Origin of the sequence: Paraburkholderia dipogonis, assembly GCF_042680985.1 — a bacterium.
GTDB classification, from domain to species: domain Bacteria; phylum Pseudomonadota; class Gammaproteobacteria; order Burkholderiales; family Burkholderiaceae; genus Paraburkholderia; species Paraburkholderia phytofirmans.
The window spans coordinates 148,171-191,563 of sequence record NZ_JBHUFR010000004.1 but is presented as its reverse complement, the minus strand read 5'-3'; the positions used below and the strand labels follow the sequence as shown (position 1 = coordinate 191,563).

31 protein-coding genes and 5 pseudogenes (1 of these 36 cut by a window edge) are annotated in these 43,393 nt (G+C 56.5%); 13 read left to right on the top strand and 23 right to left on the bottom strand.

All coding sequences use genetic code 11. The annotated features are described in order from the left end of the window. Positions 1 to 176 precede the first annotated feature (176 nt). The 3 genes from ACFSNN_RS04325 to avs3a form a co-directional block, all read right to left on the bottom strand. The gene (locus tag ACFSNN_RS04325; protein ID WP_134465995.1) at positions 177 to 509 is read right to left on the bottom strand and encodes a hypothetical protein; all 333 of its coding nucleotides are present in this window, start codon (positions 507 to 509) and stop codon (positions 177 to 179) included. A gap of 67 nt (positions 510 to 576) precedes the next feature. After that, positions 577 to 1,239 (bottom strand): AVAST type 3 anti-phage proein Avs3b, encoded by a 663-nt coding sequence (gene avs3b, locus ACFSNN_RS04320; RefSeq protein WP_244323219.1) that lies wholly within the window; start codon positions 1,237 to 1,239, stop codon positions 577 to 579. After that, the gene (gene avs3a / locus ACFSNN_RS04315; RefSeq protein WP_134465996.1) at positions 1,205 to 7,459 is read right to left on the bottom strand and encodes an AVAST type 3 anti-phage nuclease/ATPase Avs3a; all 6,255 of its coding nucleotides are present in this window, start codon (positions 7,457 to 7,459) and stop codon (positions 1,205 to 1,207) included. Before avs3a ends, avs3b begins: the two co-directional genes overlap by 35 nt. A gap of 806 nt (positions 7,460 to 8,265) precedes the next feature. On the opposite strand from avs3a, the pseudogene ACFSNN_RS04310 reads away from it, so the two are divergent. The 4 genes and pseudogenes from ACFSNN_RS04310 (at position 8,266) to ACFSNN_RS04295 (ending at position 11,346) form a co-directional block, all read left to right on the top strand. Further along, a pseudogene (locus ACFSNN_RS04310) lies at positions 8,266 to 9,010 on the top strand (IS6 family transposase). Between the two features lie 383 nt (positions 9,011 to 9,393). Then, a pseudogene (locus tag ACFSNN_RS04305) lies at positions 9,394 to 9,561 on the top strand (ISNCY family transposase); the annotation flags it as partial. 72 nt (positions 9,562 to 9,633) lie between these two features. Next, positions 9,634 to 9,981: a DUF4148 domain-containing protein gene (locus ACFSNN_RS04300; protein ID WP_377688932.1), complete on the top strand. Its 348-nt coding sequence runs from the start codon at positions 9,634 to 9,636 to the stop codon at positions 9,979 to 9,981. Positions 9,982 to 10,467: 486 nt separating this feature from the next. Then, positions 10,468 to 11,346: a TetR/AcrR family transcriptional regulator gene (locus tag ACFSNN_RS04295; RefSeq protein ID WP_244323221.1), complete on the top strand. Its 879-nt coding sequence runs from the start codon at positions 10,468 to 10,470 to the stop codon at positions 11,344 to 11,346. A gap of 179 nt (positions 11,347 to 11,525) precedes the next feature. Here the strand turns inward: ACFSNN_RS04295 and ACFSNN_RS04290 are convergent, their stop codons facing one another. The 6 genes from ACFSNN_RS04290 to ACFSNN_RS04265 form a co-directional block, all read right to left on the bottom strand. After that, positions 11,526 to 12,134, bottom strand: coding sequence for a TetR/AcrR family transcriptional regulator (locus tag ACFSNN_RS04290; protein ID WP_134465997.1), 609 nt, complete (start codon positions 12,132 to 12,134; stop codon positions 11,526 to 11,528). A 165-nt stretch (positions 12,135 to 12,299) separates the two neighbouring features. Next, a complete protein-coding gene (locus ACFSNN_RS04285) occupies positions 12,300 to 13,148 on the bottom strand; it encodes a 3-hydroxybutyryl-CoA dehydrogenase (RefSeq protein WP_134465998.1) in 849 nt (282 codons plus the stop codon). 23 nt (positions 13,149 to 13,171) lie between these two features. After that, positions 13,172 to 14,356, bottom strand: a complete 1,185-nt coding sequence (locus tag ACFSNN_RS04280) for an acetyl-CoA C-acyltransferase family protein (RefSeq protein ID WP_134465999.1) — start codon at positions 14,354 to 14,356, stop codon at positions 13,172 to 13,174. A 42-nt stretch (positions 14,357 to 14,398) separates the two neighbouring features. Then, on the bottom strand, positions 14,399 to 15,550 hold the full coding sequence (locus ACFSNN_RS04275) for a thiolase family protein (RefSeq protein WP_134466000.1): 1,152 nt from the start codon (positions 15,548 to 15,550) through the stop codon (positions 14,399 to 14,401). After that, a complete protein-coding gene (locus tag ACFSNN_RS04270) occupies positions 15,543 to 16,007 on the bottom strand; it encodes a Zn-ribbon domain-containing OB-fold protein (RefSeq protein WP_134466001.1) in 465 nt (154 codons plus the stop codon). Before ACFSNN_RS04270 ends, ACFSNN_RS04275 begins: the two co-directional genes overlap by 8 nt. 53 nt (positions 16,008 to 16,060) lie before the next feature. Beyond that, complete coding sequence (locus ACFSNN_RS04265) at positions 16,061 to 17,392, bottom strand: FAD-binding protein (RefSeq protein WP_134466002.1); 1,332 nt, start codon at positions 17,390 to 17,392, stop codon at positions 16,061 to 16,063. Positions 17,393 to 17,808: 416 nt separating this feature from the next. Between ACFSNN_RS04265 and ACFSNN_RS04260 the strand changes: the two genes are divergently transcribed. The 5 genes from ACFSNN_RS04260 to ACFSNN_RS04240 are packed head-to-tail and all read left to right on the top strand — an operon-like array spanning position 17,809 to position 22,668. Beyond that, positions 17,809 to 18,990, top strand: a complete 1,182-nt coding sequence (locus ACFSNN_RS04260; RefSeq protein ID WP_134466003.1) for a porin — start codon at positions 17,809 to 17,811, stop codon at positions 18,988 to 18,990. Between the two features lie 52 nt (positions 18,991 to 19,042). Further along, positions 19,043 to 19,978, top strand: a complete 936-nt coding sequence (locus ACFSNN_RS04255) for an enoyl-CoA hydratase/isomerase family protein (protein ID WP_244323222.1) — start codon at positions 19,043 to 19,045, stop codon at positions 19,976 to 19,978. A gap of 17 nt (positions 19,979 to 19,995) precedes the next feature. Continuing rightward, on the top strand, positions 19,996 to 20,343 hold the full coding sequence (locus tag ACFSNN_RS04250; protein WP_134466004.1) for an EthD family reductase: 348 nt from the start codon (positions 19,996 to 19,998) through the stop codon (positions 20,341 to 20,343). Then, on the top strand, positions 20,343 to 21,140 hold the full coding sequence (locus ACFSNN_RS04245; protein ID WP_134466005.1) for an SDR family oxidoreductase: 798 nt from the start codon (positions 20,343 to 20,345) through the stop codon (positions 21,138 to 21,140). The genes ACFSNN_RS04250 and ACFSNN_RS04245 overlap by 1 nt, the downstream gene beginning before the upstream one ends. Further along, positions 21,133 to 22,668, top strand: a complete 1,536-nt coding sequence (locus ACFSNN_RS04240) for a class I adenylate-forming enzyme family protein (protein WP_134466006.1) — start codon at positions 21,133 to 21,135, stop codon at positions 22,666 to 22,668. Before ACFSNN_RS04245 ends, ACFSNN_RS04240 begins: the two co-directional genes overlap by 8 nt. Positions 22,669 to 22,923: 255 nt before the next feature. Here the strand turns inward: ACFSNN_RS04240 and ACFSNN_RS04235 are convergent, their stop codons facing one another. The 11 genes from ACFSNN_RS04235 to ACFSNN_RS04185 form a co-directional block, all read right to left on the bottom strand. Then, on the bottom strand, positions 22,924 to 23,616 hold the full coding sequence (locus tag ACFSNN_RS04235) for a carboxymuconolactone decarboxylase family protein (RefSeq protein WP_134466007.1): 693 nt from the start codon (positions 23,614 to 23,616) through the stop codon (positions 22,924 to 22,926). Between the two features lie 14 nt (positions 23,617 to 23,630). Continuing rightward, positions 23,631 to 24,389, bottom strand: coding sequence for an SDR family NAD(P)-dependent oxidoreductase (locus tag ACFSNN_RS04230; RefSeq protein WP_134466008.1), 759 nt, complete (start codon positions 24,387 to 24,389; stop codon positions 23,631 to 23,633). Then, a complete protein-coding gene (locus tag ACFSNN_RS04225) occupies positions 24,386 to 25,282 on the bottom strand; it encodes an SDR family NAD(P)-dependent oxidoreductase (protein ID WP_134466009.1) in 897 nt (298 codons plus the stop codon). Before ACFSNN_RS04225 ends, ACFSNN_RS04230 begins: the two co-directional genes overlap by 4 nt. Positions 25,283 to 25,382: 100 nt before the next feature. Next, the gene (locus ACFSNN_RS04220) at positions 25,383 to 27,335 is read right to left on the bottom strand and encodes an oxidoreductase (protein WP_134466010.1); all 1,953 of its coding nucleotides are present in this window, start codon (positions 27,333 to 27,335) and stop codon (positions 25,383 to 25,385) included. Positions 27,336 to 27,362: 27 nt separating this feature from the next. Next, complete coding sequence (locus ACFSNN_RS04215) at positions 27,363 to 28,115, bottom strand: SDR family NAD(P)-dependent oxidoreductase (RefSeq protein WP_134466011.1); 753 nt, start codon at positions 28,113 to 28,115, stop codon at positions 27,363 to 27,365. A 93-nt stretch (positions 28,116 to 28,208) separates the two neighbouring features. Beyond that, a complete protein-coding gene (locus ACFSNN_RS04210) occupies positions 28,209 to 29,504 on the bottom strand; it encodes a spinster family MFS transporter (RefSeq protein ID WP_134466012.1) in 1,296 nt (431 codons plus the stop codon). A gap of 296 nt (positions 29,505 to 29,800) precedes the next feature. Next, positions 29,801 to 30,595, bottom strand: a complete 795-nt coding sequence (locus ACFSNN_RS04205) for an enoyl-CoA hydratase/isomerase family protein (protein WP_134466013.1) — start codon at positions 30,593 to 30,595, stop codon at positions 29,801 to 29,803. A gap of 60 nt (positions 30,596 to 30,655) precedes the next feature. After that, a complete protein-coding gene (locus tag ACFSNN_RS04200) occupies positions 30,656 to 31,759 on the bottom strand; it encodes an acyl-CoA dehydrogenase family protein (protein ID WP_134466014.1) in 1,104 nt (367 codons plus the stop codon). Continuing rightward, positions 31,756 to 32,946: an acyl-CoA dehydrogenase family protein gene (locus tag ACFSNN_RS04195; protein ID WP_134466015.1), complete on the bottom strand. Its 1,191-nt coding sequence runs from the start codon at positions 32,944 to 32,946 to the stop codon at positions 31,756 to 31,758. The genes ACFSNN_RS04200 and ACFSNN_RS04195 overlap by 4 nt, the downstream gene beginning before the upstream one ends. A gap of 57 nt (positions 32,947 to 33,003) precedes the next feature. Continuing rightward, on the bottom strand, positions 33,004 to 34,104 hold the full coding sequence (locus ACFSNN_RS04190) for a phosphotransferase family protein (RefSeq protein WP_134466016.1): 1,101 nt from the start codon (positions 34,102 to 34,104) through the stop codon (positions 33,004 to 33,006). Positions 34,105 to 34,158: 54 nt separating this feature from the next. Then, a complete protein-coding gene (locus ACFSNN_RS04185) occupies positions 34,159 to 35,418 on the bottom strand; it encodes an acyl-CoA dehydrogenase family protein (RefSeq protein WP_134466017.1) in 1,260 nt (419 codons plus the stop codon). Between the two features lie 213 nt (positions 35,419 to 35,631). Here ACFSNN_RS04185 and ACFSNN_RS04180 point away from each other — a divergent pair, with 213 nt between their 5' ends. Genes ACFSNN_RS04180 through ACFSNN_RS04165 form a run of 4 tightly spaced genes read left to right on the top strand, consistent with a single transcriptional unit; the run spans position 35,632 to position 40,770 of the window. Then, positions 35,632 to 36,363, top strand: a complete 732-nt coding sequence (locus ACFSNN_RS04180) for a carboxymuconolactone decarboxylase family protein (RefSeq protein WP_244323225.1) — start codon at positions 35,632 to 35,634, stop codon at positions 36,361 to 36,363. An 18-nt stretch (positions 36,364 to 36,381) separates the two neighbouring features. Further along, the gene (locus ACFSNN_RS04175) at positions 36,382 to 37,413 is read left to right on the top strand and encodes an NADP-dependent oxidoreductase (protein ID WP_134466018.1); all 1,032 of its coding nucleotides are present in this window, start codon (positions 36,382 to 36,384) and stop codon (positions 37,411 to 37,413) included. Between the two features lie 24 nt (positions 37,414 to 37,437). Further along, entirely contained in the window at positions 37,438 to 39,534 is a 2,097-nt protein-coding gene (locus ACFSNN_RS04170) for a 3-hydroxyacyl-CoA dehydrogenase NAD-binding domain-containing protein (protein ID WP_134466019.1), read from the top strand. Between the two features lie 33 nt (positions 39,535 to 39,567). Beyond that, entirely contained in the window at positions 39,568 to 40,770 is a 1,203-nt protein-coding gene (locus ACFSNN_RS04165; protein ID WP_134466020.1) for an acetyl-CoA C-acyltransferase, read from the top strand. Between the two features lie 106 nt (positions 40,771 to 40,876). Here ACFSNN_RS04165 and ACFSNN_RS04160 read toward each other — a convergent pair. The 3 pseudogenes from ACFSNN_RS04160 to ACFSNN_RS04150 form a co-directional block, all read right to left on the bottom strand. Further along, positions 40,877 to 42,002: pseudogene (locus tag ACFSNN_RS04160) on the bottom strand (enoyl-CoA hydratase/isomerase family protein). A gap of 3 nt (positions 42,003 to 42,005) precedes the next feature. Further along, positions 42,006 to 43,025: pseudogene (locus ACFSNN_RS04155) on the bottom strand (acyl-CoA dehydrogenase family protein); the annotation flags it as partial. A gap of 34 nt (positions 43,026 to 43,059) precedes the next feature. Beyond that, positions 43,060 to 43,393, bottom strand: a pseudogene (locus tag ACFSNN_RS04150) (transposase); it runs 536 nt beyond the window's last position.

Below are 43,393 nucleotides of genomic sequence, written 5' to 3'. Positions count from 1 at the left end.
ACATAGCCTGCACGCTCAGATCAAAGAGTTCCAGACGTCCATTTCTGCGCGCTTACGACGTTCCAACGTCGGTTCCGCCTATCGTCAACGGACGTTAGGGCGCTGAACTCCATCGCAGAGGCACCACGTATGTCAAGACTCGTGCGAACGAGAAGCGAAGAAGGTCAAAAACTCGTTCATTTGACCTCGCGAACGGGTTGGGTGAAATGGATATAGGCTCGCTTCAGCAGACCGACCGGCCCGTGTCGTGCAAGCAAACTCGCAGGGCGCAATTCACCAATTAGTTCGCTTTGCTCCCGCTTCAATTTCGAAAACGATTCTTTTGCATAGTCATCCAGCTCACTGGGAAATTCTACTCGCGAGAATTGTTCGCTGAAGTCTGGAGTTACCGCTTTCCACTTAGCCGCAATGTCGCGGCGTGGAAATTCGCGCGGAATATCACGCTGCGAGGATAATCGGGGATTCGAAAAATAAGACGCGATCGTCGCTACTAGCAGCGGATTGCACATCAAGGCTCGTTGAACTGAACGAGACCTTCATCCTGGTTGCCGATAGTTGGCAACTGCACTACCTTGTTCAGGTCGGGATAGATGTTTTGAGTTCTGTCGCCACCGAGCTTGCCAGCTCGGAAAAGTACTCTAGCTTCTCGATTTTTTCTTGCAACGCCTGTCGAGCGAGTTCCTCAGCGCCGGGAGCCTTCTCGTCACTTGACAAAAAATCGGCAAGGCGTATCTCCAAGGTAGCATTTGCTCCGGCGGAGATGGCAGCATCGAGCCATGGGGCGACTTTATCCGAAGCCTCGCGAGACGCGACGCCAAGCAGATACTGGATAAGCACACGCGCTGAATAGTCGAGATTCACCGCCGCTTCCAGGAACCGGTTGCTCTCAAGCTCTGAGCTTTCCGGTACGTTGACGTCTGGACGACTGTCGACGAAGCGGAAACGGTTCCCACCGCCCACGTCGAGAGACGCAAGTGTTCGAAGGACCGGCTCCAGTTCCCGAAATGGCTGCGAATGGCGGGGCAGATTATTCCGGTGATCCCACAATTCATAGACGGCCTGGGCGCACGCATCCTGGGCGGCAGAGCGCGCATCGAGCGTCGCGTGCTCCGTCGCGTCGATGCGTTCCGCGATATAGTGAGCCATCCACTGCGCTAGTGGGTCTTCCGTGAGGCCAAGCTCGGCAACCAGGCGCCTGCCAAGTTCAATCACGGCTTTTGAGCGATCGAGCGATTCCATCTTTATCTACCAGGTAATAGCGCACATAAGGCCACGGGTGCGGTTCGAACACGTCCTGATCCGAACCTTTACGGGGCGCCTTGCGACGTATCGATACGCTGAGCATCAAACGCATCTCCGGATTGTGCTTCAAGAATGCCAGCAAGAATTCACAGTTACAGCTCAGGCGGCTCCCAGCGATGCTTTCCTCTTTGGGTTCATAGCCGACCTTACGAGTCCACGATTCGCTGCGGATAAACGCTCCCGCATCTGAAATCCACGACCGCGCATCCGGCTGTGCTTTCAGTCCAAGCAAATCGACTACAGCCGAAGCCGGCCTCGGCCCGGGATATTCGACCTTGCTTGCCCAAGAATCGTATTCGTCCAGACGCACGGGATCGCTACTGCTATCGACCCACGCCTCGAGACGGAACCTGCCGATGCTGACCTCGCGATCTTCGGTCGCCGGAATATAGATGTTATCGGGTCGGGGCGACGTCTGAAACGCTGCCAGCAGCGCAGTGGCCGTGTCTTGCGGGACTAGAACGCTGCGCACCGAAACTGTTTCTTCGTTGTCACGCTCGCCGCTGCTCCAGTAGCCCCAAAGAACGTGCAAGCCGTCATCGGTCAGCAGTTGACGGTCCAGATGCTCGCCCGTTACGCTCCAGCACCACGTTTTGTCTCCGTAGCCTCGCGAATCGGGCGGTGGTTCTGTGAGGTGAGGGTCGCGTCGGTCTGCGAGCCAGTGCCCATCGCTTCGGGTTAAGAGTTGCCCTTCCAGCCATTCTTCAAAGTCATCAGTCGTATGGTCCGCGTCCTTACCGCCAGAATATGTCTCCAGCAGCCGGGCTGCAACAATCATCATCGCGTGATACGAGTTGTATGCGGTCAAGTCGTCAACTCGAGGCGTAGTGCCGTGAGAGTGGTTGGTATCCTCATAATGGAGGATTTTCCGCTCGTAGCGCGCGTCTTCAAGATCTGCGCCGTAGCTCGAGGCCATCCGATCGCGCAGTACATCCCGGGCGCGTCTTTCCATCGATTCCTGGTTGATGCCGAAAACCTGACCTAACGGCGCGAACCAGTATGGGCCGATGTCGATACCGAAGTAATACTTCTCGTGTCCCGGCAGGTCAGGTGCATTGGCGTCGTCGTAGTCATCGTCGTCAGACACACCACGGGACCTGGTATGCAAGTGCAAGGGCTGTCTCCGGATGTTGGCCTCGTCGGGTGCCGCATCGGTTGTCGTCGGTATGACGCCTGACATGCGCAAGATCTTCAATGTTTCGACAGCAAAATGCCTGATCAGAACGTGTTCCTCATCGGCAGACGCTGTCAGAAACGGAACAAACGGTTCGACGGCCATTGGCCGGTCGATCGCACCTCGAGCAAGCGCAATGAGCAGCCACTGGCGGGCATGCCATTCGTAGAATACGAGTCCGCCGTCGGTAAAGGGAGCCGGGGAGTCGGCGGTTGCGCGCACGGCAAGTGCAGACAATAACCCGGTCCAGTTTAGTTCCACACACGTTCTGACCGCATGAGCCGTCTTCCAGCGCTCGCTTGCTGCTGGCGAGCCGAGGCCGGCCCATAGATAGCCAGCCAAAGCTTGCTCGCACGATTGCGCGGGCGTGAGCTCCTCGCACCAGGGGCCGTCGCCGTCTTCGGAACGTAGCATGCCATCGAGCAGGCTCAGCCCAAAATTCAGTGCACCGTCTGCTTCATCCTGGGTGAGACAAGATGTCAGGGGATCCACGAGCAGGAAAAATCCCCGTGCGTCGAGGGTATCAACTTTTGCCGCAAACCCTTGCAAAACTGCGATGACAACGTCTTTGTCGGTCACGATGCCTTGCGTGTACAGGCGTTCCGACGGGAACACCTTTCCCCAGCCGCTACGCTGCGAAAACTGCGGTGTGTTTCGACACGCCGCCAAGGTTGCCTCGCGTAGCGCCTCGCGAACCGACAGCGACCTGAGACCGAGTGGTGGAATGGCGTCGAGCAGATCTCGAAACTTGAAAATCCCGAAGTCGGGCCATGAAGCAACGGCGCGGATGAACTCGGCCATCCGGCTGTGGCCGCTGCGCACAAGCCCCTGCTTGAAGAATTCTTCGACTGAATACGGCGAGTCGAAGCTCTTCAGATCGCCGTACGCTCGACGCAACGACGCCTGGTTCGTCAGATCGAGTCCAGCGAACAAGCTGTCCCAGTCAGGTTCTTTGCGTTCACTGCTATCGTAGTGTTGCGGTGTCGGCTCAGGCTGCGGAGACGCCAAACTGTTGCGTCGTGCTGCGGCCGCGAGCAGTCGATCGATATCTGGCAACTGGACCCCGAGCGCGCGCCCCTGCTGGGCCATACCAGGCCAGGTTTCTTCGTTCTGCGGGTCGACACGCACGTAGCGATATGCGGCGTGAAGAATCTGTTTCTTCCGTTCCATATCTGTCTGCGCATCGATAGCTCGCTTGATATCGTTCAGGCTATTCAATCCCGCGTCAAGGCCGGCTAGAGCGACTGTGGCAATTGCGGGAAGCTGACTCACTTCCACTAGGCTTCGGATTGCCTTTTCGATCTGGCGTTCGGCAGAACCGAAGTCCCGGTCACGCCATCGGCTCAGGATAGCGAGGGTCGAGGACGGACAAAGACCTAGCAGCGCCTCGACGGTTGTTGGCCAGTCGAAGTGTTTGTCACGATAGACATACCTATACGTCAGCTCCGCGGCTCTTGCCAGACGGTAGGCAGACTGCGGGCGGGGTGTCTGTTTCTTCGAACTGGCCTTTGCCAGATGCAGCATTGCTGCCCAGCGGTCCAGATTTTCATCACCGATGTTGTCGGAGATTTCGACGGCTCGGCCAAAATAAGCCGCGGCCTCGGCTTTGCTGACCGGCAGCACGGCGCGAGCCAGAAGCTGATAGGCATCGGTTCTCGCTTCAGCATGTTCCCTGGAAGTTTCCAGGGACTCGAAGGCTGCGATTGCCAGTTCCATCGCGAAATCAGACATCCCGGACGAGCGCGAAGCGATTCGACACATTGCCGTCAGGGTATCTGGCGAGATGTGGTTATCGTGAGTGCTGATCCAGTCGCGAAGCACCGCCACAGAAGCTTCGGTAGTAATCGATGTGTCCCGCAGCACCCGGATCCATTCGATAGCCACGACATTTTGAACGTGCGAGCGAGACTGGTAATCTTGCGACGCAATGCTCTTTTCGCGCGCATCTTTGACCGCCGCACCAAGATTTGACGGCGAGCGCCCGCATGCTACCTCCGCGCTGAGTACAAACCAGGGCAGAAGGCCGCCCGTAGTTCGTTCGAACGCGATCGTATCGGACCCGCGGCGATAAGAGTCCTTGGTTTCCAGTTCAGAACGGACGTCCGGCGGGGCGATGGCAAGTAGTGTAAGCCGGTCGTTTCGCAATGCAGCCTCAAGCGCGTACGCTCTGAGCAGCGGTGAAATGTCCGCGCCGAATCTGTCGGAGAGAACGGTCGGTGGCGTTTCCGGCAGATGTCGACGAAGAATGCCTGACCAGCTCGCGTCGTCCCGTGGAAGCACGCGTAGCGACATTGAGACCGCAGCGGTAACAGCTTCCAAAGTATCCCAGCGCTCGTTCCACTGGTCTGAGCCTTTGATTTGCACCCGACGGTCTGCCAAGCTGTGCATCACCCGGGCGAGCGGTACGGGCGGAAGACGATGTCCCACGCGTGATGCTTCCGCCACGATTCCGAGCGACAGCCAGAAGTTGTTCGTGCCGACCAGCGCCAGCGAATCGAGTTCGCCGTACTCGCCTAGGTCGAGCAGTCGCCGCGCGAGCAATCGTGCTGCGTCAAAGGCCAGGCGACGAGGTCTCCAACTGCCCAGAAACCTGGCGGCCGCCTGTGGCCCCAGTACCCGCATTCGTGCCAGTGCGAGTTCTGCCCGATCGCTATTTGTGACCGTCTTTCGGTCATCTGCTGGGCTCCGGGCCCACGCGTACAGCCATTCCATGGCCATGCGCAGTCTGCTGCCAGCTTCAGCCAGGAATTCCTTTCGCCCCGAAAGAAGCCCCGCCTCGTACGCATGGTGCGATCCCATCCAGCTGCTGCCAAACATGCGCCGCGATACCAGCTCATCAATCCTGTTCGGAGAAAGCAGCACGCCTGCGATGTCGCTGTTCTGTTGTATCAACGCGGTTTGGCGCGTTGCTGCTGCCACTTGGCCGCCGGCCTTCATCGAAAGCTTTGCAGCATCAGCATATCGCCCTGCCTGAAGGCAAGCCTTGAGTGCAAATGTCAGGCGTTGTATTTCCACGTCCCGCCGTTCGATCGCGTTTGCAGCGGGCAAACCGTCTTCTGATAATGCCAGCGCGACGAGTTCATCCATGAGCCCGGCGGAGAGCATCAGTTGAGGAAGGGTCGAAGCGACGTAGGAGCTGTCACTGGCGAGAGGCCGCAGTCGCGCCAGGAATGATTCCAGGTTCGCGTGTGCTGGCTTGAAACGATCACGGAACCACGTCTCGGTCGGTTCGTCGGTGAAGTGGAGGCTGTTTCCCTTTATAAGTACCGGGCGTCCAAGATCGAGCGCGAAGCTACGCACAGCGCTTTCAGGAATGCCAGAAATCTGTGCCAGAACTGAGACCGGTACGAGCGGCCGAAGTACCGCCAGGCCTTGGCAGATGAGGTCGATCTGCGCTGCTTCGGTCTTGCCTGCCTGATTTTTGAGCTTATCGATCGCGCCTTGCAGCAAATCGGCGATAGCGTTATCCACATTCGACTGGGTTGGCCCCAGTTTTATGAGCATTTCCGAGATGTTCAATTTTTGCTCAATTGCCAGAGCCTGGACTCGAGGGTTCGAGCTGCTCAGAAATGCAAACTCAGCGACGTCTGTTTCGGTCGCATCGGGGTAGTGCCGTAGCAGGAACGCCTTCGTTTCCGCGAAACTGAAAGGGTGTAACTCGATTTCGTGCGCGTCACTGGGTGCGCCGAGCCGCGCTCGACGATGCGTCCTGCAGGTGAAAGCGAGCCGCACGCCATCAGGAACTGCCGTGGAGATGAGATCTCGGACGAACGGATTGTCGCCTTGCTCCTCGGCTGCCATGTCGGCGTTGTCCGCAGCGTCGACTATCAGGCACAGGCTCGCCGCGGGGTCGCGTGCGCGAAGCAGGTTGATAGCCTGTTCGATTCGCCCGATAAACGCGCGCATGAGATTCTTGGCATCCGCGTGCGCGGACGGAATCAGCGGAAGGCACAAACCCCGTGCGGCCAGTTCGTTTGCAATCTGTACCAGCGCATCACGATGTCGGTGCCGAAGATGCAATGAATTTCGATAGAGTCCATCGCCAAAGCAATCGTACAGCACGGCGACGGAGCCTTGCGGCATCGACGTAGCGAGGCGCGACGCGATGACAGATTTGCCCACCCCGCCATCGGCATGAAGAACGATCGGGTGTGTTGTCGAGAGTAACGCCGCGCGAATCTCGGCTTCCTGCTCCCGGGGAAGTACCACGGCCGGTGCGTTTATCAGGCAAGGCGCGGGCTGAAGTTGTGGCTCTGAAACCCTAAGGGCGCGCAAAACATCGTGCCGTCGGATCGCCGGATCATTGGCGAACTCCGAAGACGCCTTGCGTGCGACCAGTTCCTTGAGTTGCACGGGAGCATCGTAGTCGGCCTCGGACAGGTACACGCCGACGTCCTGGGCAAGCAGATTCCGCTGGGCCCACAGATTAGGCTCTTCGCCTTCGACCGAAAAGATGCTGAAGAAGTCGGCCGCCTGGTCACCACTCAACCCGGCGTATCCCAACAAGGTGGCCTGGACCGTGGGATGCCGCGGTACACGGCCGGCCGCAAGGTCTTCGAGTGCCTCAAGCACTTTCTGGTCGATTGGGCGATTGGTTGTGAAACGGAAGCGAAATCTCGATTTGACATCTGGCGCCGCGAACTGCAGCAAGAGCGCGGTGAAGCGTTTGGCGAACCCTTGTAATGTCTTCTTGAGACCGCTTGCGGTCCACACGGTCTGCGCGTGTCGCGTCGAATGTTTGAGCTGCGTGTATTCAACCCGACGCGCCTGAGCTAACGCTTCACTGCCCCAGTAGAGCCCAACATCGATCAGTTCGTCGCCATCGTCCACGGAGGACGAGCCTTCTGACGTCGATGCACCTTCGATGGATACGGCGAAAAGACCGTTTAAACCCGGTAGCAGCGCCAGACAATGACGGGGCGCCCAGTGATAGTGGAACTGGTCTCCGTCGCGGCTCGGCCGCACCAACTCATGTTCCGCCATGTCGTTCGTTGCTCCTCGTGTCGTCCGTCAAGTTTACCGAAAACGAGGCGACCGGGAGGCTTGCCGGATCAGCGCGGCGAACTCTCAGTGTGCAGACGATGCTTCGCGACACGAAGCGGCGCCGTAGTTACAGCAGACAGCGGGGCAGACGGTGTCGTGAGCCTAAGGATCTGACCTTGCCCGCACCGACAGTGCTTCTACGCAGATTGTTGGCGAGTCATTAAGTGAGCACTAAAGATTTGTATCAGCTTGCCGTTACCTCCTGAATGACGCCGGTTCCACGTGCGTTGAACTGCTACATCAGCTGGGAAGGTAGAGAAAGCGAACCTTGATTTTTCGTAACGCAACGCTCGCAGGTACTCACTTTCACGTCGTGTGAACGAACGGACCGACTGGCCGTCGGCTGCTAGGCTAAGTGAACGACCGTTAAACCTTGCAAGCGGCTCTTCGGCGCGGGCGGTTACGAAGGGCCGTGGTGGGTCGGGTGCTGTCCTCCGGCAGGAGGACAGCTGTCGTTCGAGGGGACGGATGTTCCAATGACCGCAGAGCGAACATCAGCTGCACTTCGCTGACGATCGGCCCAATGACCGCAATGGCCGAGTTGCGTGCGTAGCGTGCCAGTCAGGTTCCGCAATGCGGCCGTTCCAGAGAAGCTTTCCCGTCTCTCTCTGGACGGCGGTTCAACGTCGATTTTCCCTCTCGACTAACCGTGAATCCTGGCAATCAACTGTTTTCAGAACAGCGATGCCTGACGCGGATCACGCGCGGGGGCTCTGTCACGTTGGCGACTGGGCTAAGATGCCGCGATGAAGAAAATGAAATCGCTTTATCACGGTTTCCGGTTTCGGGTTTCCGGCATCGATCATCTGCCACGCCGTTCGATGGTATTTTCGCTTTCAACTCAGCCTTCGCGACATTGAGGAGCTGCTGTTCGAGCGCGGAGTAATCGTTAGCCACGAGTCGATTCGCCGGAGGACTGACAAGTTCGGCGCCGGCTTCGCGCATCGGGTCAAGGCCGCCCGCCGCAAGAGCGGTACGACATGGCATCTTGACGAAATGTTGGTGACGCTGCGCGGCGAGCCTTACGTGCTGTAGCGTGCGGTTGACCAGCACGGCACCGAACTCGACATCCTGTTGCAGAAGCGACGCGACAAAGCTGCCGCGAAACGCTTCTTCAAACGGGTACTGGCAGCCTGCCACGAAGTACCGAAGAAGATCGTCACCGACCAACTACTCAGTTACCCGGCCGCCAAGGCAGAGCTCCCGGAGCTGGCGCACGTGAAGCATGTATTCGTCAAGGCCTGCGCACGCGTGAACAACCGCGCAGAAAACAGCCATCAACCGACGCGTGAACGCGAGCGGCGCATGAAGGGGTTTCGATTGCCCGAGCGCACGCAAGCTTTCCTGTCGTGCCTCGGGCCGATCCGTCAGCACTTCGCGCTCAAGCGTCACTTGCTTCGCGCCTTGCTCTATCGCAAACAGCTCGCTGCGCGATTCGAAGCATGGCGCGAATTCACCGGTGTCACCCAAAATCCGTCCACCGCTTTCTGAGTAATTGCCTCGCCTGCCGATCTTTTCTCCCGAGACCGGCAACGTGACAGCGCCACGCAGACTGCATGACTGGCAGGTGCGTGGCGCGGTTTTGTTGGCCGCCCTCAATCATGCGCTCGCCGGCCTAGGCGTGCGAGCGTATGAAAGCGCCAGATTTTGCATCAAAAGGACGCGCTTTCGCAGAATCGATGATTTGCAAGTGCATGTTTTTAAAAGAAAAACAAAAACAAACCGCCAGATTTAGCATGAAAAGGACGAATACCCCCAGGTTGAGCGTCGGACATTCTCATGCAGCGCCCGCGATGAGCGCGACTGGGATGAACACGATGACGATGGGCAACCGACACCTCGTGAGACATCACACTAAGATCAACCTGGCGAACAAGGGCCGTGTGGAACGTGCGCACCTGGCGCTACAGGACCGGCGTCTGGTGGAAACTGCGGCTGCGCGGCATCAGCACGCCGGCCGAAGCCAATGCCTGGGCGCCCTCCCCAGAAGCGATTACAACGCACACCGGCCGCTGCGCTCCGATGAGGATCTGCGACTGATCGACTGGAATCGTCATAGCGTCTGCGTCGTGTATTTACGCGATCTAGATCGCCGAAATGCCAATAAGATTTGCATGTGTCTTGACGCACTAAAGCGGCCTATTCCTCGCAATGCGCCCGGTAAACACCTAGAATTCAATCCCATCCTCTCCATCCGAGGGATTGTTATGAAAATAATCATTCCGGTCGCGTTTGGGATTCTGCTCAGTGCAAACAGCATTGCGTCCGCATTCGCCCAAGCCTCCACCTCACCGAACGATCCGTCGCACCCCAAAACCCGCTCCGAAGTTAGGGCAGATGCGCAGCGTTGGTTCGCCGCCGGTTTCGATCCTCTGGATTTCTTCCACTATCCGGGTACCGCAATGGAAGCGTCTCGCATGCTCCCCGAACAACACGGGCAGGCGGCTGTTTTAACTCATTAGCTCGCTTGACTTCATCTGCAGATGATGCCTCGCGCAAAACCAGCCCCGCGAATCGGGGCTGGTTTTGCGCCAACAAGGTTCGTCATGGCGTCGGTACCATTCCATCAACGGACAAGGTTTCTTGCCGTAGCCGCGTGCTTTGCATCGAGGGGTAGCGATATACCCTGGAGGCTGGGCGCGCCGTGACACTGAGGTCGGGTGCACTTTTTGCATGGCCAAGACGTGAACGCAAGCATGGCAAATGCGAATTGGCTTTCCTTTGGCTTGTCGTAGTGAGTGAAGACGCGCACGATTACGCTACGCGCCCAACTGGACTGCGTGGGTTCAGGTTCAAGTCCACTTCAATCCGATGAGCGGTCTGACGCAAGCTGTCGTCATCCGACACCCGCCGAGGTGTTTTACGTGGACGCACCGTGAGGGGCGGCGCGTGTCCCCATGCTAAAATCGCATACCGTGAGTCGTTGTCATGGGTAGACAAGGCCGAAAGTGGAAAGCGCCGCCGCTCTGAAGCAGCACATCAACTCGGGTGGATGTCGACGGATCGAACCGCTTGAGAACCACGCACAGGGCGGCACACTCCTGTCGTCGCTGCGAATGAGCGCTCATCGTCGGGCTCAGTCTCGCGTCGAGTTAGAAGCACGAGCGGAGCCGGTCCGGTTGTTCTTCAAGCAGCCTCAATTTGCATATGCTGCAAGCTCGACGTTGCTTTCAGGAAAGCTGGTAGTAACAAAAAAAGGTCAATCAATGGTAACGGGACGAAAATCAAAGGCGCGAGTCACCACCACCGCACACGATGAACGGCGGCTGGAGATCATCCTGCATAGTGCCGATTTATTCGATAAAGTTGGCTACCATAAAATGACGATGCAAATGCTGGCGGACGAAGCTGGCATGGGCAAGCCGACTCTTTATCACTATTTTCCGAGCAAGGCTGAAATCCTCTTCGAGATGCATCAGATCCATATGGACGCTTTGCTGGGCGACCTGAATGCCGATGCCGAAACCTGCGCTGATAATGCTGAACTGCTGGTCAAGGCTTGTGCCTCCGCGCTTCGCCAAATTGCGGAGCATCCTGGATATGTGCGCGCTTTCATGGACCACTATAGCGATCTGGAAGATAAGCACCGTAAGCAGATTCGCAAACGGCGGGATGAATATTTGGAACGAATTCGCGATATCATCACGGATGGCATGTCCTCAGGCAGATTCCAGAAACTTGATCCGGACGTCACGGTTTTCGCTTTCCTCGGAATATGCAACTGGGCCTACAAGTGGTATCCCAGCATGGCGGAAGCGTCGCCGCCTGACGTCATGGCGAAAAAGCTTTGTCAGGTGATTCTGGACGGCATCAAACGTCAGAAATAATGATGGGCATCGCGTGAACCCGCCCATATAAAGTTTAATTAAGTGCCCGGAAAGAGCCTGCCCCTCCGCCTTCGAAGCGATCTCCCCTTCCCCGCCCTTCCGAAGTGGCCTTCCCCCGCTGCGCTGATAAACCCCAAAAAAGCCCCGCAGACTTTTCGTCGCGGGGCTTTGATTGAACCTTACCTGACTACCAGGCCATCGAGGATGACGCCGCAAAGTTTTTCGGCCATCTCGGGTGGCGGGCACTCCGAGGCCATACGCGGATACCACTTGTAGGCCCAGTTGCAGATCCCCAGGAAAGCAAAGACGGTGATATCGGGATCGCCGTCACGGAACGCGCCTGAGGAAATTCCGTCGGTGATAATTTTGCGAATACGCCTAAGGTACTTGTCGCGTAGTTTGCGAATCTGTCCACGGTGTTCATTTTGCAGATCTCCATAGTGATCCATGAACGCGCGCACATATCCAGGATGCTCAGAAATTTGACGCAAGGTCGAGGTACAGGCTTTAACCAGCAATGACGCCGCGTGCGGACACCCGTCGCCCCTATCCTCGAGATCCTCTATCAGAAGCTCCATGTGCGTCTGGTGCATTTCAAAGAGAATCGCAGCCTTACTGGGGAAGTAGTGGTAAAGCGTAGGCTTGCCCATGCCAGCTTCGTCGGCCAGCATTTGCATGGTCATCTTGTGATAGCCGACCTTGTCAAACAGGTCAGCACAGTGATCGAAGATCTTCAGTCTTTTCTCACCGTGCTCAGGTGTCATGGTTGTCTTAGCTTGACCCTTCATTGCTTGATTTTCTCGTCTTTTATTTAGTGCACTCGTAACTAGTGCACAACAATACCCTGGAAAAAAACCACCTATTAGTCCCAGGCACAAAGGGAAAACGCCTGCATGATGGCATAGATGTTTGTAATTTACTTTAAGAGAGTCAGACTTCGAGCAGTCAGCCCATTAATACTGATAGAATCCCTGGCCTGACTTGCGACCCAGATATCCTGCATCGACCATTTCCTGAAGCAACGGCGCCGGTCGATATTTCGAATCATTGAAGCTCGCGGACAGAACTTCTTGCACCATTAGCAACGTGTCGAGGCCGATCAAGTCTGCGAGTGCGAGCGGACCGATAGGGTGATTCGCTCCAAGCTTCATGCCCTTGTCGATATCTTCAGCTGAAGCCAGTCCTTCCTGGAGCGCGAAGATCGCTTCGTTGATCATCGGGACCAGGATACGGTTGACGGCAAAGCCTGGGCTGTTTTTAGCGACAATCGCCGTCTTGCCGATAGTCTCCACGAAGTCCTTCGCTACATCGAGGGTCAGGCTATCCGTCTGGAGGCCTGCGATCAGTTCGACAAGCGTCATGACCGGCACTGGGTTGAAGAAGTGCGTACCGATGAAGCGGTTTGGATTCGAGACCTTGGACGCGAGCCTGGTAATTGAGATCGAACTTGTGTTCGTAGCAATCACCGTCGCCGAGCCCACTGACTCGTCAATCGACTTGAGGATCTTCGCTTTGATATCCGCGTTCTCGGTAGCAGCCTCAATGACAATCGAAGTACTTGAGAGGTCGGAATACGTCACCGTAGTCTTGATACGACCAAGAGTAGCGGACTTCTCGTCGGCGCTAATCTTTTCCTTCTGCACCAGACGCTCGAGGCTATTGCCGATCGTAGACAGGCCGCGCTCCGATGCTGCATCCGACACATCGAGCATAACGACGTTGAAGCCTGCTGCGGCTGCGACCTGGACAATGCCATTGCCCATCGTACCCGCGCCGACTACACCAATAGTCTTGTTGCTCATGTTCAGCGTACCTTTATGTGGGGTTAAACGCGTTCGAAGATAGCTGCAATGCCCTGCCCTCCGCCGATACACATAGTGACCAGCGCGTAACGGCCGCCAGTGCGCTGAAGCTCTGCGAGAGCCTTGGTCGTAATGATCGCGCCGGTGGCGCCTACCGGATGGCCTAGCGAGATGCCGGAGCCGTTTGGATTAACGCGGACGGGATCGAAACCCAGTTCACGAGTCACTGCCAGAGCTTGCGCTGCAAACGCCTCGTTAGCTTCGATGACATCCAGATCCTTAATCGACAGACTGGTACGGGACAGCACTCGCTGCGTTGCCAGGACCGGCCCGATACCCATATACAGCGGCTCGCAACCGCTGTGAGCGTAGCCCACGAGTCGAGCTATCGGAGTCAAGCCCAGCGAATTCACAGCGCGGCCCTCGGCTAGAACGACAGCACCCGCGCCATCATTCAACCCCGAGGCGTTACCTGCGGTAACCGTGCCGCCATCCTTCTTGAACACGGGCTTCATCTGGGACAGCGACTCGACGGTGACTTCAGCCTTTGCGTGCTCGTCGGTGTCAAATGCGATCACACCCTTACGCGTCTTAATCTCGACCGGGACGATCTGGTCTCTGAAGCGACCTTCACGAATAGCATTCACTGCACGCTGTTGGCTTTCGGCTGCGAGTTCGTCCTGTTGTTCACGCGTAATGCCATAGCGCGCGGCGACGTTCTCAGCGGTAATCCCCATATGCACTTTCTGCCACGGATCATGAAGAATACCGTTCATGTAATCAACCATGCCCGTATCGCCCATGCGTTGCCCCCAGCGAGCAGCAGGAACGATGTAAGGGCCGCGTGACATGGATTCGGCGCCACCGCCAACAGCGACTTCGCAGTCACCGAGAGCAATCGACTGCGCCGCGCTAATGATCGCTTGTAGACCCGAACCGCAAAGTCGGTTCACGTTAAATGCCGGGGTGTCTTCCCGCATACCCGAATCGATAGCGACAACTCGCGACAGGTAGGCATCACGGGGAGCGGTCGGAACGACGTTGCCCATAACCACGTGGCCCACCGCGTCAGCCGGCACGGAATTACGCTCCAGCGCCGCACGGACGGCCGTTGTGCCGAGGGTAGTGAGTTCAACGTCCTTGAGCGAGCCGCCAAAGGTTCCGATAGCGGTACGCGCCGCTCCAACCACAAAGATTTCACGATCCATCTTCAATCCTGTTCCATTGCGATAGTTGTTCAGCACTAGCGGCTAACCGCGCTCGAGAATAGTCACGCCGCTCACGCCGGGCGCACCGTACACGTGCGTAAAACCCAGTCGCGGGTTGTTCGGCACCTGACGCGAACCTGCCTGATTGCGCAGTTGCAAACTGATTTCGATGACTTGGCGCAAGCCAGAAGCACCGACAGGTTCGCCATTCGCGAGGCATCCGCCATCGGTATTGATAGGCAGGCGGCCGTTGATTTCCGTAGCGCCTTCGCGGAGCAAGCTTTCTTGCTCGCCGTGCTCACAGAACCCATTTTCCGCCATGTGAATGATTTCGGATCCCGAATCAGTATCCTGCAATTGGATGACGTCGATATCTTCTGGCCCGACGCCCGCTTCCTCGAACGCTGCCCTGGAGGCTGTCACTGTTGGAGCGGACACCTGTTGCGCCATCAGTGCAGGACTGAACACTTCGAACGAACCGTGGTGGCGAGTCCTGACTGCCGCCGAGCGGATAGTCACGGGATTAGCTTGATACTTCTTGGCCAGCCTGGCCGCGCACAGGACGATCGCTGCGCCGCCCTCTGCTGGATTGCAGAACATGAACTTGCGAAGAGGCAGGCTCACGGCGCTCGATTCGGCGACTTGGTCGTAATCGAGTTCTTGCCTGCGCCATGCGTTTGGATTCAGTGCTCCGTTGCGCGATGCACGTTGAGCAACCTGAATCAGGGCATCATCCGTAATGCCGTATTCGTGCATATAGCGACGGGTCTTCATCGCGAAGAACTGGGTCGTGAGCATCAAACCCATCTCGCCGTACCATTCTTCGAGACCCCAGTCTTTAGGCAAGGGATTGAAAGCCCCACGCGGATGCTTATCGAAACCAACGGCAACACCGATGTCAGCCGAGCCCGACCGGATAGCGGCAATGACGGCTGCAAGAGATGATCCGCCCGTCGCGCAGCCATTGGCTACGTTGACGAAAGGCAGGCCGGTGAGACCCAGATCGTTGGCAAGCGCATCTGCGTTGCCGGCGTCCTGTGACCCGCCGTATGCAACCTGAACCTGATCCCACGTAATACCCGCATCTTTAAGGGCTTCTCGCACAGCATGGGCGCCTTGTGCCCGACCCGATACACCATCGAAGCGCCCGAATCGGTGCATGCCTACGCCGATGATCGCGACATCGTTACTCATTGCCTTGAACTCCTCGGATATCAGATCCTGCGGGCGAGAACACAAACGTCACGAGGTCAGCGCCCTCAGGTGTTTTCCCATATGTTTTGAGCGACATCGTCATCGGCATACCGATGTTCAGTTTGTCGGCGACGGCAACAGACAAACGACTCTCGATCTTGATACCGCAAGGCATCTCGATATAGCCAACACCGTAGGGCTTGAAAGTGGCATCGGTCTCGCCGCTGTTGTAGGGTGTCTTCGGCAAGAAGCTCTGGATCGTCCACGTCCACAAGGTTCCGTGACGTCCAAAGTTAAATCGACTCAGATTCGTGCTAGTGCAGCGCGTACACCCAGACGCCGCGGGGAAATAGGTTTCGCCACAGTCAGCACACTGATTCCCCACCAGAGTCGCAGTGCCATGTGCATCGTGCTCAATTGCCGATGGGCAGGCTAGTACATAATTGTCAGCATTCATGTTCAGGTCGCTTTCCTGGATAGCTCGGGTAGTTTTACAACCACCTACAGTACTTATTTCCAACCGGCCGTTTGAGCTGCCGTGATACCGAACGTTATCGCCAATGCAAGACCGCCCGCGTAGCCGATACCGTATGCGCCACCGGCATCCGAGCCTGCTGCGAGAAGACCCGAAAGCACGGAGCCGTCGTCCTTGAGCACGCGCGCTTCGGTATCAATCATCAGACCGCCGAACGTAAACGTAATAGCTGAATACACTACGAGAGCGTAGTACTCGCCATCCAGCGGGATAGCCGATTCACGCCGCGGAGGATTCAAATTCTCCCAACCATTGGTAGCGCCTTCCTGATACTCTGCAAGGCTCTTCACGACTTGCGCACCGTCGAAACCGTGAGCTATAGCGAACTTCTCCAGTTGAGCAATGTTCGTTGTGTGTACGCCTTCACCGCCATTCTCGATAGCGACTTTGTATTTATCCAGCGGGGGCGCAGAAAGCACAACGTGCGCCGTCGCGTACGTTTCCTGAATACGTTTGTCCCACAGCACGATAGCGCGCGCATTGGTTTCGAAAACCGTACGATACGTGTTCGTATGATCGCCTTCGGTTTCATCGCAGTAACGGAAGCCCTGCTCGTTGAACAGCAGAGAGTGGTCGCTGTGGTATTGGCTGAGGCCCGTGTAGTAGCGCTCTTCGCCCCAGTTCGGGCTCTTCGTCACCAGGTGGCCATAGAAGCCCTTATTGTCCTTGTTGAAGACGCCACCGGCCTCCGTACCCAGACGGATACCATCACCTTGCGAAACCGGGTTGGAGCGCAGGAGAAGGTTGCGCGCGTTTTCATGGATGTTTTGTGCACGGAGTTCGGGCGAACCCTGATAGCCACCCGTTGCGAGAATAGTGTTCGTAGCGACGACGTCTACAGTGCCATCGGCACATACAGTGCGAGCCCCGATGACTCTCCCTGTGTCGTCTTTAAGCAGCGTTTCGGTCGTTGTCTCGTAAACGATATAGCCGCCCGCCTTTTCTACCATCTGAATGCAGTCGTCCAGATGGTGGATCAGATCGACGGCGTAGCCACGGCCATGCAGGACGTTCATCGCAGGACTGACCTGAATGCCGCGTGAGCGTATCCACGCGAGCGCCTGAGGATAGGCGTCGAGCACGACAGCGCCCAGCTTGGGATCGCCGCAGCCATATGTCGACATTTTGGAAGCTGAAGTCGCTGTCCAGACAACGCCTCCGCTCAACACAGCCGAGCCACCTCGCGTCGATGCTTTCTCAACTACGACAACGCGTGCGCCTCGCTCAGCGGCCCAACCAGCGGCAGACAATCCTGCCATGCCGGAGCCGAGGACCAGGAGGTCGCATTCCATTTTTTCGTGACTCACGCTGTCTCCTTTAGATCTACGCAGATTCAGATGGAAATAACTGCTTGACACCTTCTCCTGAGATCAGGTCTTATGGCAACCAATGATACTCGACCGACTGGTCGGGCGTCAACCACGGCAAGTACGTGGCGGGCACCGTGGCCTACAAGCAAGTAACCCCATAGTTACCCTTGTTGACATTTTTTATTAGCGTCAAGTAGATTCGCCACCTGCTCGAGTACCGCAGTAGTGCTGTAGGCAATTTATCTAATCAAGGATGCCATCGATTAGAACTACCGATCATTAAAAAAATGAGCGTTAACCTCTATGTCCGTCAATGAGTCAGGACCCAGAGTGCGACCACTAGCCCACACGCTTTACGTCTATGGATACCAGAATTTCCCACAAATAGTTCGAAGATTTGGAGACGTATAAACATGAAAAAAACGCTTCTCGTTTTGACTGTACTTGCTTCGTTTGCTCAAGCAGCACACGCGGAATCCAGCATGATTTTGTACGGCGTCGTAGATGCCCCTCTTGAGTTCGTCACTAACCAGGCATCGGGCCCGCCCAGCTTGGGCGCAAACGGCCTTCCCGTACCGAAGCCAGGCGGCAATCGTTGGTCCCTGAATTCGAGCGGTGGTCTGTCGAACTCGCGCTGGGGCTTCAAGGGCAACGAGGACCTAGGCGGCGGCCTGTCGGCATTCTTCCAGTTGGAGAACGGTTTCGGCCTGACTACCGGCCAGCTCCAACAGGGCGGTCGTATGTTTGGCCGTATGGCGTTCGTCGGACTTAAGTCGGCTGACTGGGGCGCTATCTCGCTCGGTCGTCAGTACACGTCGTTGCTCGAAGTTATGGCAACGCTCGGACCGATCAACCTGGCAACCATGTACGAGCCGGTCACTGTAGAAACGGGTAGCAACTACCGTCAAGACAGTTCAATCAAGTACGTCGGAAACTTCGGCAGGGTCACGGTCGAAAGTCACTACAGCTTTAGCGCGGCTCAAGTGAACTTCAATGGTCGTCCGGTCGCTAACGGCGGCAATGGTCAGATCCCTGGTCACTTCCACGACAACACGGCATGGGGTATGGGCGCGACCTATACGGACGGCCCGATGCTGTTGGCGTTCGGCGTTGACCAACTCTTCCCGTCAATGGCGACTACGGGTACAGGTGATAACTGGACTGCTACCAAGATCGCTGTTGGCGGCAGCTATATGGTCACCAGCGACCTGAAATTCATGGGTGGCTACAGCTATGGGCGTACCACCGACCAGAACGACATTGTTGTTTATCGGGGCGACTACTTCTGGGCTGGCGCTCAGTATTCGTTCACTCCCTTCATCAGGAGCGGCCTTGGACTTTATTACAATCACCTGTCAACGATGAAGACGAGCGCCACTGCGGCTGATGCCCGTATCGGTAACCCGTGGCAAATCAGCTTCTTCACCAGCTATTTCCTGTCGAAGCGGACCGACGTGTACGTCGTCACGGCATATGCACGTAACTCAGCTTTAGACATGGACAACACGGGTAACAGCAACATCGATGCTTACTACCTCGCGCAAGGTGCGAAAGACCAGTTTGGCGTGACTATTGGCATTCGTCACCGCTTCTAATCCAGAAGGCGCCTTAGGATCCAATTCGCTGTTCCAAGTATTGACTTTGTGAGTGGCGGTGGTAAATTGGTCACTCGACCGCATGGTCGGTCGAATATCTCAGGATACGGCTCTCGCCCTTCCGGGAAGGGCTGGTATCCGGCACTGCACTGTTATGACTATTACTAACACAGGAACTGACATGAGCGAAGTGAACCAAGAGAAGGACGTGATCCAGTACGAAGTTGCTGACAACGGCATCGCTACGATTTGGCTGAATCGTCCGCACGTTCGCAACTGCGTGAGCCCGCAACTGCTGAAGGATCTCGAAGCTGCCGTTGACCGCGCAGCGGAAGACAATAGGGTTCTCGCCGTGGTGTTCCGTGGCCGTGAAAACACGTTCTGCGCAGGCGCTGACCTCGGCCAGCTCGTCGGTCCGGTGCTGCAGGAAACGTCTACGTCGCTGCAACTGGCAATCGACTCGGCACGTACGTATGACAAGATATTCAACATGAAGAAGCCGACCATCGCGGCTGTCGACGGTTACGCAGTCGCCGGCGGTTTTGAGCTGATGATCTCGTGTGACTTTGCACTCGCAACGGAAGAAGCCAAGGTGGGTGACTTCCATATCCGCCGCGCTCTCTTCGGCGGTGCAGGCCCGATCTATCGTCTGCCGCGCATGATCGGTATGCGCAAGTCGAAGGAACTGATGCTCACGGGCAAGCTGCTGACGGGTAAGGAATGTGTAGAATGGGGCCTGATGAGCGCATGCGCGCCGCGCGCTGAGTTCGACCAGTTGATCCAGGATTTCTGCGCGCCTCTGATCGACAAATCGCCGTTCTGCATGTGGATGACGAAGATGGCAGTCAACCGCGGCCTCGACGCAGACACGAACAGCCTGATCACACTTGAAACGATGACGTGTAACGTCGTCCACCACTCGGAAGATGCCAAGGAGGGCGTGCGCGCGTTCCTGGAAAAGCGCCAGCCGAAGTGGATCGGTAAGTAAGCAGACGGAGAACAACGATGACTGTAAGCCTTGTGATTTTGGCCTCTCGCCCGCCCGAGTGGACTGCGGAGCAGTTCACGACCTGGTGGCGAGGTGACCACGCCGCGTATGGCCGGAAATTGCCGGGCTTGCAGGCATATCGCCATGGGGTGATTGTGCATGACTACGATCACCCTGAAGGGCCCGCATACGACGGCCATGCTGTTCTGACGTTCCCGGATCGCGCGACTCTCGATGCAGCATTTGTATCGCAAGAATGGAAAGATGCCGTTGCTCACGTGGCCCGTATGAAAGGCAAGCGTATTGCCCTGATTACCGAAGAAGCAGATATGTATGCTCTTCACGCTCCTAAGGACGGCAACTGATGTCCACTCTTGAAAAAGGTTTCGTAGCTCAAAGTTTTCGTCTTGACGGACGCGTTGCGGTTATCAATGGCGGTCGCGGTGAGATGGCCATCGCAATGGGTGCAGCACTCGCTGACCTGGGCTGTAACGTAGTTTTCATGTCTCGCAAAGTAGAAGAATGCGAGGCCGTGGCAAATGACATCGGGCCGCGCTTCGGTGTGCGAACTCTGGGCCTGCGCTGCGATGTCTCGAACGAAGCTGAAGTTGAGGCTGCCGTTGCCCGAGTTGTCGAAGAACTGGGTCAAATCGATATTCTGATCAACAATGCAGGCGCTTCGTGGTGGGGTCTGCCTGAAGAAATTCCTCTCTCGGGCTGGCAGAAGGTGATGGACGTGAACGTGACAGGTACCTTCCTCGCCTGCCGTCACGTCGCGCGCCACATGATTGCACGCGGCCAGGGCGGCTCGATCATTAACGTAGCCTCCGTCGGCGCATATCTGTCCTACACGCCAGACAAAGGACAAGTCGTTCCGTACACAACAAGCAAGGCTGCGATTGTCCATCTGACAAGCAATCTCGCTGCGCAGTGGTCCTCGCACGGCATTCGCGTGAACGCCATTGCTCCCGGCTCTATCGAGACTGGAATGACGAAAACTGTTCCCGAGGATCAGAAAGCGAAACTGCTCGATGGCATCCTCTTGCGTCGGTTCGGCAAACCCATCGAACTTACGGGTACGGTCGCTCTACTGGCGTCCGACGCTGGCGGATTTATTACCGGACAAACCTATATCGTAGACGGGGGGCAGACAATTGCTTAACAACCGGATTACCGAATATACGGCCGATGGCCTAGCCTGGACCGACGCCTCGCTTTGGCAGCAGTTCAGTGCGCTGCACGAAGCAGATCCACAGGCACTCGCCGTCGTAGACGGGGCATCTCGCGGATGGAGTCGTTCAGAACTCTACGCGCTCGCGACGCTGATCGCTCAAGAACTCAGCGCCAGCGGTATCGGTGTTCACGACCGCGTGATGCTCGAAGGCCAAAAGACTGCGAATACATTCGGCGCAGCACTCGCGATCTCCTGCGTTGGTGCCGTTGCCTGCCCCTATACGCCGGATCTCGGCAAATCGGAACGCAGTGTCATCGAACAGCGTCTCGGTCACGTAGCGCTTATCGGTTCGTCGGACGCCGACTCAAAAGCGATCCCCGGCGTCAAAGACCTCTACCTCACTCTGTGCGAACGTCAGGATCGCATGTGGGACGAAGCCGACAGGAAGGCCGCGCTTATTGCCTTCACTTCCGGCACGACGGGCATCCCCAAGGGCGTGATGCATTCTGTGTCCGGGATGAATTACGCTACACGTGCCAGTGCCAGGATTGCCGGTCTCGAACCCGGCGATGCGATTGTCGGCGTAGTGCCCCTCGGAAGCGCACCCGGATTCACATTCACGCTGCACTTCGGCCTGTCGCTGGGCCATCCGTTGATCATCGTCGATGCGTGGGACCCTCGCCGTGCGCTCGAACTCATGGAAGAGTATAACTGCCGTTGGGGTATGTGTGTCCCGACGCACCTGCACACGATGGTCGAGTGTGCTCGTTCTGGTCAGTGGTCGAAGCGTAGCCGGCTGAAAGCTCTCGCAGTCGGTGGTTCGGCTATGACCTCGCAACTGATTGCAGACGCTGACGAACTGCTTGGCATTCCGGTACTGCGCATGTATGGCATGTCTGAGTGCATGGGCCATTGCAGTGCCCTGCCCACGGACTCGCTGGAAGTACGTCAAAACTCAGACGGTAAGTCCTTTCCCGGCACTCAGGATCAAGCCCTCGACACTCAATTCAACCCGTTGCCCGCCGGTGAGCGCGGTCAAGCGGGTGTCAAGGGACCGTCGCTGTTCCTTAAGTACGCAGAAGGACTGGGCAGCCAGGAGTATCGACTGACGGAAAACGGCTACTTCCTGACCGGCGATGAAATCGTTGTCGGCCATGACGGCTATATCAAGGTTGTTGGCCGCTTGAAGGACCAGATAATTCGTGGCGGCTACAACGTTGACCCGGCTGAAGTCGAGGCCGCTGTGCTCAAGCACCCTGCCGTCGAAAACGCAATTGTCGTCGGTGTGCCGCACCCGAAACTCGGCGAGCAAGCTTGTGCTATCTGTGTCATCCGGCCGGGTTTCCCGACCTTGCAACTGTTGGATTTGACGGCTCATATGGAAGCCATCGGGCTGACGAAGAAGAAGTGGCCTGAGCATCTTGTGATCGTCGACAAAATGCTTGTTACCAGTACCGGCAAGGTCGACAAAAAGACCTTGCGGAAAAACGCTATTGCGCTGCTGAGCGCAAGCTAGTTCGTGCGGTGGGTCGGAAGCGAGACCATTGCGGCAAGTGGAAGAGGAATGTGTGGCGCACTGATTACTCATCAGTGCGCCCACCCATTTATGAATGGTGCACCAGGCGGTGTACGGTCACTTCTTCTCGATCGGCCACGGCTACCGGTCAGATCGAACTCCGGCTAATACACATAATCCATTCAAATTCTAAAAAGGGCCTCTCTCTTTGTTTGAAATGCAAGCTCCACGTACCGGCGAGCTCGAGAGCAGCGGTTACATCTTGTCCATCTGGGAAGCTCCAACAACCCATGCCGACAGACCACTGGTCAGGACAGCGCAGACTAACGACTCCGCGATTTCGGTATCAGTCCCACCCGCAGTTCTCGCACCCTTCATGTGGACGTTCGTCCAGTCGCTATAGTCGGCGGCGAGGATAGTTACAAGCATCAGTTCCGAATACTTCGCCCCGAGCGGCGTGCCGTTGATCGTGCCTTCGCGCATCAGGTAGTAGGCTTCGCTACCTACGGGAAGCAGATCGATCAGCTTGCCCAGCGACGGAGGAATGGCGCCGAAGTAGTTGAGGAAGTTCTGTTCGACCTGCCCCGCCTCAACGTCGATGACCGGCATAGCCGCCGCGGGAGATTCAAGCTGGTACTCAGCGTCCAGGAGGGCCAAGAACCGCAATGCAGCGCCTTCGCCACGGGAACTACTGAGAATGATACCCGCCGAGCTAGCCTCCTCGTACGTGAGGCCCAGCTGGTGCGCACGCGCGAGTTCACGCTCGGCCATCTCACGATAGCCCTTCGTGTTCGCAGCTACTGCTACGTACAGAGCCTTGATACGTGCAGGAATAGCACCGTCCGTATTGACGATTTGACGCCACCGCGAATAGCCAGCGAGCGTATAGGGAGCGATCTTGCGCAGTACATTCGAGTCCAGCAGCGGACTCATGCTTTTCGTTTCCATTTCGTTCTCCGCGATTATTGGCAAGTGACACCGCCATCGACAACCAACTCAGAACCCGTCATGTAGCTGGACTCATCGCTAGCCAGGAACAGGAAGGCATTAGCGATGTCCCGCGCCTTGCCGAAACGAGCGAGAGGCGTGTGAGCTAGAAATTCTTTAGCGAGTTCCGGTTTTGCGTATGCCGCTGCTGTCAGTGGAGTCTCAACGTGACCCGGGTGAACTGAGTTGCAGCGAACACCGTTTCCGGCCTCCGCGCATTCGAGTGCAGTGACCTTGGTCAGCATCCTGACACCACCCTTGGCTGCGCAGTAGGCGCTTGCGTTAGGTCCTGCCACGATGCCGCGCATGGACGACATATTGACGATCGAGCCGGAGCCTGACCTGGCGAGCAGAGGCATCATGTACTTCGTGCCCAGGAACACGCTATCGAGGTTCACGGCAACGGTTGCTTTCCAGTCTTCATACGAGAGGTTAGCAATCGATTGGAAGTGTCCGAAACCCGCATTGTTGATCAGGACATCGAGCTTGCCGAAACGATTCATAAGAGTAGCTTCGAGATCCTTCCACGCCTGCTCCGACGTGACGTCAAAGCAGGCACTATCAGTCTCGGGACTAATCTCCTGGATCCTGGCGAGTGCTTCCGCCAGCAACGGTCCGTTGCGGTCAGCGAGGACCACAACGGCCTGCTCTTCAGCAAACCGTTGTGCCGTGGCAAAGCCAATACCAGAAGCCGCACCTGTTACAAGTGCAACCTTATTAGCAAGTCGGCTCATTGCGCTTTCATCTCCCCGCTACGGATATCGCGCTTCGTCATTTCCAGCAGCGTGGCGAAGTGCGGATTTTCCCGATTCTGAATAGCTGTATGACGCTCCTTGATCGCCTCGTCGAACGCCGTGGTCGTGATCGCGTACAGTTGATTGGCGCGGATAGCAGCGACCACAATGCCCGCTGCCTCCGCCGGCGACAGGGCGCCGCTGTACATCTTGTCTGCGACTGCCTTCAGCTCCTGCGTCTCTTCGAGAGCGCCGCCTTCCGGTTGCAGTTCTTGCGGACGGTTGCGTTCCGACTGATAGATCTTCGTATTGACGAGACCCGGAATCAAGGCCGTTACGCCGATCTTCGAATCACGCTCCTTCAGACCCGCATACAGCCCTTCAGTGATGCGCAGAGCCGCATGCTTGGCCGCGCCGTAGGCAACCGATGCGGAACCGCTGACGATACCTGCGATCGAAGCCGTGACAACGATATGACCATCCGTGCCTTGTTCGAGCATGCGCGGGACAAAGCTACGGATGCTGTTGACGACGCCCATCATGTTGACGTCGAACGACCACTTCCAATCCTCGATCGGGTATTCCCACACTGGACGATAGCGGCCCGAGGGAACGACACCTGCGTTAGCACACAGGACATCGATCGAACCGAAGGTATCGACAGCAGCCTTGGCCAGGGCCTCGACCTGATCGCCCTTCGTCACATCGGTGCGAACTGCCAGAGCCTGGTGCCCTGCATCTTTCAGAGCTTGCGCAACACGCGCCGCTTCTGCTTCGTTGACGTCAGCGACAACGACTTTCGCGCTTTCGCTAGCAAAGCGCCAGCAGAGTGCTTCACCGATACCCGAACCGCCGCCCGTAACTACCGCCACTCGACCTTCGAACGATTGCATTTGATTCTCCACATATCAGCTGTGCCCGGCCATCTGTTAGTCATCCGGGCACTATTGAATTCAGGGTGCCAGGTGCACTCTGCCGAATGATCTGAGCACGTTACAAGCTCAAGCCGAGGCGTTGACCTTCCAGCATTGCGTGTGAGACACGACGCGGACTGACGCAATCGCCGATGGAATGTACTTCCATGGTAGATTCTTCGAGCGCATCAATCAGAGCAGTTCGTGAAGTACGGCCCGTCTGGATGACAACGAGCTCGCATTCATACTCCGTCGTTTCACCGGAACCACCATTCATCAGCGAAACGCCCTTCCCGGTAATGCGATCGAGAATAGACAGCACACGATACTCAGTGCCGCAGCTACCCAGACGTGCAATCAAAGGCCCGATACTCTCCGTGGAAATCTGTCCTGCGACACTCACACCGGGACTCGCGATCGTGATCTTCCAACCTGCGTTCATCAACGCTTCGGCGACGCCATACGTCCACCAGAATGCGGATCCATCGTCAATAACGATCGCCCGTCTCAGACCGTGAGGCATGGGCATTTCCTGATCGATGACTTCAAACCACGTCCTGACGTGTGGGCCCGCTTGTTCTTCCGATAACGGATTCGGCTGCGAGCCCGTAGCAATGACAGCGACGTCAAAGCCGCCGAGTTCGGAAGCCGATTCAATGCGACGATTCAACTCCACGGTGACACCGAGTCGACGAATCTCGCTTTGCAAATAATCGATGAGATTTCGTAGATCGCTACGGCCCGGCAACGAAGCGGCGTAGAGGAACAGACCCCCGAGCCCATCCGTTGCTTCAAAAATCGTTACCTGATGACCACGGTCAGCCGCAGCACGCGCCGTCTCGAGCCCACTTGGGCCACCGCCGATGATGGCGATCTTCCGCTTACGCAGCGGACCTTTGATGGTGAATTCCGGTACCATCTCACGACCAGCGCGAGGATTCACTGCGCAGTGGAGATGCGGAGAAAATGCACGACATTCCTGATTCAGACCAACGCAGGGACGGATACGCTCAGATTGGCCGGCACGAGCCTTAGTGACCCAGTCAGCGTCAGCGATGAATGCTCGCGCCATCCCGATCATGTCCGCCTGACCTTCAGCAAGCACCTTCTCTGCGATCTCGGGGCTATTGATCCGCTGGCCGACAATCACAGGCAAGCCCGGAGCTTGACGAATCAGGCCGGCCGCACGTGCTGCAATAGCCTTCGGCTGCGTTGCATCCTTGACGTAGAGGCCGCGCGTACCCATCGTAATGCTGAGATAGTCCGTGAGTTCGTCAGCGGCGATGAGTTTGCTAATCTGTACTGCATCGGGGATTTCCATCCCATCCGCGATTTCCTCCGAAGCGCTAAGACGCAAGCCGAGCATGAAGTCTTCGCCGCAGTGCTTGCGGATAGACTCGATGACCATACGCAGGAAACGCATACGATTTTCGAGCGAGCCGCCCCATCGATCATCACGGAAATTCGTAGCCTCGGACAAGAATTGTCCGACGAGATACCCGTGTGCTCCGTGAATCTCTACGCCGTCGTGACCCGTAGCTTTGAGGTTGGCTGCCGAGATACCGAACGCTTCAACGATCTCGAGAATCTCTTCCTCATTGAGCTTCTTGGGACCATACGGGTCGCGCGGGCTATGGATCACCGAAGGAGCGAGCGGTGCGTTCTCGAACTCACCACCGATAGTTTCACGTCCAAGGTGCAGGATTTGACCTACGATTTTCGTGCCATGCCTGTGCACAGCGTCCACGCGCTTTTGCAGGGATTCGAAAACAGCCTCGTCGTATGGGGCAACGAGTTTGCCTGAGCGAATATACGACGTACGAGACACTACGGCAGCGCCCGTGATAATCATTGCAAGACCGGACTTTGCACGCTCCTCATAGTACGCAATGTCTGCGTCCATGATCGCGCCATCTTTGATCATCGAGGTGCCATGCGGCAGTGCCACGAGTCGATTTTGAAGTTCGACATTGCCAATCCTGAAACTTTCAAAAAACCGCGGAAAAGCCTGAGGCCGTTTTTCGCATGCCATGTTCTCGTCTCCTATTTTTGTCTACCGCTAGAGCACGGATGCGCCACCATCGACGGTAAGCTCAGTACCCGTCGTATACGACGAGTCGTCAGATGCGAGATACAGCGCGGCGTTCACGACTTCAGGGGTTTGGCCCATACGACCGAGAGGAATACGCGCGAGACGCCTGTTCATGGCCTCGACATCCGAGAACGTAGTCCGGAGCATTGGCGTATCAATCGGGCCGGGGTGAACCGAATTGCAGCGAATGCCATCCCTGGCATATTGAGCGGCAGTCGTCTTCGTGAAGATCAGGACAGCGCCTTTGGAGGCAGCATATGCCGCTTCCATATGAGTCCATTGTCCGAGTGCCGCAATCGAAGATATGTTCACGATAGAACCGGACCCGGCACGGCGCATCTCAGGTATAGCGATCTTCGTCCCGAGGAACACACCACGCACGTTCACAGCCATCACCCGATCCCACTCTTCTACCGTCCGCTCTTCGATAGGAGCGACCTTTGGAACGATGCCTGCGTTGTTCACCAGGATGTCCAGCTTGCCAAAGTTGTCGACGGCATCCTGAACCGCGCGTTTCCATTCCACTTCGTTGGTGACGTCGAGCTTGACGTACCTGGCAGAGCCGCCGGTCCTGATAATCTCATTCACAACTTCCGAGCCATCAAGCACGTCAGCTACGAGTACCGCTGCCCCCTGCTGTGCAAACACGCGCGCCATCTCGGCACCAAGACCCCGTGCTGCCCCCGTAATCAGTGCGACGTTGTCAATAAGCTTGCTCATTCTCGACGTCCAGATTCAAGTTAACTTAGCTTCGCATAAAGGAGATCACGCGGTGCCACGTTGAGAGCGACACAGCGTGTACGACTGCAGCACTTAAACAACCGCTTCTTTAAGAAGTTCAGCTTCCTTAACGGGTTCCTTGTTCAAAACTTCGTTGGGAAGATGTACCGAACTACGCCAGAACATGAATGCCGAGACTAACGACGCGCAGACCGTAACGGAAATCGCATAACCCAGACCCTGCACGCCATAGGCAGCCGTGAACTTGTCGCTCAGGAAGCCAGTAACGAGAGGTCCGAGTCCCAGGCCGATCAGCGACACCACGAGGGTCAGCACGCCAGACGTAAAGCCGCGAATGTTAGCGGGCATCATCTGGTGAGCAACCGCCACGATCGGGCCGTAGTAGACGAGCATCATCGTCATCGTGATCGCGCCGAGCACCATCGATACGGCGTGAGACGGCACGAGGTACTGGACGATCGCAATCGGGACCATGATAAGCTGCGAAATCGCGATGACGCGCGGTCGACCGCGAACGTCCCTCGAACCGAAGTAGTCCGCGAGTCTCGCGCCGGCATAGATACCGATCGCGGAGCCGATACCGTTCACGAGTGCCAGATAGTACGAAACCGTGGGCAGTGGTATCTGGTGGACACGCACGTAGAACATGGCATTCCACGAGTTAACCGAATACCATGCCCAGGCGTGGAAGCCGCCCGCAAGAACGAGCCAACGATAGGCAGTTTTGCTCCACAGGATTTTCAGCGCTTCCGCTGTAGACGGCGCGGGTGCCTTCGCCACCTCAACCGGATCGAACGTGCCACGCTTCGGTTCCTTTGCGAACCACATGAACGGCACGACGATCAGGCCAGCCAGACCGATAACGAAAAACGCTTCACGCCAACCGATGTTAGTCACGAGCCAACCAGCGCTGGAGTAACCCAAAAGGATCCCGACGGGCAGCGACAGGCCGAAGATCGCGATTGCCGTAGCACGTTTATCAGGCGGATACAGGTCTGAGATAATCGAGTGCGATGCCGGGATCGATCCAGCCTCCCCAACAGCGACGCCGATACGGAAACCCAGGAGTGACCCGAAGCCGGCTGCGATACCCGTGAGTGCCGTGAAACCAGTCCAGACTGTCAACGCGCCTGCTACAAGACGACGACGTTGCCAGTAGTCAGCCAGGCGCCCGATGGGCACACCGAGTACCGCGTAGAAGATCGCGAAGGCTAGACCTGTGAGCATGCCCAGTTGGGCATCGGTCAAGCCCAGTTCCTTCTTGATAGGGATTTGCAGGATAGAAAGAATCGTGCGGTCAACGTAGTTGAACACCGACACCATGAACAGCAAGAAAAGAATGTATTTACGTTGGGCGGCGCTAACCATTATCTGCCTCCCCGGTAAAGCACATACGATTCGTCCTGCGCTCCATGCTTATGCCTCTCATAAGCATGGGCGGTTACGCCTATGTACCTCATAGTATCTCCTTGTGTCTCAAACTGATTAGTGTTTGGCTGTTTTTTATAGACCAACGTCTATTGCTTTTGACTCCACGCGTCTTACGTCGCGGCAAGACGAAACCTGATAGGCGACTTCCACTCGATTTTCTTAGAAATCTCAAGATGCTGCTGATTATTTCTTTTACAACATGCCGCGATGGTGGCGAATACCCACATAGATGCTCATGAACCGGTAAACAGAGGCGTGCGTCGCTGCTGGAAAGCAGCGACGCCCTCCTTGAAATCATTCGTTGCCGCACACTCGCGAAAACCCAGACGCTCAGCTTCGAGTTGAGAATTCAAGCTTCGGTCGAACGAATTTCGAATCAGGTTTTTGACGACGCCAAACGACCGTGTAGGCCCGTTAGCGAGTCGATCTGCGAGGCTCATCGTCTCTTGAGCCAGTTCACCCTTGCTGACTATGCGGTAGACCAGACCGAGACGCTGCGCTGCCTGTGCATCAAAGGTCTCGGAGAGCAACGTGATCTCCATAGCCTTATGCAAGCCCACCGCACGAGGCAGCGTCCACGAACCGCTCACGTCCGGGTTAGCGCCGATCTTTGAATACGCCATGTTGAACTTCGTGTTGTCCGCGGCGATCACCAGGTCACACGCCAGCGCCAGGCTCACGCCAGCCCCTGCGACCGCGCCGTGAACACTACCGATCACTGGTGCCGACATCTGGGAAAGTATAGTCACCGCCTCGTTCAGCGGTTTAATCAGCGCGTCGGCAACATCGGCAGCATGACCGGGGTCTGCAGTGAATTCAGCGAGATCGCCGCCAGCCATAAACGCCTTGCCCTCGCCGCGCAAGACAACGCAACGAACACCGGGATCGCCGGCAATCCGTTGGCACACAGACAGGAAGTCGGACGCCAACTGTACGTTTGCGGCATTCAGCACCTGGGGGCGATTCAGTACGATTTCGACAATCGCTCCCGAACGAAGCGCGAATACTGCTGCATTCTTTTCACTCATTGCGCCACTCCTTACTCAGAAACTAACGCCCCAAGGGAGATCGAATGGGGCATTCCATATCTAGTGCTGGCTCTTGCTGCTAGCCAATGTCAGCTTGACAAAATTCTCAAAGTGGTGATCGAGACTGCCGAGCAAGACTGCATTGACTATCAAGCGACGAAAATAGTGGCTCACGTCGAGTTCCTCGGTAATGCCGATACCCCCGTGCATCTGAACAGCTTCATTACCTACAATGCGAGCCGTCCTGCCGATATACGACCTTGCTCCGCTGATGATCCGACCTCTGTCTGCATGAGGTTGATTCATTGATAACCGCGCAGCCTTCGTGAGCGCTCCGACTTCCTGCTGAATCATGTACATGTCAGCCATGCGATGCTGGAGTGCCTGGTTAGCACCCAGGGCCTTGCCGAATTGCTTGCGCACCTTCAGGTAATCAGCAGTGGCCCCAACCAGCGCGTTGACAATACCGAAAGTCTCACCGCAGAGCGCTACTACACCCTCGTCTGCGACGTTAGCCAATACAGCCTCTACTGTCTCAGCGCTGTTGTCAGTACCCAGCCGCTGGGCGACTACGCCTTCAAAGTTGACTGATGCAGCACCACGCCCATCGACCAATCGATAATTTTTTCGAATGCAGTCCTGTGCCGCGACTACGCAAACCTGAAGTTCGCCGTCTGCATCTTTTGCCGGCACGACGAACTTGTCGGCTAAATCACCGTGCAACACCATAGGTGCAGTACCGCTCAGTCGATTCTTCGATGCTGTCAGCCACTGCAAAGGTGGCGCTGCAGGATCAAGCACTGCGAGCTTTACCGATCCATCAATCAGAGTCGGAAGAATCTGATCCTTCTGCTCCGCGCTGCCCAACAGGGAAACCAATCGGGTTCCGATGACAGCACTCGATAGAATTGGCTCCATGAGCATGCGATGGCCGATAACTTCCATGAGCGGACCCAGTGTAGTGGGGTCAGCATCGAGACCGCCGAAGTCTTCTCCCAGTGTCAAAGCCAGCCAGCCAAATTCAGCATAGTCTCTCCACGCCTGCTCGCTATAGCTCCGAGCCCCCTTGAGTACTGCGTGACGCTTCTGGAAGTCGTAGTGATCGGTCGTATAGCGCCCAATGCTCTCAGCGAGCAGAGCGAGCATTTCCTGATCTGCACTCATAGTCCGAGAACGGCCTTAGCAATAATGTTGCGTTGGATTTCCGATGCACCGCCGAAGATCGTGGCCGCACGGTTATAGAAGTGATCTTTAAGTACCCCAGCCGCATCGTCGGGGCCAATCGGCGGTTCGGTTCCGTTGTGCAGCGCCTCGATATCGAACGGAAGCCCTTCAATACCGAGAGCTTCAACCGTAGCTTCCGCGACGTCCTGGTACAGTTCCGATGAACGGATTTTGATTAGCGAGGCCTCGCCGCCATTCTCCGTATCGTTCATCATGGCTTCAACAGACTGATATGCCACCTGTTCGAGTGCCAGGAATCGCAGTTCGAATTCACCGATGCGGTTACGCGTTAGCGGGCTTTCGAGTTCACCACGCTCTGCGGCAGCGAGCTTGAGTCGATCTAGTGCGTGACGGACCATGCCGACTGTAGCGCCAGCCGTACGCTCGTTCTTGAGCAGGAACTTGGCATACGTCCACCCCTGCCCTTCAACGCCGACCAGGTTTTCAACAGGGACGCGAACGCTTTCCAACCACACTTCATTCACATGGTGATAGCCGTCCATCGTGTCGATCGGTTTGACCGTCACGCCTTCGCTCTTCATGTCGATGAGCAAGAATGAAATACTGTTTTGCGCCTTGGTCTGAGAGTCGCCGGTACGCACGAGGCAGAACAGCCAATCGGCCCACTGCGCGTAGGTCGTCCACACCTTCTGACCATTGACGACATAGTAGTTACCGTCACGAACCGCGGTCGTGCGCAATCCTGCCAGGTCAGAGCCTGCACCGGGCTCGGAATAGCCTTGAGCCCAGAAGTCTTCGTTGTTGACGATGCGCGGCAGGAATCGTGCTTTCTGCTTCGGCGATCCGTACTTATAGATAACCGGTCCTACGTACTTGACGCCGAACGGAATCACCCACGGGCAACCCAATCGAGCAAACTGATCCTCGAATGTGAAACGTTCGAGCGGAGACCAGTCTTGCCCACCATGCTCTACGGGCCAGTGTGCGGTACCCCAATTCTTTTCCTGCAACAATCGCATCCAGCAAAGATAGTCCTCTTTGCTCAGTACCTGGTGACGTCGGGACCGATCGAGAAGACCGGCAGGCATCTCGGTCTTACAGAATTCGTGTATTTCCGAACTTAATGCCTCAGCCCGCGCGCGTGCAGATTTGATCGTATCGTCCATATGATTGTCGCCAAATAGAATCGATAGAGGCATGGTACAAGGCCTCTCGTGATTGGATTACACAGCCCCGCCAGCGAGTGCGAACTCCCATGCAGCCTTAGCCAGCGGTTTAATCAGCTTAGTCACTGTATCCGCATGAGCCGACGCAGCGTTGCCCTGCGAAGCCCGTTGTGCGACGCCTTGCAGAATGGCGGCGACACGGAACAGGTTGTATGCTTTGTAGAAGTCGATGTTCCCTTCGATCCTGAATCCCGTGCGTTCGCAATAGCTCTCGACGTACCGTTCAAAACTGGGAATACCCAAGGCATGCAGGTCTGCGCCGTTCAACGTGCCGCGAGCATCGACGCCCTGCGGCCTGTACCACTCCATAGTGTGATACATGAGATCACCCATCGGGTGTCCGATGGTCGACAGTTCCCAATCCAGAACCGCAACTACACGAGGCTCAGTCGGATGGATTAGCAGATTGTGGAAGGAGAAGTCGCCGTGAGCAATGCACGAGCGCTGATCGTCCGCTGCGACCTGACCAGGCAGCCACGCGATCAGCTTATCCATTTCTGCAATGTCTTCCGACTTCGAAGCTTCGTACTGTGTCGACCAACGCGAGATCTGGCGCGAGAAGTAATTTCCGGGACGACCGTAGTCCAGCAGGCCGATCTGGTTGTAGTCGATCGAGTGCAATCTCGCGAGCGTTTCATTCGCAGAATCGTAGATCGCCGCCCGGTCTTCACGACTAACGTCCGGCATTTTGCAATTCCAGAAAGCACGTCCGGGTACGAAGCGCATGACATAGAACATGCTGCCGATAATGCTGTCGTCTTCGCAAAGCACCAGCGCTTGAGGGACAGGAATGCCGCCTGCAACCGAAAGCGCTTTGATGATTCGAAACTCTCTGTCCACCGCGTGTGCCGACTTCAGCAGCACGCCTTCAGGCTTACGGCGCAATACATACTTGCCGCTCCGTGTTTCAAGCAAAAACGTAGGGTTAGACTGCCCGCCCTCGAATTGCTTCACGATCATCGGGCCGCCAAATCCCGGGATCGTGTCATTCAGATACGTGGCAAGACACGCTTCATCGAAGCGACTCCCTTCACGAACTGAACTGACTTCACCAATGTAGCGCTTAGGCTCAGCAGCCTGCATTTTCAGCGTACTCAATCTTGTAGCCCTCTATAGCTGTATGAAAACGAGACCGGTAGGTCTCGCCTTCGATTATTTCGAGTACGCGCGGATATCGCTATACTGGCGGCCTTCCTGCTTCTTGAACTCCAGTCGGGCGACGGCACGGCAATGCACTTCATCAGGGCCATCGGTAAGACGCACGATACGCGTATTGGCATACATCTCAGCCAGGCCAAAGTCCTGGCTCACGCCACCACCGCCGTGAGCTTGAATTGCCATATCGATGATGCGTTCGGCGACTTGCGGAGCGATGACCTTAATCATTGCGATCTCTCCTTGCGCCTCCTTGTTGCCCACAGTGTCCATCATGTGTGCAGTCTTCAGGCACAGCAGACGAACCATTTCGATATTGATTCGAGCGTGGGCGATACGCTCTTCCCAAATCGAATGTTCGTGAATTCGCTTGCCGAACGCTTCCCGCGACATCAAACGGATAACCATGCGCTCGAGTGCGACTTCAGCTGAAGCAATCGTACGCATGGCATGGTGAATACGACCCGGCCCAAGGCGACCTTGCGCGATTTCAAAACCGCAACCTTCACCCACAAGTATGTTTTCTGCGGGCACGCGAACGTTATCGAGTACGACTTCGAAGTGGCCATGCGGCGCGTGGTCGTAACCGAACACGTTCAGATGACGTACAAGGGTCACACCGGGAGTACCGACCGGCACGAGAATCATCGATTGCTGGCGATATGTCGAAGCCGTAGGGTCTGTCTTTCCCATGACGATGAAGAACCCACACTTGGGATGGCCAGCGCCCGACGACCACCACTTGCGACCGTTGATCACGTACTCGTTGCCATCGCGCCTGATTTCCGTTTGTATGTTGCGCGCATCCGACGAAGCGACAGCAGGCTCCGTCATCAGGAAAGCCGAACGCGTGAGACCGTCACGCAGCGGAATCATGAACTGCTCTTTCTGGCTCGGCGTACCGTAGCGGTGCAAGACTTCGAAGTTACCGGTGTCGGGCGCCATGCAGTTGAACACTTCCGAAGCGAACGAGACTCGCCCCATGAGTTCCGCGATCGGTGCGTACTCGACATTCGTCAGCCCGACGCTGGTGAAGTATTCGTCGTCATGGCTCGAGGGCGGCATGAAGATATTCCATAGGCCTGCGGCTTTGGTCTTAGCCTTGAGCTCTTCGAAGATCGCCGGAGTTTCGTTCCAGCGATCCATCTTTGCGTGCTGTTCGTGATACGTGGGGATCGCGGGATAAACGTACTCGTTCATGAAAGCTTCGACACGGCCATACCACTCTTTCGATTTTTTCGATTGCTCGAAATTCATCCAAGTCTCCCTAAGACAATGCTCATGACGTGCACGCCCTTTGCTGCAATACAGAAACGGCGTGCTATCGCGTACTTGCTATTGACTGGAGGGTACTCGACCGACTGGTCGGGCGTCAACCGTGCGCCTACATATTTTCCCGAAAAACCGAGTTTCCCAGGGTTACTAATTAGGGCTGACATGGGGTTGACGCCCGACCAGTCGGTCGATAGCATGGATACAGCATTTTCTATCGTTTTCGTAGACTTCCATCTGAGCAAACTCATGGCCGTGAACCCACTGATCGAATCAGAACTGCTGCGCGAAATCGCGCCCTACACGCTGTCGGGCTACCAACTGTTCCGCGATATCGTAGAGATCGATGGCGCGATTCCCGCGAAATTCAAGACTCTGTTCGTCGCTGTTGCTGCGATCAACAAGGGCTACACCGACGTCGCCAGCCGTGCGCTCTCTATCGCGCAAGAGCTCGGCCTGACCAACAAAGAGGCAATCTCGGGATTGATCCTCCTGAGTAGCCTTCGCGGTGAAGGTGCGGCGCTCGCATATCAAGGCGTGATCAGCCAGGTGTATCCGCGCGATCCCAAGAGCCCGATCGTTGACTATGAGCACCAGGTCGTAGCTCCGGGCGAGGCCGAGGCTGATTTCAGGAAATACTTCGGCACTATCCCCGTTCCGCTTCAGAAAATGCTCGATTTGTCGCCCAAGGGTGCGGACGCGTACTACTTGATGCGCAAGGGAACGATCTACTGCAACACCATCGAGCCGAAATACGCGGAATTATGCCTCGTCGCCGTGCTCGCTTCGGATTACAGCCCGATGGTTGCTCGCCATATCGGCGCAGCACGTGCCGTCCAGGCGACGGATGCCGAACTCGTCGAAGCTATTCTGTGCTCCGTTCCTTCTGCGGGCATCGCGGCCGTAATGGCCGCTGCCGCACACCTCTGATACACCGCAGGTTCCGCAATGAAAAACAGAAACTGGATACTGGCTAATCGCCCGCAGGGCGCCATCAAGTCAGGCGACTTCACACGCGAAGACCGAGACATGCCCGTTCCTGGGGACGGTGAAGTGCTGGTACGTGTTCTGTATCTCGCTATGGACCCTGCTATTCGCGGACTCATGAATGCGTCGGGCAACTACGCTGCACCGTTGCCGCTAGGAGCGCCCGTGCGCGGAGTTATGCTCGGACAAATAATAAGAACGGGACCGGGTGCTGAGCTCAGTGAAGGTCAGTTCGTATGGGGCTTCGGAACGTGGAGCGACTACGTTGTCGCTCCTGCATCACAGTTTTACGTCGTGGAAGCGGACGCTGATTCGGATCTCGCGTCCTTTACGCACGTGCGGGGCACTATCGGCCTGACTGCCTATTACGGTCTTCTCGACGTTGGCGATTTCAAATCAGGCGATACGGTACTTGTCTCGGGTGCATCTGGAGCAGTCGGCTCCCTCGTAGGCCAGATCGCAAAGATTAAAGGCGCGTCCCGTGTCGTCGGTATTGCGGGTGGCAGCGCTAAATGCCAACGCGCGGTCGATGACTACGGCTATGACTTTTGTATCGACTACCGCTCAGGTCGCGATCTGAACACCCAGCTAGACACGATTCTCCCTGAAGGGATCGATCTGCTGTTTGAAAACGTGGGCGGCTCGTTATTTGAAGCATCGCTTAATCACCTGGCGCGGAATGCGCGGATCGCAATTTGCGGCATGATTAGCCGCTACAACGCCTCTAACGATCAACCAGGGCCTTCGAATCTTTGGAACCTCGTTGTCAAGACTGCACAAGTCCGCGGTTTCCTCGTCAGCTCCATTCTCGGAGACAGAGCTCGAACGCAGGCAATGTTCAAGTCTATCAATGAATGGATTTCCGAGGGCCGGTTGAAATACGACATTGATATCCGGGAAGGGTTCGAGGCTATACCCGATGTCTACGACTGCCTCTTCACTGGAGCGCATAAAGGCCGCCTGATTGTCAAGGTCGCGGACCCTGTACGCTAAGTTACCCACAACTCAAGAACTCAAATGTCCTACGTTTCCTACTCAAAATCGAACGGTATTGCTGTCGCTACGATCGACAACCCGCCTATCAACGCGCTCGGCGTCGGCGTTCGTCGCGGTCTCATGGACGCGATCGAGCGCGCGCAAGCTGAAGACGACGTAGAAGCGCTGGTCATTGCATGCGCTGGCCGTACATTCGTTGCAGGTGCGGATATCAGCGAGTTCGGCAAGCCGTACGAAGGACCCTCGCTGTACAAGATCCTCGACGCATTGGGCACGAGTTCCAAGCCATCTATCGCAGCTATTCATGGGATGGCACTGGGCGGCGGCCTCGAACTCGCGCTCTCGTGCACGTGGCGCATAGCTCAGTCGCAAGCCCAGATCGGACAACCCGAAGTGAAACTCGGTTTGATGCCCGGCGGCTACGGGACGCAGTGGTGGCTCCGACTCGCCGGGCCTCAAGTTGCTCTGGACGTATCGACATCGGGCAATCCTGTATCCGCAGAGCAAGCACACGAATGGGGTGTTATCGATTATCTGGTTAGTGACCCAGCCGTGGATCTCGTTTCGGCAGCGACAGACTTCGCGCAAGACTTGATTAGCAAGGGCACCCTCGCTCGGGACCTGAGCGCTATCAAAGGCTCTGATAACAACGTAGACCCCGCAGTGTTCGAAGTCTATCGTAAAAAAAATCAAAAGAAGTGGCGCGGCCTAGTGGCCCCGCAGAAGATTGTCGACGTCCTCGAAGCTTCCTGCGCGTTGACCTTTGACGAAGGTTGCGCACTCGAGAAGAAAGCGTTCCAGGAGTGCGAGCACAGCCCTGAAAGCATGTCTTTGCGTCACCTGTTCTTCGCTGAACGGGAAGCGGGCAAAGTTCCCGGCACTGACAAGGCAACGCCGCTGGATATCAAATCTGTAGCCGTTATCGGCGCAGGCACTATGGGCCAGGGCATTGCGCAAGCCTGTGCGAGCGCCGGCATGTCAGTCGTCATCGTGGACCGCACGTATGAAGCGCTAGAACGGGCTATCGTTGCTATTCAAGGCAACTACGAGACCTCAGTCGCTCGCGGTTCCATGGCTCGCGCAAAGGCGGATCGCGCATTTAATCTGATCTCGATCTCCAGCGACCTCGTGGCGGTTTCGAAGTGCGATCTCATTATCGAAGCTGTTTTTGAAGACCTCGGCGTAAAACAGAGTGTCTTCAGGGATCTGGATGCTGTAGCCAAACCTGAAGCTATCCTGGCGACTAATACCTCCACGCTCGATATCGATCTGATTGCGAACGTGACTCGTCGTGCGCAGCGAGTGGTCGGCATGCACTTCTTCAGCCCTGCTCACGTGATGAAGCTGGTAGAAGTTATCAAAGGTTCGCAGACCTCGGATGAAGTCTCTGCAACCATACTCAAGGTCACTAAAGCCTTGCGTAAGATCGCAGTGTTCGCCGGAAACGAAGAAGGATTTATCGGCAATCGTATTCTGGGTGCCTACGGCCGCGAAGCTGACTATCTTCTCGAGGAAGGTGCAACGCCGTGGCAAATCGACCGTGTACTCAATCAGTTCGGTTTCCCTATGGGCCTGTTCGCCATGCGCGATATGGCAGGCCTGGACGTAATCTGGCGCATTCGTCAGGAACGGGAACAGAAAGGCACGCGCCCTGCCTATGAGCGTTATTCTGTGCTCGCTGATCGAATCTGCGAACAGGGTCGATTCGGGCAGAAGACGGGTAGCGGCTATTACAGGTACGAAGGTCGCACTGCTACGCCCTGTTCAGAAATCGAGGCGCTGATCGTCCAGGTTTCGGCCGATGCCGGTATCGAACGCCGTGAGATCTCGGACGAAGCAATCGTCCAACGCATTATGTGCGCCATGGTCAACGAGGGTGCTCGCATCATCGACTCCCGTACAGCACAGCGCGCGGGCGATATCGACATCGTGTACACCAACGGATACGGCTTCCCGAGCTATCGCGGCGGCCCTATGTTCTGGGCGCAGCAAACGGGGCTACAGACGGTCTACAAAATGGTTCAGGAATATCACAAGCTTTACGGTGATACGTGGAGGCCTGCGCAGTCCCTCGCTGAAGCTGCCAGGACTAACCAGTGGCCTGTTTATCAAGCGTAATCGTATCGAAGCATTTAACAGGAGAGGTAATTCATGCGTAAAGCTGTAATCGTTTCAGTGGCTCGTACTCCCATCGGCAAGGCCTTCCGTGGTGCATTCAACGATACGACCGGTCCGGCAATGGGCGGCCATGTCGTGAACGCGGCTGTGCAGCGCGCTCTCATCGGCGGCGCTGACGTTGACGACGTGATCATGGGCACAGCCCTGCAGCAAGGCACGACGGGTTTCAACGTTGCCCGTCAGTCGGCTCTCCGTGCTGGCCTGCCCCACTGCGTTGCCGGTATGACGGTTGATCGTCAATGCGGCTCCGGTCTTATGGCTATCGCTACAGCGGCGAAGCAGATCATGTACGACGGCCAGCAGATCGTCGTTTCTGGTGGCGTCGAGTCCGTGTCGCTGGTTCAGAACGAACACTTCAACCAGTTCCAGATTTACGATTCCGAACTGCAAAAGACGGTTCCGCAGGTCTACATGCAGATGCTGGAAACGGCCGAAATCGTGAGCGCTCGCTACGGCATCAGCCGTCAGCGTCAGGATGCGTATGCTCTGCGCTCACAACAACTGACCGCGCAAGCACAAGCCGAAGGGCGCTTCGATGCTGAGATCGTTCCGATGACAACGCAAATGAAAGTTGTTGACAAGGTAACGAAGGAAGTCAGCTTCAAGACCGTGACGCTCACTAACGACGAAGGCAACCGTCCGGGCACCAGACTCGAAGACCTGACGAGCCTCAAGCCCGTCTTCCGCGGTGGTCAACAACTCAAGGAAGGCAACTACATTACGGCAGGCAATGCCTCGCAACTCTCGGATGGCGCAGCGGCATTGGTCGTCATGGAAGCGGCCGAAGCGGCCAGGCGTGGCCTCAAGCCGCTTGGCGCTTACCGTGGAATGGCAGTCGCTGGTTGCAATCCGGATGAAATGGGTATCGGCCCAGTATTCGCTGTCCCCAAGCTGCTCAAGGAACACAACCTCACGGTCAACGATATCGGCCTCTGGGAGCTCAACGAAGCGTTCGCGTGCCAGGTTCTGCACTGCCAGGACGTGCTGGGAATTCCCGAAGATCGCCTGAACGTGAGCGGCGGTGCGATTGCCGTTGGCCATCCCTATGGTATGTCGGGTGCACGTATGGCCGGTCATATCCTGATAGAAGGCCAGCGCCGTGGTGCAAAGTTCGGCATCGTCACGATGTGTATCGGCGGGGGCCAGGGCGCGGCCGCATTGTTCGAGATTTTCTAATCTGCGTCCAGCGCTACAAACTCAATGGGGCTTCGGCCCCATCCTCCCGTGCTGGCACCGACCGGCCTTTACAATTCCCGGGCCGCTTCACAGAGCTTATTGATTATCACGCGCCTAGTTGAGCTAGTGGATGCTCAGACTCCGGCCACGGCGAGCTAAGGTAATGCTCGATGTGTTCGGGTGATACTTCCATCAGGTCCTGAAGTTTCCACTTGGGATTCTTGTCCTTGTCGACGAGATGAGCACGGACTCCCTCGCAGAAGTCGCCCTCTTCCAACGCATGCGCCACGACATTAAGCTCCTGCCTGAAACAAACATTGAGCGAGGTCTAACTCACGTCCACGCAGCAGCGCTTCGCGAGTAACTGCGAGCATCAGCGGCGAGTGTGACACGATAGCCTTGTACGTGAAATCCAGCCACGCCTGATCAGATTCAATGTGACCAGTACGATTCAAGTCTGCCATGAGAGATTCCGCAATCTGCTTAACTGACAAGCCGTGGCGGAAGTGACGAGAAACTAGCGGCATCAACGTTTCGATAACGCATTGGCCTTCGACTTCTTTGGTGACAAATTCCGAGCGCAGGCTACCCAGAACGTTGTCAGTCCACTGAACATTCTGCAGGCGTTTTTCATAGTCCGCCAGTGATTCAGCTTCGACTACGACGTCGGCAAGTTGGCAATACCTGGCGTCGAATCCGTTGAGGGAAGCACCCGTGAGCCCCACAAACAATTCGAGCTTAGCGTCCATGCGAGACATGAATCGCGTAGCGCCAACGTCGGGCAAGAGACCGATGCGAGTCTCAGGCATCGCAATCTTTGTACGAGTCGTAGCGACCCGCAGAGGCGCACCCTGAGCGAGTCCCATACCGCCGCCCATCGTAATCCCGTCCATGAGTGCTACTACGGGCTTATGGAACTGATGGATTGCGTAATCTAGTGTGTACTCGTCGACAAAAAACTGGAGCCAGCCATCAGGGCCTTCGCGCTCACCCGTACTTGCCTGGTCGTAGAGCTTCCGTACATCACCGCCCGCGCAGAACCCCTTCTGCCCTGCGTCTTTGAAAACGAGTGCCAGAATCTCGTCATCTGTACGTACGCGTTCGAGTACAGCCGAAATCGAGCGCACTATATTGTGCGTCAGTGCATTCAGCGCCTGAGGCCTGTTGAGCGTAACGATCGCTACCTTGTTGACGATTCGGAACAGCACTTCGCTTTCAAGTTCAGTAGCCATCGTTCAGTCCTGCAATTGGCGAGCGATAACGATACGCTGCACTTCACTCGTCCCCTCATAGATCTGAGTGATACGCGCATCCCGGTAATGACGCTCGACTGGATAATCATTCAAATATCCGTAGCTTCCGTGAATCTTGATAGCAGAAGAACACACTTGTTCCGCAATTTCCGACGCGTAGAGCTTTGCCTGCGAAGCTTCAGAGAGACATGGCTTACCCAGCGTGCGCAGGCGAGCTGCGTGGTGCACCAGGAAACGTGCGGCGTTAATCTTGACCAACATATCAGCCAGCATGTTTGCTACCGACTGGTGGTTGATAGTCGCGATTCCGAATTGCCGACGCTCATTCGCATACCTTGTCGCGGCCTCGAATGCAGCACGTGCAATCCCCAGTGCCTGTGCCGCAATACCGATACGGCCACCTTCGGGATTCGACAGGGCGATCTTGAGGCCTTCTCCGCGCTTGCCCAGTATTGCAGACTCTGGTACCACACAGTTCTCCAGCGACACCGGACATGTATCGCTGGCTTTAAGGCCCATCTTCTCTTCTGGAGGACCGACGTTGAACCCCGGCGTATTCCTGGGAATCACGAACGCCGAAATACCTTTCTTCCCCAGATCGGGGTCTGTGACAGCAAACACGATAGCCATAGCCGCGCGCTGGCTGTTGCTAACGAATTGCTTACTGCCGTTGATGATCCACTGTCCATCGCGGAGTTCAGCCCTGGTCTTCAGGTTGTGAGCCTCGGACCCTGCCTGGGGTTCAGTCAAACAGAACGCCCCGATAGCCGCGCCAGAAGCAAGCCGTGCCAGCCACTTGTCTTTCTGTTCGTCTGTGCCGTACCTCTGGATCGGACCGCAACCCACGGAGTTGTGAATACTCATCAGGGCCGCGCATGATGCACACCCTGCTGCGATCTCTTCGACAGCTAGCGCGTACGCAATGTAGTCGGTGTAAGTACCGCCCTGGTCCTCAGGGACGACCATTCCCAGGAATCCAAGTTCGCCCATCTCTGTCACTACTGAACCGCCCCGGGAATGGTGGAGGCTGGTTGGTTTAAGTTAATACGGGTTCAGCGGCGGCTGTTTCAAGTTGCCGATAGTAGTTTGCCTCAGCTTCGGCGGGCGAGATATAGCCCAGCGGCTCCATCAGTCGATGATGGTTGAACCAGGCCACCCACTCCAGCGTTGCCAGTTCAACGGATTCCCGCGTTTTCCAGGCGCGGCGATGAATCAGTTCAGCCTTGTACAGGCCGTTGCGCGGCTATGACATCAGGAACAGTCGTGCGAACACGCTTGCCTCGCATCACGCCACGCAAACCCAGTTGCTTCATCAACCGTTCGACCGTGCAGCGCGCCACCGCGATACGCTCCCGGTTCATCTGCTTCCA

Bases quoted from the DNA above. Each gene is read 5' to 3' on its own strand.
- ACFSNN_RS04325 (WP_134465995.1), bottom strand. From the start codon at position 509: ATGTGCAATCCGCTGCTAGTAGCGACGATCGCGTCTTATTTTTCGAAT.
- avs3b (WP_244323219.1), bottom strand. From the start codon at position 1,239: ATGGAATCGCTCGATCGCTCAAAAGCCGTGATTGAACTTGGCAGGCGC.
- avs3a (WP_134465996.1), bottom strand. From the start codon at position 7,459: ATGGCGGAACATGAGTTGGTGCGGCCGAGCCGCGACGGAGACCAGTTC.
- ACFSNN_RS04300 (WP_377688932.1), top strand. From the start codon at position 9,634: ATGTGTCTTGACGCACTAAAGCGGCCTATTCCTCGCAATGCGCCCGGT.
- ACFSNN_RS04290 (WP_134465997.1), bottom strand. From the start codon at position 12,134: ATGAAGGGTCAAGCTAAGACAACCATGACACCTGAGCACGGTGAGAAA.
- ACFSNN_RS04285 (WP_134465998.1), bottom strand. From the start codon at position 13,148: ATGAGCAACAAGACTATTGGTGTAGTCGGCGCGGGTACGATGGGCAAT.
- ACFSNN_RS04280 (WP_134465999.1), bottom strand. From the start codon at position 14,356: ATGGATCGTGAAATCTTTGTGGTTGGAGCGGCGCGTACCGCTATCGGA.
- ACFSNN_RS04275 (WP_134466000.1), bottom strand. From the start codon at position 15,550: ATGAGTAACGATGTCGCGATCATCGGCGTAGGCATGCACCGATTCGGG.
- ACFSNN_RS04270 (WP_134466001.1), bottom strand. From the start codon at position 16,007: ATGAATGCTGACAATTATGTACTAGCCTGCCCATCGGCAATTGAGCAC.
- ACFSNN_RS04260 (WP_134466003.1), top strand. From the start codon at position 17,809: ATGAAAAAAACGCTTCTCGTTTTGACTGTACTTGCTTCGTTTGCTCAA.
- ACFSNN_RS04250 (WP_134466004.1), top strand. From the start codon at position 19,996: ATGACTGTAAGCCTTGTGATTTTGGCCTCTCGCCCGCCCGAGTGGACT.
- ACFSNN_RS04245 (WP_134466005.1), top strand. From the start codon at position 20,343: ATGTCCACTCTTGAAAAAGGTTTCGTAGCTCAAAGTTTTCGTCTTGAC.
- ACFSNN_RS04235 (WP_134466007.1), bottom strand. From the start codon at position 23,616: ATGGAAACGAAAAGCATGAGTCCGCTGCTGGACTCGAATGTACTGCGC.
- ACFSNN_RS04230 (WP_134466008.1), bottom strand. From the start codon at position 24,389: ATGAGCCGACTTGCTAATAAGGTTGCACTTGTAACAGGTGCGGCTTCT.
- ACFSNN_RS04225 (WP_134466009.1), bottom strand. From the start codon at position 25,282: ATGCAATCGTTCGAAGGTCGAGTGGCGGTAGTTACGGGCGGCGGTTCG.
- ACFSNN_RS04220 (WP_134466010.1), bottom strand. From the start codon at position 27,335: ATGGCATGCGAAAAACGGCCTCAGGCTTTTCCGCGGTTTTTTGAAAGT.
- ACFSNN_RS04215 (WP_134466011.1), bottom strand. From the start codon at position 28,115: ATGAGCAAGCTTATTGACAACGTCGCACTGATTACGGGGGCAGCACGG.
- ACFSNN_RS04210 (WP_134466012.1), bottom strand. From the start codon at position 29,504: ATGGTTAGCGCCGCCCAACGTAAATACATTCTTTTCTTGCTGTTCATG.
- ACFSNN_RS04205 (WP_134466013.1), bottom strand. From the start codon at position 30,595: ATGAGTGAAAAGAATGCAGCAGTATTCGCGCTTCGTTCGGGAGCGATT.
- ACFSNN_RS04200 (WP_134466014.1), bottom strand. From the start codon at position 31,759: ATGAGTGCAGATCAGGAAATGCTCGCTCTGCTCGCTGAGAGCATTGGG.
- ACFSNN_RS04195 (WP_134466015.1), bottom strand. From the start codon at position 32,946: ATGGACGATACGATCAAATCTGCACGCGCGCGGGCTGAGGCATTAAGT.
- ACFSNN_RS04185 (WP_134466017.1), bottom strand. From the start codon at position 35,418: ATGAATTTCGAGCAATCGAAAAAATCGAAAGAGTGGTATGGCCGTGTC.
- ACFSNN_RS04180 (WP_244323225.1), top strand. From the start codon at position 35,632: ATGGATACAGCATTTTCTATCGTTTTCGTAGACTTCCATCTGAGCAAA.
- ACFSNN_RS04175 (WP_134466018.1), top strand. From the start codon at position 36,382: ATGAAAAACAGAAACTGGATACTGGCTAATCGCCCGCAGGGCGCCATC.
- ACFSNN_RS04170 (WP_134466019.1), top strand. From the start codon at position 37,438: ATGTCCTACGTTTCCTACTCAAAATCGAACGGTATTGCTGTCGCTACG.
- ACFSNN_RS04165 (WP_134466020.1), top strand. From the start codon at position 39,568: ATGCGTAAAGCTGTAATCGTTTCAGTGGCTCGTACTCCCATCGGCAAG.